Below are 57,478 nucleotides of genomic sequence, written 5' to 3' on the forward strand. Positions count from 1 at the left end.
CCTAATGATTTTCCCATTAACGGTAATTTAACCACGGCGCGCCCCACATTTCCGGCCTGTTTACCTAAATGCACTTTTTCTGCGGGACCATATTTCTGCAAACAGATCAGAAGATGTTCACAGACCGTTGTTTTCCCCGAACCATCGCTGCAATAATGGCTATTAGCGGAGGTTTCATTGATATCATAAATATACCCTCAACATAAAATCCTTATCATGAATACTTTATTAACGCGATACCCTTTTGGATATAACTATTAATACTAAAACGACAATTAGACATTGTCACAACTTTGTTGAACAGATATTCTTGGGACACCACAGCGAATATACACCCCTTTATTTAAACTGGATCTTTCGTGAGTCAATATACTATTCCCACTATTAATCCCCCTTTCGTTCGGGTGATTGCCATAGTCGGCTGCGATGGTTCAGGTAAATCAACCCTGGCTGCCAGTCTGGCCCCTCTTCTGGCATCACAATTGCCGACAAAACAGCTTTATCTCGGGCAGTCTTCTGGTCGTATTGGTGAATGGATCGAACATTTGCCCGTCATCGGGGCGTCGGTGGGTCGTTACCTGCGAACAAAAGCGGCACGTGTGCACCAGCGCCCCTCGTCACCGCCAGGAAACATGACGGCGCTGGTAATCTTCCTGCTCTCCTGCTGGAGAGCGTATAAATTCCGCAACATGTTGATCCAGAGTCGGCAAGGCACATTATTTATCGTCGATCGTTACCCCCAGACGGAAGTCCCCGGGTTTCGTTTTGACGGGCCGCAGTTAGCCAACACAACGGACGGCAACTGGTGGGTGCGCCTTCTGAAAGCGCGCGAACTCCAGTTGTACCAGTGGATGGCCTCCTGGCGCCCCCTGCTGCTGATCAGGCTGGATATTGATGAAGAAACCGCATTCTCGCGCAAGCCTGACCATCCACTGTCCATTCTTCACGAGAAGATCATGGTCACGCCGCATCTGACGTTCAATGGGGCGACAATCCTCGAACTGAATGGTCGGGAACCGGCGGATAAAATTCTTATTGCATCATTACGTTCAATTCAAGCCTCTCTTCGCGATCACCGGATCGGATTTGCGAGTCCTTTTTAAGACGGAACGACATGGAAACAGAGAACTCAAGCCCCCTGAATGCGCCGTTGCCGGAATACATTCAAGGACTTATTGCCGTTGTCGGCTGCGATGGTACCGGCAAATCCACGCTGACGGCCGATCTGGTTAAAAACCTGCAACAAAAGTGGGTGACCGAGCGCCACTATTTAGGGCTTGTCTCCGGAGAGGATGGCAACAAAATCAAGCGTCTGCCGCTGATCGGCACATGGCTTGAGCGGCGACTGGCGGCGAAATCATCAAAAACGCAAAGCATGAGTACCCGAGCCCCCGCACTCTGGGCGACGTTAATTATGTACGGATTCTCTGTGCGCCGAATGGCTAACTTACGCAAAGCGCAGCGGCTGGCGCAAAGCGGCGTTCTGGTGATCAGCGATCGCTACCCTCAGGCCGAAATTTCCGGATTCCATTATGACGGACCGGGTATTGGCATCGAGCGCGCGACGGGCTGGGTGAAAACCCGCATGGCAAAGCGCGAATCCCGCCTGTATCAGGAAATGGCGTTATGCCGTCCTGAACTCATTATTCGTCTTGGTATCGATATTGATACCGCATTTTCCCGTAAGCCTGACCATGACTACAACGAGCTGCGCGACAAAATCGACGTCATGGTGAAGCTCACCTACAACGGCTCAAGAATTCTCGATCTGGATTCCCGAGCGCCCTACCGCGAAGTGTTGGAAAAGGCGCTGGCTGCCGCATCCGTTGCGGCACGGAATTCCCGGCGTAGAAGCGTGATGTCGTGACGCATCAGCCCTCAACGGAGTCGGGGCGCACAGAGCGAAAGACTGTCTGAACTCAGGCGCGGTGCCATTCGCCAGACTGAGATTTTATACTGGGCGGGTTTGCTCCCGCTGAGTGATGATTAACCTGGCCTGACGGGTTTTCTCCTATGAAAAAGTGGTTTGCTGATGGCGCATTTCGCACCATCATTCGTAATAGTGCCTATTTAGGCTCCAGCAACGTGGTGAGTGCCCTGCTGGGTTTACTGGCGCTCTCCTGCGCCGGTAAAGGCGTGACGCCAGCGATGTTTGGCGTGCTGGTCATCATTCAGTCGTATACCAAAGCCATTAGCGATTTTGCCAAATTCCAGACATGGCAACTGGTCGTTCAGTACGGTACACCCGCGCTGGAAAGCAATAACCTGCAGCAGTTTCGCGATGTGATCTCTTTTTCTTTTAGTCTGGACATCGCCAGCGGCGCGGTGGCTATCCTCTGCGGAATGGGGTTACTGCCGTTTCTTTCGCACTCGTTAGGCCTCGACGCCGACAGCTTCTGGCTGGCAATGCTGTACTGCACGCTAATCCCTTCCATGGCCTCATCGACCCCAACGGGGATTTTACGGGCGGTAAACCGCTTTGACTTGATTGCCATCCAGCAGGCGACCAAACCCTTCCTGCGCGCACTTGGCAGCGTTATCGCCTATTTCGGTGACTTTGGGTTTGCCGGTTTCGTGATCGCCTGGTACGCCTCCAGCCTGATTGGTGGCACGATGTACTGGTGGTTTGCCGCGCGCGAACTGCGTAGCCGGAATATTCACGGTGCGCTACGCCCACGGCTGTTCGAATCGGCGCGCCGCCTCCAGGGCGCATGGAGTTTTGTCTGGTCAACCAATATTGCCCACACTATCTGGTCTGCGCGAAATTCATGCAGCACGGTGTTGGTAGGTGTCGTTCTTGGCCCCGCCGCCGCCGGACTGTTCAAAATTGCGATGACCTTTTTCGATGCCACTGGCACGCCGGCGCAACTGCTTGCCAAGAGCTTTTATCCCGAAGTGATGCGTTTAGATCCGCGCAGCAAAAAGCCGTGGCAACTGGGAATGAAATCGGCGCTGTTAGCCGGTGGTATCGGCATCGCCGTGGCGCTTGTTGTGGTGATTGTCGGTAAGCCGCTCATTTCGCTGGTTTTTGGCGTCAAATACCTGCAGGCGTACGACCTCATCCAGATTATGCTTGGCGCGATTATTGTGTCGATGCTGGGGTTTCCCCAGGAATCACTGCTGCTGATGTCCGGCAAACAACGGGCTTTTCTGACCGCGCAGACCATCGCTTCCATCGCCTACATTGTCCTGCTGCCAGGGCTGTCGCATCTCTTTGGCGTGGTCGGCGCGGCGTTTGCCTACTTCGCCGGACAATGCCTGGATGTACTGCTTTCCCTGATCCCGACGATACACGCTTATCACCATCGCCGTAGGTTGCCCTTTACCGCAGCCAAAGAGACTCACTCATGACGCACGAAAAATTCTCGCCTGACGTTCTCCAGCGCCTGTTTGTCGCGGTGGAAGAAGATGACATCGTCGATCGCCATGCCGTACTGCCGGATCGTGTGCAGATTGACTGCACCGACGTCAACATCCGCCGCTGTTATGATCTGTGCCTGCAGTTTTGGGAGGACGGTTTTACCCGCAAGGACTTACTACGGTTGGTACTGAAGCAATTACGAGGCTGCGAGCTGTCAGAAAAGGAACGGATGCAATACAAACACATTCGCGCGCGTTATAAACATTTACGTTTTGCTCAGCGACTCTATCGCAAAAACCACCAGGCAGGCCGTTTATTCAGCAAAACCACCGTTTTTCTCGGCCATTTCCAGGACGGATTTCGTAATGGGAATAAAACGATTACTGCCACTTATGGAAGGCTGTTGCGTATTTACCTGAGTTTCCCCGTCTGGCGAGTCGTCCAGTATTCCCTGCGTCACAGTCAGTCAGAAACGACAAGCGGATTTATGGTCTATTGTCAGGCGCAAATGCGCACGCTGCGAGAATTAATTACCAGACCGCAACTGACAGGAAGTGAATTTCATGCCATGCGGAAAATCATTAGTCAGCAGGTTTCGTATTACGACACGTTACGTTCCCTCGATCCGGACAATCACGATGCCCGCGCAGTCTCCCGCTTTCTGGCCGCGATTAATGGTCTGATGGGAGACCGACATGATGAGATGGTGACCGATGCAATGGAAATGAGAAAACCGTACGACGCGCCGAGCGCACTGGATAGCGCTATTCGCGAACGTATAGAACAATTGCTCACTCATTATCCTCTGTAGGTCGAGCTGTACATGATTGCCCTTCCCGACTCAGCGAAATAAAGGATCTGCGATGCTGCTACGTCGATTACTGATTGCTTCACTCCTGCTCTCGCCATGGCTGGCGTCCGCGCATAACTTTGTCGAAGGCCAACCGGTCAAGCCGATCGTCATTACGGATCGCGGCGAATTGCAGTTGGATAATCATGATGCGTTTAGCTACCGAAACTGGAACAGCAGCGAACTGGCGGGAAAGGTGCGCATTGTTCAGTACATCGCCGGGCGAAAATCCGCAAAAAAGAAAAACTCAATGCTGATTAAGGCCGTAAAGGCAGCCAATTTTCCCCAGGACCGCTTTCAACCCACCACCATCGTGAATACCGACGATGTGATCTTTGGCTCCGGTTTCTTCGTCCTCGGAAAAATAGAAAAAAACAAACGCCGCTACCCATGGGCACAATTTATCATCGACAGCAGCGGACTGGGCCGCAGAACCTGGCAACTCAATGAGATGAGTTCAACCATTCTGGTGCTGGACAAAGAGGGCCGCGTCCTGTGGGCAAAAGATGGCGATCTGACGCCAAAAGAGGTGCATCAGGTTATCGCGATGGTACATAAGATGGTTGATGAATAGCCGGGCCCGCGATGAAATTAATTGAACGCTACATCATGACCAGTATTCAACGACTGGTAGCGACCCTCGTGGGTTTTCTGATCTTTATTTTCGCCAGCTATTGCGCGCAGCGCTACCTGACCGACGCGGCAAACGGCACATTAGCCCTGGACGTCGTGTTGAACGTTGTCTTCTACAAGGTACTGATTGCGCTGGAGATGCTGCTCCCCGTCGGCCTGTATGTTTCCGTCGGCGTCACCCTCGGGCAGATGTATACCGATTCGGAAATCACAGCGATATCCGCCTCCGGCGCTACGCCTTCGTGCCTTTATCGCGCCGTCATATTCCTCGCCATTCCATTAAGCATTCTGGTGATGCTGCTGTCACTGTACGGCAGACCCTGGGCTTACGCGCAAATTTATCAGCTAGAACAACAGTCGCAGTCTGAGCTGGATGTCCGTCATCTGCAGGCAAGAAAGTTTAATATCAACAACAATGGGCGGATGATCCTCGCCCGGCAGATTGATCCCGACGCGGCTCATCTCAGCGATACGTTGATTTATACCTCCTCTGACAACAGGACCAGTATCTTCAGGGCCAGCAGTGTTGACGTTGTCGACCCATCGCCGTCGACCCCCACGGTGATGTTGCACACCGGTACCGCCTATGTTTTGGCGCATCAGGGGCGGGATGATAACGAGCAGGTTTTTCGCAATCTCAAACTGAACCTGAAACCGTTCGACCAGAGTGACGAGGTCAAACGCAAGGCGAAATCCGTCGCTACGCTCTCCCGCTCCTCTGCACCTGCTGATGCTGCGGAACTGCAATGGCGGGAAAGTCGTGGAGTCAGCGCATTGCTAATGGCGCTACTCGCTGTTCCATTAAGCCGCGTCAGGCCACGCCAGGGACGGTTTTCCACGCTGCTCCCACTCACGCTCTTATTCGTCATCATTTTTTATGGCGGCAACATTTGCCGCACGCTGGTTGCCAACGGCGCGTTGCCCGTGACTCCGGGCCTGTGGTTGGTTCCCCTGCTCATGCTGGCTGGCCTGTTTCTGCTGCTGATCCGCGACGGCACTCTGCTGTGGAAAATTCGTCGATGAACATCTTCAGCCGCTATTTAATACGTAATCTCTTTTTGGGATTTGCGGCTGCCGCAGGGTTATTGCTTCCCCTGTTTACCACCTTCAATCTGATCAACGAACTCGATGATGTGAATCCTGGCGGATATCGCTGGACGCAGGCCGTGATGGTTGTGTTGATGACATTGCCCAGAACTTTCATCGATCTTGGCCCGTTTATCGCGCTGATCGGCGGCATCGTCGGGCTGGGACAGTTGTCGAAAAGCGGGGAGTTAACCGCAATACGCACCACGGGATATTCAATTTTCAGAATAGCCATGGTGACGCTTTGCGCGGGACTGATGCTAACCGTTGCCCTTGGTGTCATTGATGAATGGGTTGCCTCGCCAATGCAACAGCGGGCATTGCAGATAAAGACGCGCTTTACCCGTCACGATATGGCGGGAAACATTCTGTGGGCCCGGCGCGGCAATGAGTTTGTAACGGTGAAGTCGCTGAACGAACAGCGCCAGCCAGTAGGCATTGAGCTGTTTTACTATCGGGCGGACCATTCTCTACAACGGTATATTTATGCGAAAACGGCGACCATTTCAGACAACGGAACCTGGCAGCTTGAGGATGTAAATCAAAAAGAGTGGGCCAACGGTAAGGAGACAACAGAGACGAAAGAGAGCGTAGCGTGGCCATCTCTCTTTGCCGGTATGAGCCTACAGGAACTCACCCTGCCCAGCAGTAGCTTTTCAGTTAAGCAACTCGGTCATTATATTTCCTACCTGAAGAGCACGGGCCAACCCAGCCTCGAATTTACGCTGGCGTTGTGGCAAAAAGTAGGGCATCCGCTTTTGATTCTGGCGATGATTTTACTGGCAATCCCTTTCACTTTTAGCGCCCCCCGCGCCCCCGGACTGGGGAGTCGCTTAGCCGTCGGCGTGGTCGTTGGACTGCTGACTTACGTCTGCGATCAGATCATCGTCAACCTGGGGTTGCTGTATTCCCTTAATGTGCAGATGACAACGCTGGCTCCGCCGGCATTGCTTCTGGCGATGGCGTTAATCCTTGTTTTTCGATTCGATCGCCAGCCCTGATATCACAACATTTATCAAGTTGCGCGATGGACCGAAGATTCAGAAACCACAGCAGGTATTCTCAGGAAGAATATCCGCTGCGGGGAGAGAATATTATTTTTTCAGCTGTGCAAATACCTGAATAATCGTGTCAATCTGCTCGTAGGTATGTGCCGCATTAACGCTGCAGCGTAGCATCGCGATCCCGGCGGGTGCTGCCGGTGGCAAAATGAGATTCACATAAACGCCTGCGGCAATCAGTTCGCGCCAGGTACGCAGCCCCTCTTCTTTCGTACCGATAATAACCGGAACCACGGGGCTGATGTGTGAACTCAGCTCATAACCCAGTTTCTCAAGCCCTTCATACAATCGCACTGCGTTATCCCACAGCTTTTGGCGCAACTCCGGTTGCGCGGCGATCGTTTTTAACGCAGAACGAACGGTTGCAATGCTCGACGGCGAAGGCGATGCGGTGAAAATATAAGGGCGACTGGCGTAACGCAGAACGTCCATACCCCGATCGCCTACGGCAAAACCACCAATGGAAGCCAGGCTCTTACTGAAGGTTCCCACAATAATGTCGACATCCTGCTCTACCCCCGTCGCTTCCGCCAGTCCTCGCCCCGTCGCCCCCATCACGCCAAAGGAGTGCGCTTCATCGACAATCAAAAAACCACCCAGCCGTTTTTTGATGTCGACAATGTCGACCAGTGGCGCGATGTCGCCCAGCATACTGTAAATGCCTTCGACAATGATGATAGCGTCTTTGGCGCGCTCACCGAGGCGTACCATACGTCGTTCCAGATCTTTCGCATCATTGTGGCGAAAACGGATAATTTCTGCGCCGCCTAACGCACAGGCATCATAAATACTGGCGTGGCTGTCCGCATCCAGCAGTACCACCGCATTATGATTGGCAAGCGTGCTGATTATCCCTAAATTAGCGGTATAGCCCGTGGAGAAGACGATGGCCGACGACCGGCCAAAAAACGCAGCAATCTCCTGTTCTAACGCTAAATGCGGTCCATAACTGCCGTTTGCCATCCGTGAACCGGTCGTACCCGTCCCCTGGTTCGCTAATGCCGCCTGCCCCTCAGCAATCGCCTGGGCATTAAAGGTTAGTCCCAGGTAGTTATTGGTACCCGCCAGAATAATCTTTTGGTTGCCAATCCGCCCTTCGGTTGCGGAATACACTTCATCTATACAGGTGCCAAATGGGTTAATCCCCGTCATTCGAAATTGTTCCCGCTCGCTGGCAAGGCGTGCGAATTTATCATAAAGACTCATTGATACTCTCCAGATAAGGGATTAACGCTTCCATTAATTGCGCAGGCGTTCTGACATCCAGCAAGATATTAATGGGGATAGAAATATCGAATTTATCTTCCAGCAACATTAATAAATCCATGACCTTAATTGATTCCAGCCCAAGATCATTAACCAGATCGCTGTCCGGTTGGATATCCACACCGCTTTCGACCATACCCTGCAAACAGTAAAGGGTGTAATCCATTACTTCTTCATGATTTAACATAGAAAATAACATACCTGTAATCTAAATAATCAAAATAGCCCCTGGCGTAACGCATATTCCAGGCTAACCCGGGGAAACCAATTTATGTTCTCGCACAGACATTTATTATTTGCTGACCAGTCCGGGTGGGTTAATTCGCAAACTTTACTGCGGGTCAACATCGGTTCTTTTCCGGCAAACCGACTGATTAACGTACTCGTCCCGGCAATCAATATCAGCAATGGCAGCGGAATACTCACGGTCCGAACCGGCCGCTTACTTACCGCAGCCGCAATTTCCTGAAGACGTTGCCAGTTATAGCCGCCGGCAACCCCATCGCATAACTCATAAGGATAAACTGGCGTCCGTTCGGCCATGAGCCATTGACTGACGGCCTGAGCCAAATCGCTCACATGCAAAAATGACAATCGGGTATCGACAGCGCCAAATCGCGGAAGATAGCCTCGCAGCATCGTACGAAACAACGGGTTTAACTCTTTGTCACCGGGCCCGTACACCGCCGTAGGGCGAAAAATCCCCAGCGTAATCCCGGCGGCCATCGCCGTTAGCCGTTGTTCAGCAACATGCTTGGAATTAGCATACCAGGAGAGTTCAGGGTGACGAGCCGCCAGCGAGGAGATAAACAGAAAGCGCTGACAACTGCCGCTTTCTTTCGCAGCCTGCATCAGTCGCTGACTACCTTCGACATTACAGCGGGTGAAGACTGCTTCTTTGTGTCCTCGCACCTGCCCCGCACAGTGGACTACGTGATCGGCCCCTGCGACCAGTTGCACCAGCGTCTCGCGTTCTTCCAGCGCCCCCCGGATCCAGACAAGATTTTCGCGCGCGTCGTGACGGACGGTTCGGGTTAACGCCCGGACGATAAAACCCTGGGAAAGCAGCGCCTCAATAATATGTTTTCCGATAAAACCGGTCCCGCCGGTCACCGCAACGATGGTACTCATTGCGCATAACCCGACGCGGGGATTGGTGAATTCAGGGGTTCGGCGAAGAGGTTCAGATAGCGTTTTTTTGCTTCCGCACGGGCCGGTTTCCCGGAGGATGTTCGTGGAATGCTGTGCGGTGGCAAGAGCTCAATGCTAACAGAAACGCCAAACTCGCTTTGTACCCGGGCGGTCAGACTGTGGACTATCTGCGCGCGGCGTTCTTCACAACTGACCCGGCACTGGATCTGTAAAATAATCCGCTCCTGGGACGTCACAAACGCTATTGCATCGCCAGAGTGAATTTCCGGTTCCTGTTCCGCAATATACTCAATATCCTGTGGCCAGATATTCCGACCACGAATGATGATCAGATCTTTTATACGTCCCGTCACGTACAGATAGCCATCCAGCAAGTAGCCCAGATCCCCGGTATCCATCCATCCGGTTGACTGGATTTCCTTTTGCGAAACCGGATCCTGAAAATAACCGTCCATCAAGCTCGGACCGGATATACAGATATGGCCCACTTCTCGTTCAGGAAGCGGGAGTCCAATTTCGTTACGAATTTCAATGCGGTGACCCGGTAGTGCTTTGCCACAGTTCACAAAGGTGGAAATCGCCCGGGTATTTTTCGTTGGCGCAACCGCTTTGCCCTGGTACTCGAGTATATCGCGATCGACGTCGTTCACCTGAGAACCCGACGCTTCATCGGAAAAACTCACCGCCAGCGCATTTTCAGCCAGTCCGTAGCACGGCATGAAGGCTTTACTGTCAAACCCCGCGCGCTGGAAACATTCGCCAAACTGATTGAGTTGCCCGGCAGAAATGGGTTCGGCACCCACCCCTGCTACACGCCAGCAGGAGAGATCTAACCCGGCAAGTTCGTTGTCATTGATGCGACGCAAGCATAAATCGTAACCGAAGGGGGGGGCCACGGAGACGGTGCAGCGGTTCTGACTGATTAATTTCAACCACTGTAACGGGCGCATGGCGAAATCCTGCGTGCGCAGATAGTCCACGGAGAGTTGAGTCGCCACAGGCGTCAGCAGAAAACCCACCAGCCCCATATCATGATAAAAGGGCAGCCAGGAAACGCAGCGGTCGCTGTCGCGTAATTTGATCCCATCATGGCTAATCACACGCAGATTCGACATCACTTCACGGTGGGTAATAATGACACCGCGAGGAAAACGCGTACTGCCAGAGGTGTACTGGAGGTAGGCAATGTCATCCGGCAATGGCTGTGGCAGTTCGATATCCTTTTCCGGCAACGCATTAAATTGCGCATTGCTGAGAATATGGATTGCCGCCCCATGATCGTTGACGACATCTATCAGTGACAACCATTGATCGCTGCTGATAATGGCCGCTGGCTGACAGCTGGCTAACAGACCCTGCAATTTCGCAGAATAAGAATCGCGTTGCCCGACGCCCATTGGAATGGCCAGCGGTACCGCCACTAAACCCGCATACTGACAGGCAAAAAAGGCTTCGACAAAACCCACGCTGGTTTCCGCAATCAGCGCGACGCGATCGCCCTTATTGAGATTCAGCGAAAGCAACCGCCGTGCCCCGGCTTGTGCTCGCCATTTTAGCTGACGATACTCCAGTACGGCTTCAGGCTGATTGCGTCGATCATAAAAATTCATTCCTGCATTTCCCAAAGCGGCGTAGTCCAAAGCTTCCGCCAGGGTTGAAAAGTCAGCATAACGCATAGGAAGAGAATGAGTAGATATTCTATTGGACATATACACCATGAAAATGTTTGGATTTAAAATCGCTGGATATACGAAACAAATAATCGGCAGAGGGTAATATAAATTAAATAGTCATTAAACAGCACCTCTTTTTTTTGGAAAAATAACCATCACAATTATAAATGATTGCAAGTATTTTAATGGTAACAGGAATAATATCCTTCGTGCATATACTTCGTCCCTTCACTAACATTAAAAATTATCATTTATTTCCTTGAACGCCACTATCTAACGTTTTATCTTCCCGTTTTATCGACAACCGCATAAAGTAGTAAAAGAGAAAAATAGACATTTCATAATTTATTCCGTTTTCGGATGCTGACGTTACCGTATGGTAATGGATGTAATTATGTTTATTTCTGCACTTTTTATTTAGGGCAATTTATGATTCAGATACAAAAAGTCATGAATAAACATGACCTCAACACCTTTATCTCTTTCCCTTCTTCACTCTATGGCGCTGACGACTGCTGGATCGCCCCCTTGAATTTTGAACGCGCAGAGCATCTGTCTGCAAAAAATCCGGGGTCAGAACATATCAACTGGCAGGCATGGATCGCAAAAAAAGAGGGACGGGTGGTCGGGCGAATAACCGCGCAGATTGATACCTTACATCGCAGACTGTACGGCGATGACACCGGTCATTTTGGCATGATCGACGCCATCGACGATCCTGAGGTCTTTAGCGCGCTGTTTGCTGCCGCCGAAACATGGCTGAAATCCGTCGGGGCGCGAAAGATAACGGGCCCTTTTAGCCTGAACATTAACCAGGAAAGCGGCCTGCTGGTTGATGGCTTCGGGACGCCCCCCTGCGCACTGATGCCGCACGGTAAGCCCTATTATGGCTCCCGGGTCGAACAACTGGGGTACACCAAAGGAATCGATCTACTGGCTTACTGGATGCAGCGGACAGATTTATTCTTCTCGCCATCGCTGGTCCGACTGATGGATCAGGTGCGTGAAAAGGTGACCATCCGCAGCATTAATCGCAAGCAATTCAGTGAAGAGATGCAGATTCTGCGGGAAATTTTTAACTCAGGATGGCAGCACAACTGGGGATTTGTCCCCTTCACAGAACACGAATTCGCCGCCATGGGCGAGCAGCTCAAGTTCCTTGTACCGGACGATATGATTCACATCGCTGAGATAGATTCTATCCCCTGTGCCTTTATCGTTGGCCTGCCAAATATTAATGAGGCTATCGCCGATCTCAATGGTCGGCTGTTGCCGTTCGGCTGGGCCAAACTGCTCTGGCGGTTGAAAGTGAGCGGTGTCCGTACCGCGCGGGTGCCTCTGATGGGTGTACGCCAGGAGTATCAGTTCAGTCGTATTGGCCCGGTCATAGCTCTGCTGTTAATTGAGGCATTACGTGAACCGTTTGCCAGACACCATATCGACGCAGTAGAGATGTCCTGGATTCTGGAATCTAATAGCGGAATGCGCACGATCCTGGAACGCATCGGCGGGGTTGCCTATAAGCGCTATCGCCTGTACGAAAAACAGCTCTGAGCGCAGCCGGGAGGAGAAGGCGTGAAGATTGGGTGAGCCTCCTCCTCTACGCTTCCGGCTGTGGATTGTCGTCGGTACTGAGGTAAACAATAGCGCTTTCCCGCCTAAAACAGGATTCTGAACCATTCCCCCTTCTTTTCTGCTGGCCTCCAGCGCTGCGAAATTGCGACTGATGTCGCAAAAATATCACCCTGAAAATTCTGTCCATATAGCCGGGATTCTTGCCTATCACACATTTTCTGCCCCCTCCCTAAAGTAAGTCTTAGCCCATAACGTATGTTTTTTCAGCTAACAGGAGTCGCAGTAAATGATCGATTTTAATGACCCACGCCAGGTTGCCAAGGCTATTCAATTCACGAACGTCAATCCTGATTTAACCCGGGAAAGTCTGATCCAGCACCTGAATATCTGCATGGAATATCAGTTTGATGCCGCAATGATTGCCCCCTGCTGGGTCTCCCTTGCTAAAGAAGTACTGAAAGGTACAGGGGTTCGTGTCGCCACAACCGTGAACTTTCCGCAGGCTAACGACACGACAGCCATGAAAGTGGCCGTCGTACGAGAATTGGCAAAAGAAGGTGCCGATGAGTTTGATTTCCCACCAAATCCAGGTTTTCTGCTGGGGGGCGAGGATGAACTGTATTTCCGGGAACTGAAGGAAGTCACCCATGTTGCGCATGACCTGGGAATGAAAGTCAAAGCCATGCTGGAATTTGGTTTCATCACCGAGGAGGCGATGAAAATCAAAGCCACCCGTTATGCCTATGAAGCCGGTATTGACTGGGTGAAACAGTCAAGCGGCTGGGGCAAAGGCGGTTGTGCCGCGACGGTAGAAGATGTGCAACTTCTCAAAGCTCATATCCAGGCACCTTGTCGGGTCAAAGTCTCCGGTAAAGTGAATACGATTGAGAAAATGAAAGAGATGTTCGTAGCAGGTGCTGAATTAGTCGGGACCAGCTCCGGTCCTGAACTGGTCAAAGGACTGGTAGGCGACATTAACGCTTATTAACCGAAAAGTGCCGCTGGTAGCAGCGGCACGACGCCCTGCACAATTTAAGGAGTATGTGATGAGTGTATTTATTCTCGGTAGTTACGCAAAGGCGCTGGTCATGACCGCTGAACGTATCCCGCTCGCCGGGGAAACGCTGATCGGACATAACTTTCGCCAGACATGGGGAGGAAAAGGTTCCGATATGGCGGTTCAGGCTGCACGCTTAGGGGCCGATGTCGCCTATAGCGGCGTGGTGGGAAATGACACCTTCGGTAATGAGTTCATCGAACTGATGCAGGAGGAAGGCATCAATATTGATGCGTTGACCCTGACCACCGAGCTGCCCACGGGCGCTGGCCTGATCATTAAGGACAAAGAAGGACGCAATGTCATTGTCGTGGATATGGGCGCCAACAAGCTCTTTACCCCTGCCCTTGTCGATAACGCGCTGCTGCAACTTAAAAATAGCCACGTGGTGTTAACCCAGTTAGAAATTCCTCTCGAAACAGCCCTCTACGGTTTGAGAAAGGCCAAAGCGCTGGGTAAGACAACCCTTCTCAACCCGGCACCTGCCCGAGATCTTCGTGGACTCGATCTGAGCGCGGTTGACTTCCTGACGCCTAATGAAACGGAGGCCCGTGTCGCGCTGGGGCTGGCTCCGGACGATCCGCTCAGTAACCGCGAGGTCGCCGACAGGCTACTGGAAACGGGATGCCGCTATGTTGTGATGACGCTGGGTGAAGCGGGTGCAGCCGTTTTCACCTCTGACACCGCGCTGGAAATACCACCTTGTCTGGTTGAGGTCGTCGATAGTAATGGTGCAGGTGACAGTTTTAACGCTGCCCTCGCTGTCGCGCTTGACGAAGGTAAACCCGTCAACGAAGCGGTTCTGTTCGCCAACGCCACAGCGGCACTCTGCTGCTCTGACTGGGAAACTGTTCCCTCTTATAAATATCGCAGCGATGTCGATACCTGGATGCAATTCAACCTGAGCCGAAGGAATTCCTGACATGAGACCCGACAGAATTTTACACCCCGAGCTTGCCGCAGCCTTAGCCTCCTTAGGCCACACCGATATCGTTCTGGTCACCGATGCGGGGTTCCCGATTCCTGCGCACGCGAACCGGATCGACCTGGGTTTCTGGCCTGGTCAGATTGACGTCCGGGAGATCCTGCGCGTGCTACGTAAGGAACTCTTTGTTGAAGAGGTACATTTTGCCAGCGAAGTCCGCGACTGCCACCCGCAGTTGTACCGCGATGTGCAAACGATCTACACCGGTTCTGGCGCGGCGTTTTTCGCTGCGAGCCATGAAACGCTGTGCCACGACATTGCCCATCAGGCGAAGCTAATCATTCGCTCCGGTTCGTTCGAGCCCTGGGCCAACTTCGCCCTTGTCGCCAGCACCGATCCGTTTGCCTGGTTCACTGATGCGTCTGGCGTACAGCCGCTCCCCGCCTATGTTGCGCGACGCCAGCGTATTGTCGACAACATCGTACCGGAACTTAACTGACAGGACATGATGATGAAAGCAGCGGTAATCAGTCAGGCACAGCCGGGCAAAGTGGAGTTTCGCCATCAGACCGTTCGGGCGTTAGCCTCCGGCGAAGCGCTGGTCAACGTTGAATGTTGCGGTGTCTGCCACACCGATTTACATGTTGTGCAGGGTGACTTTGGCCCAGTACCGGGGCGTATCCCCGGACACGAAGGCATCGGGATTGTCAGCGCGATTGCCGACGACGTGACCAGCCTGAAAGTGGGCGATCGCGTCAGCATTGCCTGGTTTTACGAGGGTTGTGGCGTATGCGAATACTGTGTCAGCGGGCGGGAGACCTTCTGTCGCAACGTAAAAAATGCCGGTTACAGCGTTGATGGCGCGATGGCCGAGCAATGCATCGTCAAAGCGGACTACGCGGTGAAAGTCCCGGAAGGTCTTGATCCTCTGGTCGCCAGCAGCATTACCTGTGCGGGTGTAACAACCTACAAAGCTGCGCAGGTTTCGGGAGTCCGTCCGGGGCAATGGCTGGCAATCTGGGGCGCGGGCGGTTTAGGCAATATGGCTATCCAGTTTGCCCGCAATGTGTTCAATGCCCGCGTGATCGCCATTGACATTCAGGATGACAAACTGGCGCTGGCCAGAGAAAGCGGCGCAGAAATCACCCTTAACCCCGGTAAAGAGGATGTTCCCGCACGTATTCATGAACTGACGGGCGGTGGTGCGCATTCGGCGATTGTGGTGGCGGTGGCGCGCTCGGCCTTTAATCAGGCAGTTAACAGCGTCAGAGCTGGCGGCAAAGTAGTTTGCGTGGCGGTTCCTGCCGGCGAGCTTTCGCTGAATATCGTCAAGACGGTTCTTGATGGCATCCAGATTGTCGGCAGCCTGGTGGGAACCCGTCAGGATCTGGCGGAAGCCTTCCTGCATGCGCTTGCCGGGCGCGTTCACCCCATCGTACAGCCCCGAAAACTGGAGGAGCTCAATGCCATTTTCAAGGAGATGGACGACGGCACAATCCAGGGAAGAATGGTGATTGATTTACGTACCGTGCAGCGCACAGAGGAGTGAGACGATGAAAATTACAGGCTGGCGTACGCTAACGACCTGGCATCACTGGGAGAGACCGATTGGTGATGTCAACGGCACCATTGAGTCCGGAGTGACCGAAGTGCCCATCCTGATGCTGGAAACAGACGAAGGGGTAACCGGCATCGGTCTGGGCGGACATGCCGACATCGAACGAGTCTTTCCGGCTATTGAAGGTGAAGATCCCCGTGCGGTAACGGCACTTTACGATCGCATGCTGGCCTGGGTTTTCAAAAGTGGTCACGCCGGTAGCACCTTTGGCACCATTGGCGTTGTCGACATGGCCTTATGGGATCTGAAAGCAAAGTGCGCGGGAGAACCGCTCTGGCGGCAGCTTGGCGCAAGACGTGGATTCGTTCCCGGCTATGCGTCCGGACTGGATTACCCACTTTCGCTGGATGCGCTGATTGCACTGCATCAACGTTTTGCCGATCGGGGATTCAGCGCGTTCAAACTCAAAGGTGGGCTGGACGTTGAGCAGGACCGGGAACGCTTTGCGGCGGTCAGAGAGGTTTATCTGCGCAACACCCCTTCGCCGGTCATGATGCTGGATGTCAATGAATCAATGAACAGCAAACAGGCCGTCCGCTACATCAACCGTTTGCAGGAAACGTTGGATCTGAGCTGGATTGAGGAGCCTGTCCGTCGCTGGGATGCCGCCGGTCACGCCGCAATTCGCCAGCAGGTCACCTGCGCGGTGGCGACAGGAGAAAACCTGACAGGCATAGAACAGTACCTGCCGTTGCTGAAAGAACAGGCGGTCGATGTGCTACAGGCGGGGATGTGCTGGGGGATCACCCATTTTCTGCGCGTGGCGAATCTGGCACAGGCGTTTAACCTGCCGGTCAGCCCCGTCGGCTACAACGCTAACCCCGTCGCCCATGCCGCTGCCGCCGTCGCCAATCATCTGAGTTGTGAGGTGCAGGATCTGAATTTTCCGCTGGGTCTACAGGTAGATCAACGCATAGAAAATGGCGGCATCCTGCTGGGTGATGAGCCCGGACTCGGTATTTCCATTGATGAAACGGCAATTCAGTCACAACACGATAAGGGAAGCTGGACGATTGCCCAGGGCCCCCATGTCAGACCGGAACGAGCCGGGCTAAGGCTGACGCTCCAGTCACCACAACGCGAACAATAATGAAGGACTCAAAAATGAAAACCGTACCTCTGGGCCATACCGGCATTCAGGTGCCCGTTCTCGCGATGGGAGCGGCATCGCTGGGCAGCATCTATCACCCGGTGTCCCAACTGCAAGCCAATGAAACGGTCGCCACCGCGCTGAGTCATGGCGTGAACTACTTTGATGTTGCCCCTTATTACGGGCTCACGAAAGCCGAAACCGCATTAGGCGCCGCGCTCAAGGGCGTTCGTCGTGAAAGTTACACCCTCGCCACCAAGGTGGGCCGTTACGGTGACAGCCTTTGGGATTTCTCACGCGATGCCACCTTACGCAGCGTGGAAGAAAGTCTCTCCCGTCTGGGTTGTGATTACATTGATGTCATTCAGTGTCACGACATTGAATACGGCGATATGACGCAGTTGCTGGATGAGGCGCTGCCAACGCTTCGTGAACTCCGGGACAGTGGCGTGGTTCGCCACATTGGCATCACCGGATACGATCTGCCGCTACTCGAACGCGTCGCCTGCGAGCAGAAAGTCGATACCGTCATGGCCTATTGCACATGGACTTTACAGGACCGACGCCTGGGTGCTGTTGCGCAGCGGTTGAACGAAGCAGGGATTGGTGTCCTCAATGCGTCTCCTCTCTCAATGGGGCTGCTGACCCGTTCAGGTGCGCCGGACTGGCATCCGGCCCACGACGATGTCCAACGCGTCTGCCGCAGCGTGTCTGAACTGTGCGATAGCTACGGCGTCAACATTGCGCAGATTGCCCTCCAGTTTGCCCTGACGACCGCCGCGGAGCACGGTATTGCCTCCACCGTCATTGGGACAGCCAGCGCCGAAAATATGCTCGATAACGTCCGCTGGTCTGAGCAACCGCTCGATCCTGAACTGCTGGACAACATTAACGCGCTGATGGCACCGGTACTCAATATCGGCTGGGATGTGTTGCCAGGTAACGGAGGGAAAGCGCAGAAATGAGAACGCTCGACAGTCATCTTCATCTCTGGGATCCGTGCTTGTTGCGCTATGACTGGCTTGGCGATCTGCCGACGTTAAACCGGGCTTTTTTGCCGCAGGAACTTGCCCGGCATGCCGGGGCCCCGGACGCGGCGATTGTGGTTCAGGCCGACTGCGCCGCCGAGCACGCCATCAAGGAAGTGAACTGGCTGAATCAACTGGCTGATGACAGTCCGATCGCCGTGGCAGGTATTGTCGCCTGGGCTCCTCTGGAGTGTGGCAGCGCCGTCATTCCTTATCTGCGCCAGTTACGACAGCTTCCGCGCGTGGTGGGCATCCGACGTTCCCTACAGAACGAAGCGCTGGAACGGTTCTACAGCGCAGACTATCGCGCCGGTTTACTGGCGGCGGTAGAAGAAGGCTTTGTCATTGATATGTGCGTCAGAGCGGCGCAACTCCCGGCCCTGTTCGATCTGATGACATGGCTCTATGACCGGGTGCCGGAGGCTCGCGTGGTTCTCGACCATATGGGCAAACCGGCCATCACTCGCAATGAATGGCAGGAATGGGCGGAAGGGATTAAGGCGCTGGCAGCCTTCCCCAACCTCGCCTGCAAGCTGTCTGGACTACCGACGGAGGCCAACTGGGAAAACTGGCAACCCGAACAACTGAAGCCCTGGATACAACAGGCTATCACCACATTTGGCGCGCAGCGCTGTTTATTTGGCGGTGACTGGCCGGTTGTTGAACTGGCCGGAGGCTACACCCGCTGGAGGAATTGCGTAACTGAAGCCATTACGTCTCTGTCGCCGGAGGAAATAAACGCAATAATGGCGGATAACGCCAGGGATATCTATCTGAGAAAAGCCAAAAAAGGTTAATAACGTCGTATCTACACTGATGTCGTTTATTTCATTTTACCCTACTGAATAAAATTTGAGGAAATAAGCATGTCTGATAATACCAACACATTGCCATCCGGGAAGGTTGCCGACAAGCATCAAACCGATTCTCCGGAAAGCAATATCATGGTCACCGGGAAAAAGAAAAATATATTACTGGCCTCCCTGTTCGCCAATTTCTTTGTTCTGCTGGCCTTATATTGTGGCGTCATTTCCGTTCTGTTACCGAACCATGTCGCGCAAATCGATCCGGCCAATAAGGCTAACAACCTTGCCATCGTGATGACCACGGCGCTGTTGTTTACTATTTTTGCGCAACCTATTGCCGGGGCATTATCCGACCGATGCCGTTCAACATGGGGGCGTCGCTCTCCTTTCATTGTCGGTGGCGCGTTAATCGGTGGGCTGGCGATCTTCGGCATCTCGATGATGACAACCATCGCCGGTATTGCGGTTTTCTGGCTGATGGCCGCCGTCTCGCTGAACTGTATGAACGGGCCACTCGCGACCGTCGTGGCAGACCGATTCTTACCTGAAAACAGAGGGATAGCCTCAGGTTTCGTTGGCGCGGGTTCGACAGCGGGCGGAACCGTAGGCATCATCCTGGCCGGGTATCTGGCGTGGAATCTGCAGTTAGGCTATCTGGTATTTGCCCTGGCTATCGCAGCCTGCTGTGTTGCGTTTGTGCTGATTAACCGTGAACCTTCAACGCGAAATATGCCGGTTGAACCTTTCAAATGGGGAACGTTTTTCAAAAACTTCTGGGTCAGTCCACGCCAGTATCCCGATTTCGGTTGGGCATTCTTTGGTCGCTTTGCCATGTACCTGGGCTACCAGGGCGTGGTGACCTATCAACTGTATATCCTTCAGGATTTCATTGGGTTAAGTGTTGAAGAGTCCAACTACGCCATCGGCACAATTTCGGTCATCACGCTGTCCACCCTGCTCTTTTCCGGTCTGGTATCCGGCATCATCTCCGATAAGCTGCAGCGGCGTAAAATTTTCGTCTTTCTCTCCAGCATTCTGATGGCGGCGGGCCTCTGTATTCCTCTGGTCATGCCAACCCTGACCGGTATGTATATTTATGCCGCGATTATGGGACTGGGATACGGAGCCTATACCTCCATTGATATGGCGTTGATGACTCAGGTATTACCTAGCGGCGGTAAACAAGCGGGTAAAGATATGGGGATCCTGACTATTGCGACAGTATTACCGCAGTCATTTAGTCCCATATTATCGGCCTGGCTGCTCGCGACATTTAATAATGATTATTCATCATTATTTATTGCCGCCATTATTTTTGTCTTTGCTTCATCATTCTTTGTATTACCGATTAAATCAGTTAAATAAAAAATAACAGTTTGCAGGCGAGACCACACTCGGCAACGGGTGGGTAGGCCCTCGCCTGTCCGCAACAAGAGAGACGCTATAATGACACAACGCATGATATTAAATGAAACCGCCTGGTTTGGGCGAGGTTGCCGCGGCCAGTTAATTAATGAACTCATCCGACGGGGTTTTACCAGAGCACTCATCGTCACCGACAGCGGCCTGGTCAAATGCGGTATTGTCGGGAAAATTACCACTCTACTTGATGAGGCGGGTTTTGCCTGGACATTATTCGACCGCGTCGTACCGAATCCCGGTATTACCGTGGTGCAGGAAGGCGTGAAAACATTTCGCGCCAGCGGCGCTGATGTCCTTATCGCGGTCGGTGGCGGATCGCCTCAGGATACCTGTAAGGCTATTGGGATCATCATTAATAATCCTGAGTTTGCAGATGTTCGCAGCCTGGAAGGGTTCGCTGAAACGACCCGTCCCTGCGTGCCAATTATTGCCCTTCCTACCACGGCAGGGACCGCAGCAGAAGTCACCATTAACTATGTGATTACCGACGAAGCGCATCAGCGGAAGTTTGTCTGTATCGATCCACATGACATTCCTCAGGTCGCGCTTGTGGATGCGGATCTCATGGATGCGATGCCAGATTCGCTAAAAGCCGCCACCGGCATTGATGCCCTTACCCATGCCATCGAAGGTTATATTACGCGCGGCGCCTGGGAATTACCGGACGCGCTCCATCTTAAAGCCATTGAAATGATCGCCAAATCGCTGCGCCGCGCGGTGGCTGGCGATGCTGAAGCGATGGAAAAAATGGCGCTTGCGCAGTACATCGCCGGGATGGGGTTTTCCAATGTGGGTCTCGGCCTCGTCCATGGCATGGCTCATCCGCTGGGCGCGTTTTACAACACCCCGCACGGTGTCGCTAATGCCATCCTGTTACCTCAGGTAATGGCATGGAATGCGCCCTGCACCGGAGAAAAATACCGCAACATCGCCCTGGCAATGGCTATTCCCGACGCCGCCACGCTGCCGCTGGCAGAAATCCGACAGGCTGCTGTCGATGCGGTCTATCAGCTCAATCACGATGTCGGGATCCCCACATCACTGCGTGAGATTGGCATGAATCAGGACGACATTCCGCAACTGGCACTGGCCGCCTTTAACGATGTCTGTACCGGCGGAAACCCACGCCCGGCCACGGTGGATGACATCGCTGCACTCTATCAGCAGGCTTTCAACGGAGTGAACAGACAATGACACAGCAGATGACCCAACCGCTGTTCAGCGGGGTGATCCCTCCGGTTCCGACACTCTTCACCGCAGAGGGTGAATTCAACGAAACGGCGCAGGCTATCCTTATTGAGCACCTGATCAATTCCCCCGTGGACGGGCTCTTTTTCCTGGGTAGTGCCGGAGAGTTTGCCCATATGTCCCGCGAGATGCGCCTGGATGTCGCCGCATTTTGCACGCGCCTGGTTGCAGGTCGAAAACCCGTGCTGATTGGCATTGCCAGTTGCGGCACACAGGAGACCATTGAAGCCGGTCTTCATGCGCAACGCTTCGGCGCGGATGGCGTGGTCGTCGTGAACCCCTGGTACAACCCGCTCAGTGAAAGTAACCTGCTTCAACACTTTAAAAGGGTGGCGGAGGCGCTGTCGATTCCGGTAATCCTGTATAATTTCCCCGCGCTGACCGGGCAATCCATACCGGTACAGATTATCAAAACCCTTGCCATCGACTGCCCGAACATTGTGGGGTTGAAAGATACGGTCGATACACTTTCCCATATCAGGGAAACGCTGCACGCGGTAAAACCCGTGCGCCCCGATTTTGCTGTCTTTGCCGGTTACGATGAGTACCTTCTTGGCACATTAATTCTGGGAGGAGATGGCTGTATTCCCGCCAGCGCCAATTTTGCACCACAACTCACCTGTGGGATCCGCGATGCCTGGCATAAGCAGGATTATTCCCGAGCCGTAGAACTGCAACAGTCGCTGTCCTGGATCCCTCCTCTCTACGGGTTGGATCTGCCGTTTTATAATGCGGTGAAATATGCATTACAGCTAACTGGCCTGGATATTTCTGTCCATTCATTGCCACCTGCGTCGCCACTGACCGCAGAAATGAAAACAGAAATTGAAAACATCCTTCAACGCGCGGGTGTGATTAATAAGGAGGGTAATTAACATGAACAATATTCGTCGATTTGGTTGCGTGGTGAAAGTCCGGCCAGAAAAACTGGCGTATTATAAGGAACTTCATGCGAATCCCTGGCCTGAAGTCAATGCCATGATAAAAGAATGTAATCTGCGCAACTTTTCCATTTATTACAAAAATGGTCTGCTGTTTAGTTATCTGGAATATACCGGTGATGATTATGAAGCCGACCAGCAGAAAATGGCCGCGCACCTGAAAACACAGGAGTGGTGGCAGGAAACGTCGCCCTGCCAGATGCCGCTTGAAGGAGAACCTGAAGGCACGCTATGGGTAGAAATGGAAGAAATATACCACCTCGATTAATACAAAAATAATAATATTAATTCTCTGCGCTTTTTTGAAAGCGCAGAACCCCTGTATTTTAATAATGATAGAAACATCCGAGAATAATATGAAAATCACCTCTATGACATGTATCGGCCTCGGCTTAGTGAATCTTTTTGCCATCCCTTATGCATCTTCTTCGCAAAATTTAAATATTGAAGAACGGTTGTCGCAACTGGAATTACGTCTGCAAAAAGCAGAAAGCAGGGCCGCGCTGGCCGAAAAACAAAATGCCCAACTGGTCAGTCAATTAAAACAGACAGAACAAGAATCACAGCAGGCGAAAAAATCGGTGGAAAGCCTGGAAGCCCGCACCCAGCGAATTGAAAAAATAACGCCCGATGAAGATGACTATTTTGAGCTGCACGGTTATGCGCGTTCCGGCATGATGACCAACCATAATGCCCGCCACACCCAGGGGGGGCCATTTATGACCCCGGCAGGACAAACTGGCGGGGCAATTGGCCGTCTGGGTAATGAACCAGATACGTATGTTGAAGTGTATCTGGAGAAGAAAAAACGACTGGAAAACGGCGCCACGACCCGATTTATGACGATGATTGCCGATCAGCAGAAAAGCTATAACGACTGGACGGCGGATTCCAGCACGCTGAACGTCAGCCAGGCCTTTGCTGAAATCGCGTCGCTTCCGAGTTTTACTGGTCCCTTCAAGGATACGACGCTATGGGCCGGTAAGCGTGTGGATCGTGACAACTTCGAAATTCCCTGGCTGGACTCTAAATTCGTCGCGCTCAACGGCACCGGGGGCGGTATCTATGACATCCGCTGGACCGATAACATTCGCAGTAACTTCTCCTTCATTGGCCGTAGTTTTGGCGATGTGGACGTCGTCAACAATGACGTCCAAAACTATGTCCTGACAGCCAACAACTATTTTGGCCCGGTGCAATTATTCATCAGCGGGATGCAGGCAAAGGACAATGAAGAGCGTGAAACCTTAAGCGGATATAAAGTCTTCAACGCGGCAAACAAAGGTTATACCGCACTGTTAGGGTATCAGGGCGACAGCTTTTATGGCCTGACAAAAGGTGAAACGCGTAGCGTACTCTCCTGGGGACAAGGTCTTGGCGCGGAAGTGAAGAATATAGGCACCGACCCGGCGTTACTGTCCGATGCGAAAACGTTACGTTTAGCCAGTTACGGCATCGTCAATCTTTCGCCAGGCTGGGATTTTGCCCCTTCACTGCTTGCTCAGCAGAGTGCCGATCGTTACGTGAAAGGCGATGATTATCGCTGGGTCACCCTGAACGGACGACTGATGCAGAACATTACGCAAAACTTCGCGTTAGGTTATGAGGCGACCTGGCAATATATGGATCTCGATCCTAATGGCTATCAGCAATATCAGAAGGTGAAGGGGAATTTTTACAAACTGACCTTTGCACCAACGTTCCGACCTGACGATATTTCGCCCTTCTTTACCCGCCCTGAATTACGCGTTTTTGCCACGTGGATGAACTGGGATAACGATCTGGATAAATACAGCCCTAATGACACCTTTGGTCAGAAAGGTTTCACCTCGGGTGGCGAGTGGACATTCGGCGTTCAGATGGAAACCTTCTTCTGATCGCGGGCGAACGGTTTTATCACGGTAAAACCGTTCGCTTTCCTGATAAGGACTGAACGCCACTTACAGTGGTTTTTCCCGTCGCCGGAATTCACTTGGCGAAACGCCGACCGCCCGATGGAACTCGCGGGAAAAATGCAGTTGATCGTGATACCCCACCTGGCTGGCGATGCTGCCTATGGTGGCATCCGTTTCAACTAACAGGCGACGCGCCTGAGACAAGCGGTAGTTTTTCAACCAACGCAGTGGACTTTGATTAAACGTCTCCTGAAAGAGTCGAAAAAGCTGTGATTTACTCACCTGGCAATAGAGCATAAATTTGTCAATATCCCATTCATCGTTATAGTGACTGTGAATTTGATAAATCAGCCGACCTAATCCGCGATGGGTGATCACCGGTGAACTTTCATTTTCATGACTGCGACTTTCAAGAAGCGTATAAATTAATTTCGAACACAACAGGTCGCAATGGGCATCCGCAACCAGAGTATGGCTTTTCATCAAACTAAATAGTTGATGGTAAATGTCGGTTATTTCAGCCGGTGATTCAAACTCAAACACCGGTTGATGAAGAACATTCAGAAAATTCATAATATTGTCCATCTTAGAACCGTCAATTCTTAACCACAATATTTCCCAGGGATCGGCGCTGTCCGGAAAGTGTTCATGCGGAAACCTGACTGGAAGCCAGACCAGACTTCCTTCTTTCACTTCGTATTTTTTATTCTCCAGACAAATAACGCCCTTCCCCTTGAGACAGAAAATAAGTTCATGCCCCACGACAGACTGGCGTTGGATATGGAAATTCGCCCCTGTCAATATATGACCGGCGCGCAATACCCGATAATTGACCAGCGTAGAAAAATCTTCTGATTCCCGATACCAGTTTTCAATGACCTGCGTTCGCTGCGGCAGTGAACTCATATGCCATACTCCGAAAGAATGGATACATTTTAGATTAATTAATCCATCATGGGATGACAAGCGGAAATCATGACAGGAGTTGATTTAATTCTTTGACTCAGTTCACAAGATTAAGTAACGATAATATTATATCGTCAACCCGGAACTTTCCCCCTTAAAAAGGGGACATGACATGCCAACAATCCGCCATCGTAAAAAGCAGAGCGGATAAAATCATTAATTTGGCTTAGGTAGCATTTATATTCACCATCTTTTTGTAAATAACTTCACAAGCTAAATTAACAAAGAGAACATTATTCTACTATCGCACGCATACTCTGCCACGCTTTTATCGTCTTCTTTTCGATTAAGAACGGTTTCTGACAAACACCTGCGTATAAGGACGAATCTGCCCTGCTATCCGCTGTTCATTATGATGGTGTACATACGTTCATCTCCTGGTATTTCCTTCTGTCATTCGAATCGCTCTAACTAACATCATTAACGTCCCCACGTATCCTTGAAGGAGTCATTCTCCTTGGTCATGGGCAACCCCTTGAACAGAGGGTCGATACGCTGGCGGTGGCGATTAACACATCATAGGGTTTATATCCGACAGGAAGGCAGCCAAAACTGTATACAGAATGGGTGAAAGCCATTGTGGCTCACAAGATGAATTTATTCTCAGCTATCGGCAAGGCCGCACTTTACGGCTGAAATGACATTACCCGCGAAAAGGGAATCCGTAAGGATTCCCTTTCCTGTGACTTCTCGGTTTACGCGATGATCGCATTCATTTCAGAGTCTGCTCGTCTTCAGCAGCAGAAAAGACAATATTCAGACCACGAGGTCGAAATATTGTTGAATGAATCAACATATATTTGTACCAGCGTAAAAATAGCCGCCGATCGTTGACCCCAATACGTTCAAGAATACTGTACAATCTTGAATATATTGACTTTTGACTCAACCCCAGATATTGCGACGCGTCAGCATACGTTTCCAGACAAACAATCGCATTGAGCGTGTGTTTGTCTGCCCGGTTCATCTTTGTCATAAACTGACAAAACTCACACTTCTGTTCGTCACTGTTATCCTGTGCATCTCTAAGTTTTTCAATGATCCGCTGGATAGAATCACAATAATTGATATGCTGTTTCAGGTATAAATTATCTTGCTTTTCGGAAATACTCACTACTGTATATTCAGAAAGCAATGCACAACAGCATCGTGTTTGTACCCACATAGCAGGAAGAAAGCAGAATGGTTTCCTGTCTGACGGTCTCGCTGCCCTATTCTTTAATTCACTCAGCGCAAGAGCGATAAGTGGAGAAAGTTTATCATCAACAACCACGTTATCCCTCCTTGTACCGCTGTTTGCAAATATACACTTATCTTAAATAAAACTGCCAAAAGATATAACTGTTCAATCTAATACATCATGATAGGAAACAGCTATCACCATTTCTTTTTTTATCGCAAGATCAGATCATATCATTAACAACCTTGAAGGATTAAGCTTTATTATCAATGGTTTACATTTTAATAAAAATACACGCAGAGCAACAAAAATCAAACAAAACACAACAATAAATTCATATCCAGGGCATGCAACACCATCAATTAAATAGGATTATTTATCCTATAATCAGAAAAACAAAAAAATTACATCGCCATTCTTAGGTGTCATAGAAAAATACAAATTAGGATTGTTCTTAGATCGGAGAATAATCTCTAAATAAGAAGAAAGAATAAATGGGATGCATTAACTCAACGTCGTTTTATTTAATGGTAAATTTGAACAGAACGCCTTTTCATTTTTATAAAGCCACTATCACTTCGTCAAAAGCAATAGTTCTCATCTGGGGTAAATAACGGCATAGCCGAAAGGCTATGCCGTATCACTCACATCATCGCGCCATTAACGCAAATACGCCCCAACCGAAGTATTCCCGGGCGTACGTGACATGGCGTTTGGGCGCTATCGTCAACTCCGTACGAACCTCGTCGGCAAAATCATCCTCAGAGTTAGCCTCTAACCAACGACGCATTGTCAGCCATTTCGCCGCTTCGTACCGATCCCAGCCCTCCTGGTCTGCCAGTACCATTTCCACCACGTCATAGCCGAGTTCGTCGAAAGAGCCGACGAGCGCAGGAAGGGTGAGAAAATCAGTCCTGGACGAGACGCCACAAGCCTGGGCAATCTCTTCCGTCGCGGGAACCTGACGCCAGTATGGTTCACCGATCAGTATCATTCCGCCAGGCTTGAGGCTTTTTGCCAGCAGTTCGATACACCCGGCGACGCCACCGGCTATCCAGGTCGCGCCAACACAGGCCGCCACGTCGCATTTTTCGTCCGTGACGTAACCCGCCGCGTCGTTATGAATAAAATGGACGCGTTCGCTGACGCCGAGCTCTTCAGCACGCTGTTTTGCCTGCGCGGTGAAGAGCGGACTCATGTCGATACCGGTACCGTTAATACCGAGATCGCGCGCCCAGGTACAAAGCATCTCACCTGAGCCACTGCCGAGATCGAGAATACGCGCCCCCGACTTCATGCGTAACACGCGGCCCAGTGTGGCGTACTTTTCCGGCGTGAACGGGTTATGAATACGGTGTTCACTTTCGCTAGTCGTAAAAATACGTGGGATATCCATTAATTAATTCCTTTCATTGGGTTACGAATGACAGAGCGTTCAATCAGGTCATTATTCATGCCAGTGCTCCGGTTGCATTAAGGCCTGCGCACACTGAATTTGGCCAGTACGAGCATGTGGCTGAGCAGAGAGGGATTGCAGCATCCAGCAGGCCTTGTGCTCTTCCGGGATGGGATAAGGCGCAGGATAGCCGTTGTCTCCTGCGCAAGGTTTGAATCCATGTCGCGGATAGTACGTGGCATGACCGAGAACAAATACGCGCTGACACCCCATCAACCGTAAGTGTTCTAAACCGGTACGTATTAATAATCCGCCCACTCCTCTCCCCTGGTATTCCGGTATGACCGCCAGAGGCGCGAGGATATGCATCAGGGGAGATTCCATTTCCCCTTTGAATGTCGCCCGGGTGAACAAGATATGCCCGACGGCTTTACCTTCATGTCTGGCCAGCAACGATAACGTCGGACGTGCACTTTCGTCTTGCAGCAAAGCAGCCACCAGATCGGCCTCTTTACTGTAGCCAAATGCACGGGTTTCGACTTCCCGGATGTTACTTACATCACTCTCATCGGTGATATGAAAGGTGAAGTTGCGTGTTGTCATAGAACTCTCCTTAGCGGTTATCTGGCTGGGCGCGAACGTTGTTCAGCCCGGTGGTATTAATGCGGTAGGGTTGACCATTGACGGATTTGATCAGCTTTTTGGTTTTGAGTTTTTTGAAGACGGCGAGCGTACAGTCGGCGAGCAGCAGCCCTTCGCGGCTGTAACATTCAACGGCGGTGACGCGGCCTGACGTATCGCGAACGTGCGCAATACGTCCACCTTTGGCGAGAACGTGTAAGGTACGTTGTTCCTGACGGGATAAATTCATACTGGAAAACCTGTTTAATCATCATGTGCAAAACGTGCAAACACACAGCGGTGTCCGCATTCGATTTCAGCGCATTGATAATCAGTCCGGCCTGGAAAGGTCGGGGAAACTGATTATCAGATGATTACATTCTCCAGCATCAAAGCCTCGGGTTGAGTTGAAAGGTATTTACGGCATGAATGGTAACACGTAATTTCAGCAGGGATATGTGCAGGTCGGGGAAATGTGATCGATGTCGAAAACGCGAGCCCGCCCACGGTCATGGCTTCATCTTCTGTCCATCCACGGTCTCGCTGGCAGGCAGAAAGATAACCCATTGTTCTGTAACGATAACTTTCAATTTTCTTGATTTTAATTAAAGTAAAACGATAAAAAATTATTGTTTTACTTTAATTTTGTGTATTGTTTGCACTATCACGCTAAGCTGACACACCGAGGTTCTATGTCCACTGATGCACTGGCACAACTCAGCCAAAGAATGGTCACTTTCACCATGATGCTGTTGATTACCATCGTTTTGTTAAATTCGATCGTTCTGTTTTTTCCCATATTGTCATTTTCGAATGAGTTCTACGGGATAACGCTGTCTCTCACTGACCAGCGACTCTCTGCTCTCAATGTCAGCCTGCAGACGTTGCCATGGTGGCAGGCAGCGGGGGCCGGAGTCATCAACCTGTTGGTCATGGCGCCACTTTGTTACTGCCTGTATCAACTACGATCGCTATTTCAGGCCTATGCCCGGCGAAACTATTTTTCCGCCCGTTCGGCACAACATATGAGCAGAGTCGGCGCTTCTCTGGGGGTCTGGACTGTAATGACCCTGCTTGCGGATCCTGCGACCAGTTACTGGTTGACGATGCTTAACCCCGCAGGAGAGCGTGAAATACTCATCGGGTTTGAGCTCCATCATGTCGTCTGGTTTTTTATTGCGCTGTGTGTGATAGCAGTGGCTAAAATACTGGAAAAGGCGAGTGCTCTGTACGAAGAAAATAAACTTTTCCTCTGAGGCGGTAACTGCTATGGCAATCATTGTTAAACTGGATGTGTTACTGGCCGCAAGAAAAGTCAAATCAAAGGAGCTTGCGGATGCGATTGGAATTACGGAGCAGAATCTTTCGCTAATAAAACAAGGGAAAATTAAAGGCTTTCGATTTTCAACCCTTGATGCATTATGTAAATATCTTGATTGTCAGCCCGGCGATCTGTTCAGTTATATCCCCGTTAAGGAGGGTAACGACGATTAATCACCCGATTCAATCCTGATATTATATTTCTTCCAGCCTGAATAAACACCGCTGCTTGCGGCGGCGTTTATTATTGGACAAGCCCCCTGTAGCCCTACCCCGATTTTGGTTTCTGATGACAACACTGGTTTACGACCTGCGCGAGTACATGATTAATTCTATCTGAAAGGAGCATCAATTATGTTTATACGGATAATAGCCACTTCCCTTGCCCTCTGTTCTGTTTCTTTCATCCCCTTTGCTATGGGGGAAAGCGATAATATGTCTCAGGCCACGAGTACGCCGGGGAATATTGCTGAAGAGCGACTGAATCGCGGGGATTATCGGGATCTTATCGTTTACAGGACCGGTCGTCTTGCCGAGCAACCCGCGAACAATGCCTTGCGCTGGGATATTGCGCAGGATGAATTGATAACAGGAAACCTCGATAAAGCAGAAGAATATCTGAAACCTTTATTCGATGATCCACTATACATGGATGAGGCGACCTATACGCAGGGGCTGATTCGTTATTTGCAGGGTGATTATGTACAAGCGGAAACACTTTTGCGGAAAGTATCCAGGGATCTGAGAAGTCAAATTCGACTGCTTTACGTTTATTATCAGACGGGCCAATATACGAAAGCGAAAACATTGTTCGACAATGCGCAACTGAATTCCCTCAGTCAGCATGACAGCGCCCTTCTGAGTTTAATGAACGCATTTGGCACAGACCAACCCTACAAACCCGAGTGGAAAGCTGACCAGGCCCTGTTGCCGTTTATCTCCATGAATCATCTACCGGTGGTCTCCGTCAGGGTGAACGGAGAACCGGTTAATGTTTTTATCGATACCGGCGCTGATTTATTTGTGCTTAATACGGCAATGGCGAAGAAACTGAATCTCAAATCGCAGGGCAGTTTCACAGGGACCTATGCCGGAGGAAAGACCGCGGAAACCCATTATTCCCGGCTGCAAACATTGGGTCTGGGAGAGGTGACATTGCATGACGTCCCTGTTGATGTTGCAGAGTTTCCGGACTCATGGGTTTTTACGGATGAGACCACGGGTGAAAAAATTGATGTCGACGGTATTTTATCCACCGGCGTGTTTCACCAGTTCCTCACCACGCTGGACTATCCGCAGCGACGACTGGTGCTGATGCCCAGAAATAAAGAGAGTCAACGCAAAGTCGCCGAAGGCGGTGGCACAAACATTCCCTTTATCCTCGAGGGGACGCATTTCATGATAGTCAAAGGCGCGGTGAACGGTAAGGAGGACATGACCTTTTTCCTCGATTCAGGTCTTGACGATCCAGAGGCCGCAATTTTGTTGCAGAAAGAAGCACTAAATTACATCGGGATGAAATTGCAGGACGGGGAGCACATGATGCCGGATGGCGGCAAAGGAGGACTTGGCGGTGGCGGTTTTGCAATAACCCGCCTGCCCGTCGACAGTATCTCGATCGGCAGGTTAAATCAGAACAATTCGACAGGGCTTTACGGTGTGTTACCGGCAGAACTCTATTTCACTGAATCCGGCATGATTCTGGACGGCTTTATCAGTCATCAGTTTTTAAAACACTATAAATGGACCATCGATTTTGACTCAATGGTGATGACATTCCAGTAACGAAATAGCGTTAAAGCCTGTGATATCACGGCAAGGGGAATCGGTCTGGAAGTATCACTATCACCCTATAGTCAATATCGTCGCTCGCATAACACGCGGCCTACCGATACAGGCAGGCCGCGTAAACGGTCTTACCGCTGACGCGTTGCCGCTTTCATGCTCATCACAAATGCCCCCAGCTCAGCCAGCATCGCCCCCTCGTTATCGACATACTTCTCGATGATTTTGACGATGGCAGAGCCTGAAATGGCCCCGGTCGCACCGGCTTTAATCGCGTCCGTCACCTGATCGGGCGTGGAAATGCCAAACCCCAGGAGGGTTGGCGGGGCCTGATACTTATCCAGCGTTGCAACCAGATGTTGCAGCGGCTTTGCCGCCTGCCGTTCGGTACCCGTAACCCCTGCCCGGGAAAGCAGGTAGGTATAGCCCCTTCCATGGAGGGCAATCTCCTGGAGAAGTTTATCGTCGGCGTTCGGGGGACAGATAAAAATGGGTGCCACGTTATGACGCATCGCGGCCTGACGGAACGGCTCTGATTCTTCGAACGGCACATCCGCCACCAGCACCGAATCAACCCCAATACGTGCACATTCAGCATAAAACGTGTCGATACCCCGGTTGAAGACCAGATTGGCATACACCAACAGCCCCATCGGAATGGTCGGGTGCCGCTGGCGAACAGTGGCCAACATCTCAAAACACAGGGTCGGTGTGACGTCTGCTGCAAAGGCCCGCAACGCGGCATTCTGAATCGTCGGACCATCGGCCAACGGATCCGAAAATGGGATCCCCAACTCCAGCGCGTCTGCCCCTGCCGCAATCAGGGCATCGATAATTCGTAGCGACTGCTTCGGGCCCGGATCGCCGATCATCACGAAGGGAACAAAAGCACCTTCTCCACGGGCGTTTAGCTCAGTAAAAAGCGTGTTATAGCGTTCCATCAAATTTCTCCTCGTGCGTGCAGAATATCGTGTACGGTAAAAATATCCTTGTCTCCCCGACCTGAGAGGTTAACCACCAGCAGTTGCTCTTTGTCAGGATTTTCGCGCATCATTCTCAGGGCGTGAGCCAGCGCGTGAGAGGATTCAAGGGCCGGAATAATGCCCTCTTCCCGACTCAGGATCTTAAAGGCCTCCAGCGCTTCATCATCGGTAACGGAGACATAGTCCGCACGCCCAATGCTGTTCAGGTACGCATGTTGTGGTCCGACGGAGGGGAAATCCAGCCCCGCAGAAATGGAACAGGACTCAATGATTTGCCCCTCATCGGTCTGCATCATTGGCGATTTCATGCCGAAATAGATGCCCACGCGACCGTGCTTTAACGGTGCCCCATGCTCACCCGTTTCAATGCCATGACCAGCCGGTTCCACACCGACCAGTCCGACGCGAGCTTCATCAATAAAGTCAGCAAACATACCGATTGCATTCGAACCGCCACCCACACAAGCGATCACCGCATCCGGCAGACGACCTTCTTTTTCCAGAATCTGTACCCGGGTTTCTTCCCCTATCATGCGCTGGAACTCACGAACGATGGTTGGGAATGGGTGGGGCCCCGCCGCTGTGCCCAACATGAAATGCGCTGTTTCATAGCTACCGGACCAGTCGCGGAGCGCCTCGTTAGATGCATCTTTCAGGGTTGCAGAACCGCTGTGCACGGGGATCACCTCCGCCCCCATCAGGCGCATACGAAAGACGTTCGGCGACTGGCGCGCTATATCCTTCGCCCCCATATAAATGCGACATTTCAGGCCTAGCAGCGCGCTGGCGAGGGCGGACGCTACGCCGTGCTGCCCGGCCCCGGTTTCAGCAATGATCTCGGTTTTCCCCATGCGCTTTGCCAACAACGCCTGCCCCAACACCTGGTTGGTTTTGTGCGCCCCGCCGTGGAGCAGATCTTCCCGTTTGAGATACAACGTCGTGCGGGTTCCTCTGGTGAGATTGCGGCACCGGGTCAGCGCGGTGGGACGTCCTGCATAGTTTTTCAACAGATCGGTAAACTCGGCCTGAAAGGCCGGATCGTTCTGCGCGTTAACAAAGGCTTCTTCAAGCTGAAGCAGGGCGGGCATGAGGATTTGTGGGACATACATACCGCCGAATTCGCCGAAGCGGGGGTTGAGTATTGTGCTCATTATGGCTCCTTAATGTCTGCGCATTGCCTGAAAAACCGGGCCTTTTCCCTGGTCTGGACTCTGCACGTAAAGTGAATTCAGTAACTGCGCAGCATCTGCTGGCTTCGTTCATGCGGCGAGACTTTCCGCGTGTGACAAAATTTGGGCAAAAAAAAGCCCGCTCATGGCGGGCCGGGTATCGGTGTGCAGACTGCAGACGTGACGATACTGCCCGTTAACGGGAAGTGCGCCACCAGTTGTGCTGAGTCATCATTGAGAATGCCATTACCTGATACCTGTATAATTATTCATTTTGTACTAGTTAACTAGTTCAAGAGTGTAAAGTCAACACTTCCCGTGAATAAAATGTGTTCACCCCGGAATCGCCCCCGCTGTCGTTCAAAACGCGTTAGCGTAATAGACAAACGCCAGCTTATTGCCGTCAGGGTCTCTGACATAGGCGCTATGAAAACCTTGTCCATAATGCGGTCTGTGGCCCGGCGCGCCTTCATCCGTTCCCCCCAGGCTGAGAGCAAGCGCGTGAAGCTGCTGAATATGTTCAAACGAGCGGGCATTCAGCGCGACCATCGTACCATTACCGACGCTGGCAACGTGACCATCAAAGGGTTTACCTACGCACAGTCCGGTGGTGCAGTTTTCACTGAACGTTCCCCATGATGCGCCCTCTTCACCCCGACCTGCCTTCGGGTGTCCAAGCAATTCCATTAATGGATCATAGAAAGCGATCGCGCGTGGCAGATCGTTAGTGCCCAGCATGACGTATGAAAACATACTCCCTCCTCATTGTGATGCCACGGGGATTATCCGTTTTATGTCCCCAGGCAAGTATCGCCGTCAGGTAGCAGCAGTCTACTTAACATACAGAACGATGGCGCAGCGTTAAGCGTGTCAGATCAATAGAACAGGTCAATACCACTGTGAAGATTGATTGAACTCATATACCCGACGATCGCCGTTTTGCTAGTCTCAGCGTATCTCTTTGCGAGTCAACAGGATGATGACACAGGAATTTTCTTCCATTACTGCGCATCCATACGCCATGTAGTACGGCGCTGACTTTGGTTGGATTAAATAAGATGGATGAAAATGCGGTTCTGACATTGCTCAACGAGCTGGGTATACCTTATCAGTATGTCTCACACCCGGAGGTGAAAACGGTTGCCGATCACAGGCGTTTCACAGCGACGTTTCCGGCCCAGTTGCTCAAAAACCTGTTACTGAAAAATAGCTCGGGTAAGCATTTCTACCTGTACATTCTTGATGGTAATCACAAGGCAGATCTTCGCGGATTAGCGTTGCAGCTTGAAGAATCTCGTCTGTCTTTCGCGTCGCCAGCCGAGTTGATGGAAACGTTAGGCGTTGAACCTGGCTGCGTGACGCCTTTTGCTGTCGCGCATAGCGGCAAAAGAGATATTCAAATAATCATCGACTCATCCGTCTCTGCCAGGCAGTCACTGGGATTTCATCCTCTGGTCAACACCGCGTCAGTCTGTATTTCCCGGTCGGATTTACTACGGCTGCTGGCATCTTACGGTTATTTTCCGGCAGAAATTCAATCTGATAGCCTACTCCGGTTACTGGCTCACCCGCTTTAGCTCCGGCATCGTTTGGTTTATGAATTTCATTCATAGCCGCTATTTGTTGAGCGTAATTATCTTTCATCCTGACTTCGTTAGTCTTGAGTTTCGATGTAAATAAACGCGGATGACAGTATGAACCGACCAGCCTGCCAGGCCGATCGGAGAGGCCATGAGGTACGAATTAAATCGTCTTATCGAAGAAGACGTCTAACTTTTGCATCGCCTGGTCAACGTATTTAGGCACCCAATACGTCTCAATGTGGGTAGCACCATCGATCAGGAAGAGTTCTTTGTCCTTCGTACCGGTCGCTTTCGCGAACGCATCTTCCGTCATATAGCGCGTATCCGCTTTTGTACCGGCAATCATCAGCAGTGGTTTATTGATGAGATTGATATGGTCCGTTACGTCAAAGCTCATCAAATCCAGAAGACTGCTGGTGGTGTATTTAAACGTGGAGTTCGGGTGGGCGTGGGTTTTCCAGTAGTACTCGTAGCCCTGGCGATACAAGGCAAAAGGTAACTTAGCAATCTGTTCATCCGTCAGGTTGGCATCGCCGGAGTAAAGCACTTCGCCTCCGGCGGCTTCCTGAGCACGAGCGTCAGAAGCCTGCTGAAGACGCTGCTGGATACTATCCAGTTGTGAATTCTGAAAACCGTTACGGCGCACAAGACCTGAATTAAACATGCTGATGGTGGCAATCGATTTGAACCGTTTGTCCGTTTCGGCCGCAACGAGTGAATACCCGCCACCGCCGCAAATACCCAGCAGACCGAGGCGGGCGGTATCGACACCAGGATACTGGCTGATGTAGTCAGCCATGCCGTGGATATCTTCGATGCGATTAGCGGGTTTATCCACGCTGCGTGGCATTCCGCCGCTGGCACCCTGATAAGCCGCATCGGCGGTGATAGTGATGTAGCCCTGTTCGGCGAGACGCTGGGCATACAACCCGGCGACCTGTTCTTTTACACCGCCATTAGGATGCGCAACCACCACCGCAGGGTATTTTTTGGCGGGATCGTAGTCGGCTGGCGTATAGACATTCGCAGCAATCTGGATGCCATGCAGAGAGTACTTCACCGGATGAATATTGACCTTACCTTTGACGTTCTCAGTGATGGCACCGTCATAGGCCAGTGTGAAAGGGTTTTGTTTGTAATCAGCCGCATTAACTGAGGTCACCCCGGCCATTGCCGTGAGTAGCATTGCACTAATAAGCGTGAATTTCATGGTCTCTCCCGATGAGTGTCGGCCTGATTATTCAGGCTCGCGGAATCAAATTTGCAGGCTCAGATTAGGCGGAGAGGGCTGTCAGCATCGTGACAGGAAAATAACATTTTTGTCAGGAAACAGACTGGGATGGGAAAGCATTTCTGACAACGCTGTCAGGTAACCGTCAGCTTTATGTTGGCAATCAGGAGGCAGAATGGTCTCGCTTAAATGCGATTCATGTTCAATTTTCGGAGAAAAGGAGCGATCAATGAAAAGCCAGAATGACCCAACAATGCCAGCGCGACGCAAGCTATTAGTCGCCGGGGCGAGTATTGCCGCCGCCTCGCTGATTTCCCACGTATCGGCAGCGAGCCAATCCTCTCAGGTCGGTTCATCCAGACAAACCAGCCACCGCCCTGCTGCTCCGGGCAAACGTCAACTCGGAACGCTGGAAGTCTCAGCCATCGGTCTGGGCGTGCAGAACATGAGTCGAAAATGCGATACGTCCGTTCCCTGGCGTCCCGAGATGATGAATGTTATCCGCCGGGCATTTGATGAAGGGGTGACATTTTTCGACGCGGCTGAAGCCTACGGCCCCTTTGAAGTCGAAAAAATTCTCGGCGAAGGCGTCGCCCCGTTCAGGGACAAAATCGTTATCGCCACCAAATTTGGCTGGAACATTGACCAACAGACGGGTAAGCGCCTGCCGGGCCTTAACAGCAGACCGGAGCACATCAGGCAGGTCGTCGAAAACATGCTTAAACGCCTGCGTACCGATCGTATCGACTTACTGTATCAGCACCGGGTTGATCCGCAGATCCCGATCGAAGATGTCGCCGGTGTGGTGAAAGATTTAATGGATCAAGGGAAAGTTCTGCACTGGGGTCTGTCTGAAATGGGCATCAACACGTTGAAGCGCGCCCACGCGGCATTACCCGTTACCGCCGTACAAAGTGAATACTCCATGCTCTGGCGCGGCCCTGAAAAGCAGGTACTCCCGGTGTGTGAAGCGCTGGGTATTGGGTTCGTGCCATGGAGTCCACTCGGCGTGCAGTTTTTAACGGGCTGGATTGATGAGAATACCCGGTTCGCTGCCGGTGATTTCCGCGCGACAGAAACGCGCTTCTCGCCTGACAATCTGCCACACAACTTACAGCTGGTTGAACTACTGAAATCCTGGGCAATACGAAAAAATGCCGCACCGGGACAGATTGCGCTGGCATGGCTGCTGGCGCGTAAACCCTGGATTGTTCCCATCCCCGGCACCACCAATAAAGACCATATGCTGCAAAACACAGCGGCTACCGGCGTGTTGCTGACTCTCGCCGAGATGACCGAGCTCACCCGCTCACTGGACGCCATCACTATCCAGGGGCAACGTCTGCCGGATGCCGTGCAGGTTTATTCCGATGTTGAAGCACCGATGAAAAGTTAAGAGGAAATCCCGTTATGCGCCTGTTGTTAGTCGAAGATGAAGAAAAAACGTCAACCTACCTCAACCGTGCGTTGAGCGAGTCCGGATTTACGGTAGATGTCTCTGCAGACGGCGCTGAAGGTCTTCATTACGCGCTGGAGTTCGACTACGACGCGATAATACTGGATGTGATGTTGCCGGGGATGGATGGCTACCGGGTACTTGAGGGTGTGCGAGCAGCCAAACAGACGCCGGTACTGATGCTTTCAGCACGGGGATCGGTCGACGAGCGCGTCAAAGGGCTGCGCCTTGGCGCGGATGATTATCTCCCCAAGCCCTTCTCGCTGATTGAGCTGGTGGCGCGTATTCAGGCACTGGTACGTCGCCGCGCTACGGATGGCGCAGACATCACCCAACTGCAAATTCACGATCTGCATCTCGACCTGCTGGCTCGCCGCGTATTTCGTGGTGGAACACGGCTGGAACTGACCGCGAAAGAGTTTTCCCTGCTGAGCCTTTTGGCCCGGCATCAGGGGGAGATTCTGTCAAAGATGATGATAGCTGAGCAGATATGGGACATGAACTTTGATAGCGATGCCAACGTGGTTGAAGTGGCCATTAAACGACTTCGGGCCAAAGTGGATGCGCCGTTCGACGTCAAACTGCTGCATACCGTTCGTGGCATGGGGTATGTCCTCGAAGTTCGGTCCGAATAAATGAAGGGGATAAGCATGCCAAAGCGTTCCATCTCCGTTCACCTGGCGCTGATGTTCGCCTTATCCGCGCTGCTGATTGTGTCCGTTATCGGCATCCTGCTCAGAAGCTCCTTGCATGACTCTTTGCAAAAGCAGATGCACAACGAGCTGTTATTTCGGGAATCATTAATGAGTCCATGGATCACCGCACGAACCTCGGCTGACGACTGGTCGACGCTGGCCAATAAATTCACCGTGTTAACCAATTCTGAAGGTGAGCGCGTTCGCTACTGGATAGTGAGCGATAACCCACGCTTTAGCATGGGGGGAACGCCGCCGGTGGGTGTTCAGTGGTCTTCTTTACAGGAAGGCTTTAATAAAGTGCCCGGCGCATCGGACGGCGCATGCTCACTGTTTCTGTTAGTGAAAACTATCCCTGCCAACGGTGAAAGGCCCGAGCTGCGCTATATTGTTGCCATCGACTCCACGCCGTACATGGGCACACTGAATGCCTTTACCCGGACGCTACTAGTCATAGCCGCACTGGGCGTCGTGATTGTCGCTTTGCTGGGATATATCGTATCAAGGATCGGTCTTCGTCCCGTTGGAGCACTCAGTAAAGAGGCCCAGCATCTCGCACCAGGAGACCATGGACAGCGTCTGAATACCCGCGCGTTGCCCGAAGAACTACAGCAGCTAGCCTCATCTTTCAACGGTGTGTTAGCGCGTCAGGAAATCGCCTGGCGACAGCTCGAAAGCTTTAACGCCGATGTTGCGCATGAGCTTCGTACACCGCTGACCAACCTGATAGGCCAGACGCAACTGGGCCTCTCGCGCCGACGCTCGCAGGATGAACTGGAAGAGCTACTGGGTTCTAATCTGGAAGAGCTTGAACGCATGACGTCGATCGTTAACGACATGCTGTTTTTGTCCCATGCCCACGCGGGCGAACATGCGTCCCAGTTGACAAAGGTATCCCTGCGGGAAGAAACCCTGAAAACGGCGGAGTATGTTGAACCTTCTTTTGCTGAAAAACAGCTCTCTCTGGATGTGGAGGGCGACGTCATCGCGCGCATCGACCGACGACTGTTCCACCGCTCACTGGCTAATTTACTGGAAAACAGCGCAAGACATTCGCCGTCTAATAGCACGGTTACGGTGCGCTTAAGCGAAAAAGGTCATCAGGCCTGTGTTGAAGTTTCAAACCCGGGCAATCCAATAGCACCAGAGCACCTACACCGGCTTTTCGAGCGGTTCTATCGCGTTGATACCTCCCGGGCCAGGAGTGATACCCATCATGGGCTGGGCCTGTCGATCGTACGCGCCGTCGCCATTATGCACCGGGGAGATGTCTTTGCCCGTAGCGAGAACGGTATCAATACCTTTGGACTGACGTTTGCTAAGCAACCTGATGCTATCCGTCCAGAAAGCCTAATTTCAGAGACAAAATCGGGACGCCAACGCGCTAAGCCTGCTGACAAAATTGTCAGGGAGCCGTCAGTCTGATGTCAGGCTACCTGCGCCAAAATCATTGTTAAGACTCACCACGGCTGATTGAAGGAAGGAAACAGTGAGAATAAAAAAGGTGTTTAGCGGGTTTCTGGCGATGATGGTCATGGGGCTTCTGGGACAGCCCGCGTTTGCCGCAGAGAATTCATCCACACCGTCCCGCACGCTGATTATCTGGTTTTCCCAGCCCGAGGAAATGAAGCCCGATGCCGTGGACGGTTTTTCCGGGGCCAGCGTATTACAAAAAAATACGCCGGAGACCGGCAGTACGCAGTTTGTTGCACAGCTGATTCAGAAGCAGACCCACGGCGACCTGTTTCGCATTGAAACCGCCACCCCCTACCCTCGCCAGCATGATGCACTGTTACGCGTTGCCGAAAAGGAGCAGCAAACTAACGCCAGGCCATCACTCAAAACGCCGTTGCCCGATCTTAGCGATTACGACACCATTTACGTTGGCTATCCCATCTGGTGGTATACCATGCCAATGGTGATATATAGCCTCTTTGAGCAAAATGACTTTGGCGGTAAAACGGTCATTCCCTTCACCACCCATGGCGGCAGCCGGTTAGCCGATTCCCTGCGACAAATAGCCCGCATACAGCCGCAGGCCAGATTAATCACTCGTGCGCTCTCGATCTCGCGCAACGATATTTCAGGTCCGGACGTACCCGCGCAGGTTGAGCAATGGGTAAAACAAGTCCAGCCACCGCGTTAACCCATCGACATGAAGAATATTTATATTTTCCAGGTCATGCAGGATGCGCTGATGACGTTACTTCTGCTGGTACTGATGGGGTTTCACCTTTACGGTGAAATCGTGCATGAATGGGCGGGTATTATTTTTACGCTGCTCATCATGTTGCATTTATACCTTAACCGGCATCGACTATGGTCGCTGTCGCCGAATATTCCGTCAGCGATGCAGGTAGTTAACAGGGTCATTAATGCAGTGACGTTCGTTGTCATCCTGACCGCTATTGTCTCTGGCATGATGCTGTCCCGACATATTTTTCTGGACCTGCCGCTCCACAACCCGGCGAACGGGGTCAGAAAAGTACACATGACGTCGGTCCACTGGGGAATGCTCATTCTGGCGCTGCATATCGGGTTGCACTGGAAAATGCTGGCAACGTTTTTCTGCCGAGTCCTGAACATCTCCGGCAACTCACACGTTGCAAATGTCATTATGCCGGGCGTTTTTTCGCTCATCGCATTGCTGGGATTGTACTGTTTACTGAACCAGGACTATCTCGATTATTTGCTGATGAAGGTCGATTTCTCCTTTTTCGATTACGATGAATCTGCCCTTCTTTTTTATCTCCGCTACCTGACCATTATTGTTTTATTTGCATTAATGACACGCTTTTCGCTTTGGTATCTTATTTTTAGAAAATGCAAAGCGGTGTCTTCACAGTAGGGTTACCTGACAGAATTGTCAGGATGGCGTCAGCCTTATGACATGTCACCCTGATTAGAATCATTGCAGACCCTCACCATCATCGTAGATAAGGACTTTGCATGATCAGACAGTTACGTTACCTCGGGCTGTTACTGCCACTCTTCACATTTTCATCCGGGGCTGCGGAGCAAAATCCCGCTGTCCATATCGCCCCCGCCGGAAGTCAGGACGCGGTGTACGGGCCCGCCGAGAACTTTACCGGCCGCGTCCGGGTTGATCCTCTCTTCAAACCGGATAACGACATCCCTGTTTCCGGGGCTTATGTCACCTTTGAACCTGGTGCCCGTTCCGCCTGGCATACGCATCCGGCAGGCCAGAGGCTGATTGTGACCTCGGGTGTTGGACTCACTCAGCAGGAAGGCCAGCCGGTGCAGGTCATCCGCGCGGGCGACGTTGTCTCTTGTCCGGCGGGCGTCAAACACTGGCACGGCGCGGCCCCTGGCAGCGCGATGACGCACCTGGCGATAACCGGGATTGTGGATGGTAAAAGCGTTAACTGGATGGAGAAAGTGACAGATGAACAATACCACGCCCATTAAGGCATTAACGGCAGCGGTACTGCTGACCTTTGGTTTTGGTCTGGCGGCACATGCTGCGCCCGTCAATAAAGGATCCTCAGAAATGAACCACGAACAAACGATTTCAGATATGCTGTCAGCCCGCCAACAGGCCATCCCGTTGATTGCCGCATCGATGGCCAGCAGCCAGATGGATAAGCTGAATGCGGCTCTTAATCAGGGGCTTGATGCCGGGCTCACGATAAACGAAACCAAAGAGATTCTCGTCCAGCTTTATGCCTACACGGGCTTCCCCCGTAGTCTGAATGCACTTAGCGAACTGATGAAGGTCGTCGAAGCACGTAAACAACGTGGCATTGAAGATATCGAAGGTAAAGAACCGGTTGCCACTATTCCTGTCGGGGATGAGCTTCGCCGTGTCGGTACCGCAAACCAGACGAGAATCTCAGGCGCTCCCGTCCAGGGCCCGCTGTTTGATTTTACCCCGGTCATTAACCAGTTCCTGCAAACGCATCTGTTCGGCGATATTTTCGCCCGCGATAATCTCGACTGGCAAAGCCGCGAGCTGGCAACGGTTGGCGCATTAGCCGCCACGCCGGGCGTTGAATCTCAACTGCTATCGCATACCCGCGCCAGCATGTGGGTCGGTCTGACGGCAGCGCAACTGCGCCAGTTGGCACAGGTTCTGCGTGAACATGGCGAAAACGATGCGGCTACGCGAGCTGAAAAGGCGCTGCAACAGGTGCTGGCGAGCCAGTAGCGGTCAGGATGAGCCCGCCCACAGATAGTGATGACCGCGTTTGCCGGGCTCACGTTGGCAAACCTCTCCCTGCCATCTGCGGTGACCGAAACCGCAGTTGGCAGGCAACCGCCGCATCCTGGATGAGCTTAGCGTAGCAGCACTTTACCCAGCAGATACGTTGTTGCCTGTCCGCCGATATAAACACGCTCTCCCACGCTCTGGCAGAGTAAATCCCCGCCGCGTTCAGCGCCCTGATGCGCCAGCATCTCTGCTTTATTTAGTCTTTCGGCCCAGTAAGGAATGAGCATACTGTGTGCTGAACCAGTGACGGGGTCTTCCGCTACGGCTTCTCCTGGGCAGAAGAAACGGCTGACAAAATCGTATTTCCCTTCCCCTGGCGCGGTGACGCAAACCATTTTTCCCAGGGGAAGCATGGCATTGATGTCCGGACGTAGCGCATTGATCTGCTGTGGAGTATCCAGGACAACCATGTAGTCGCGCGCCACGCGCACTTCTTTATATTCCGTGATACCCAACGCATCCAGCAGTAAGGACGGCGGCGTGACGGGCTGGGTTTCCCAGGCAGGGAAATCCAGCGTCAACCATTCACCGCTGCGCTCAACGGTTAACGGCCCCACAAACCGGGTATCAAAATGGAGAATCTCACCCGGATAATCCAGATGTTCAAAGATGACGTGAGCTGCCGCAAGTGTGGCATGTCCACACAGATTTATTTCTCCCTGAGTGGTAAACCAGCGCAGCATAAAGCCGTTTTCATTGGGGACAAAATAAGCCGTCTCTGACTGGTTATGCTGTTTAGCCATTTTCAATAATGTTTCATCAGGCAACCATTCGGCTAGCGGACATACTGCTGCGGCATTGCCCCCAAAAGTCTCCGTACTAAAGGCATCAATCATGTAAAAATCAATTTGTTGCATCGTGCGAACCTCGAATCGTTCTTTGAGCACCTCACACTCTACCATACCACGACGGTATGGCGTCTTATCATTTCCAATGCATTCACATTTGACCGAATGTCAGCACGAGAATTCTGCTATTCAAACTGAGTACAAGATCACATTTAATCACCCCATTACGGTTCAGCATGTTGAACAAGGTATATTTTCATTTCAGCAATGCCGATACTATTTATTCTACCAGCAAGAGGGTTCCATGATGGTTCGCAAAGGGTGTAATTCATTAGTTCGTGCCGAAAAAATATTAACCCACATCGCATGGGTAGGCGTGGCGAGTTATATGGAATTATTAAAAGAATTTCAGTATCCCAAAAGCAGCCTGCTTAATTTATTGAATGTGATGGTGGAGTGCGGCTTCTTAATTAAAAACAAAAATGGCCATTATTCGCTGGGAATAAAAAACTACGAACTGGGTTGCCAGGCGCTGCACCGCCAAAATATCTTTGAGGTGACAAAGCGGCCAATGCAGGAGCTGTCGCTGAAAAGCGGCCTGGTCTGCCATCTGGGGGCAATGGAGAGCTATTCAGCTCTCTATCTCGACAAGGTTGAGAGCCCGAACTCGGTGCCAACAAGCAAAAGCTGGATTGGTAAAAAACTTGAATTGCATATCACTGCGCTGGGTAAGGCGTTATTAGCCTGGAAAACGCGGGAAGAGCTGGATTATTTTTTAGATGCGCTCACGTTGACGCCACACACGCGCAATACGTTTACCGATAAAAAGTTATTTCTGGAAGAGTTGCAAAAAACGCGGCTTCGGGGATGGGCCATAGACAATGAAGAATCAACCTATGGTGCGGTATGTTTAAGTATGCCGGTATTCAATATGTATAACCGGGTTAACTATGCGATCTCGCTTTCGGGCGATCCGGTGGTTTATTCAGGAAATAAGATCGACGGTTATCTGGAGCTGCTGCGCAAATGCGCCGGGCAAATATCATATGGGCTGGGATACAGAAACGAAAATGAATATTTACGAAAAGGAAACTGAGGTAATGACAAAATTCAGCGGTATTATTCCACCGGTATCCAGCACGTTTCATCGTGACGGAACCATTGATAAAACGGCAATGCGTCAGGTTGCTGACTTCCTGATTAATAAGGGTGTCGACGGGCTGTTTTACCTTGGTACGGGTGGGGAATTTAGCCAGATGAATACCGCCCAGCGAATGGCGTTCACCGAAGAAGCCGTCGCCGTTGTCGGCGGACGGGTCCCGGTATTGATTGGCGTCGGTTCGCCTTCCACTGACGAAGCGGTCAAACTGGCGCGACATGCACAAGCCTGCGGCGCTGACGGCGTCGTCGCTATCAACCCCTACTACTGGAAAGTTGCGGCACGGAATCTTGACGACTACTACCAGCAGATCGCCCGCAGCGTCACACTGCCGGTGATCCTGTACAACTTTCCGGATCTAACCGGTCAGGACTTAACCCCGGAGACCGTGAAACGTCTGGCACTGCAAAATGAGAATATCGTCGGCATCAAAGACACCATCGACAGCGTCGGCCATCTGCGCACGATGATCAACACCGTTAAGTCTGTACGTCCGTCATTTTCGGTATTCTGCGGCTTCGACGACCATTTACTGAATACCCTGCTGCTGGGCGGCGATGGCGCGATATCCGCCAGCGCTAATTTTGCTCCGGAACTCTCTGTCGGTATCTATCGCGCCTGGCGCGAGGGCGATCTGGCAACTGCCGCCACCCTGAATAAAAAGCTCCTGCAACTGCCCGCGATTTACGGCCTTGAAACGCCGTTTGTCTCACTGATCAAATACAGCATGCAGTGCGTGGGGTTGCCGGTGGAGACATATTGCCTGCCGCCGATCCTTGACGTCTCAGAAGAAGCCAAAGAAAAAGTCCACGCACTGCTGGCCGCGCAGGGCATTTTATCGGACTGAGGAGAAGATCATGTCTGTTCGCCATATTTTTGCTGACGAAAGTCGCGATATCTACACCGTCAGAACCCACGCCGATGGCCCTGACGGAGAACTGCCGCTTACGGCGGAAATGCTCATCAACCGCCCGAGCGGGGATCTGTTCGGGATGACCATGAATGCCGGAATGGGCTGGTCCCCAGACGAACTGGATCGGGACGGCATTCTACTGCTCAGCACGCTGGGAGGGTTACGCGGGGCAGACGGTAAGCCCATCGCGCTGGCGCTGCACCAGGGTCACTACGAGCTGGATATCCAGATGAAAGCGGCCGCGGAGGTCATCAAAGCGAACCGTGCCCTGCCCTATGCCGTGTATGTTTCCGATCCGTGCGACGGACGTACTCAGGGTACGACGGGTATGTTTGACTCGCTACCGTACCGTAATGACGCCGCCATGGTGATGCGTCGTCTTATCCGCTCTCTGCCCGATGCAAAAGCCGTCATTGGCGTGGCGAGCTGCGACAAGGGACTTCCGGCCACCATGATGGCGCTTGCCGCGCAGCATGACAAAGCGACGGTGCTGGTGCCCGGTGGCGCAACGCTACCCGCAAGGGATGGGGAGGATAACGGCAAGGTGCAGACCATCGGCGCCCGCTTCGCCAATGGCGAGTTATCGCTACAGGATGCCCGCCGTGCGGGTTGTAAAGCCTGCGCCTCCTCCGGCGGCGGCTGTCAATTTCTGGGCACCGCCGGGACATCGCAGGTCGTAGCCGAAGGATTAGGACTGGCCATCCCTCACTCAGCACTGGCCCCTTCCGGCGAACCGGTGTGGCAGGAGATAGCCAGAGCCTCCGCGAAGGCGGCGTTGAACTTATGTAAACAAGGCATCACCACCCGGGAAATACTCACCGATAAAGCGATTGAGAATGCGATGACGGTCCATGCGGCGTTCGGTGGTTCAACAAACCTGTTGCTGCATATTCCGGCGATTGCCCATCAGGCCGGCTGCCATATTCCAACCGTTGACGACTGGATCCGCATCAACAAGCGGGTGCCCCGACTGGTGAGCGTACTCCCCAATGGTCCGGTTTATCACCCGACGGTGAATGCCTTCATGGCGGGAGGTGTGCCGGAAGTGATGCTGCATCTTCGCAGTCTGGGATTGCTGCATGAAGACGTGATGACCGTCACCGGCAGCACGCTGAAAGAGAACCTGGACTGGTGGGAACACTCCGAACGGCGGCAACGGTTCAAACAGCTTCTGCGCGAACAGGAGCAGATCGACGCCGACGAGGTGATCATGTCGCCACAGCGGGCACGGGAGCGCGGCCTGACCTCAACGATCACTTTCCCGGTGGGCAATATTGCCCCGGAAGGGTCGGTTATCAAATCCACCGCCATCGACCCCTCGGTGATTGACGATCGGGGCATCTATTACCATAAAGGCGTGGCGAAGGTTTATCTGTCCGAGAAAAGCGCGATTTACGATATCAAGCACGACAAGATTAAAGCGGGCGATATTCTGGTCATCATCGGCGTTGGCCCTTCCGGCACCGGGATGGAGGAAACCTACCAGGTCACCAGCGCCCTGAAACATCTGTCCTACGGCAAGCATGTTTCACTGATCACCGATGCGCGTTTCTCGGGCGTTTCCACGGGGGCGTGCATCGGCCACGCAGGGCCAGAAGCACTGGCCGGGGGGCCAATCGGTAAATTACGCACCGGGGATATTATTGAAATTAAAATTGATTGTCGCGAGCTTCAGGGCGAAGTCAATTTCCTCGGAACCCGTAACGATGAAACATTACCCTCACGGGAGGAGGCCACCGCAATATTAAACGCCCGACCCAGTCATCAGGATTTACTTCCTGATCCTGAACTGCCCGATGACACCCGACTCTGGGCGATGCTCCAGGCGGTAAGCGGCGGGACATGGACGGGTTGTATTTATGATGTAAATAAAATCGGCGCGGCCTTGCGCGATTATATGAATAAGAACTGAAAGCAAAAATAAAAACATCCAGACACCTGAATTATCCGGTTACGCATTATTCATCCTGTGCGCAGCCGGATAATGACGGGTCGTTACCCTATGATGAGAGGACGTTATGCCACTAATTATCGTTGTGGCAGGGATTGCTTTACTCCTGCTTTTAACCATAAAAATTAAGCTCAATACGTTTGTTTCACTAATTATTGTCTCGATTGCTGTCGCCATCGCCAGTGGTATGGATTTGAATAAAGTTGTCACCTCGGTCGAATCCGGACTTGGCGGCACGCTGGGCCATATCGGTTTAATATTTGGCTTCGGCGTCATGCTGGGTCGTTTGCTGGCCGACGCGGGGGGGGCGCAGCGAATAGCGCTGACCATGCTGAATTATTTCGGCAAAAATAAACTTGACTGGGCGGTAGTTTGCTCAGCCTTTATTGTCGGCATTGCACTTTTTTTCGAAGTCGGCTTAATTCTTCTGGTCCCTATTTTATTCGCTATTGCCCGTGAAGCGAAAATATCGCCGATGTTTATGTGCGTGCCCATGCTTTCCGGTTTACTGGTTGCACACGGTTTTTTACCGCCGCACCCCGGCCCGACCGTTATCGCCCGTGAATATGGCGCCGATGTAGGGCTGGTTCTGATATACGGTATCATTGTCGGCATCCCGACCTTTATTCTTTGCGGTCCGGTATTGAATAAATTCTGTCAGCGCATTATTCCGGACGCATTTAAAAAAGAGGGCAATATTGCCTCCCTTGGCGCGACCCGTCGGTTCAGCGAAAGCGAAATGCCTGGCTTTGGGATCAGTTTTCTCACCGCGATGCTGCCGGTTATCCTGATGGCGGTCGTCACCATCATCCAGATGACCCATGCCAAAAGCGCCGCGGATTCAGGCTTGTTCTACAACATACTGCTGTTCCTGGGTAACTCGACGATTGCGATGCTGATTTCACTGCTGTTCGCGATTTATACCATGGGTCTGGGCCGCGGAAAGACGATCCCTGAACTGATGGATTCCTGCGGGAAAGCCATTGCGGGTATTGCCGGACTGCTGCTGATTATCGGCGGTGGCGGCGCATTCAAGCAGGTGCTCATCGATTCTGGCGTGGGTCAGTACATTTCCACCCTGGTCTCAGGCATGGATATTAATCCCATCCTGATGGCCTGGGGCGTTGCCGCGTTCCTGCGTATTTGTCTGGGTTCCGCCACCGTGGCGGCGATCTCTACCGCCGGTCTGGTCATCCCACTGCTGGCAGTACATCCTAATACTAACCTGGCATTGATTACGCTGGCGACCGGGGCAGGATCCTGTATCTGCTCCCACGTTAACGACGCCAGTTTCTGGATGATTAAAGACTTCTTCGGCCTGACCACCAAAGAGACACTGTTGTCCTGGACGCTGATGTCGACGCTGTTATCCATCTGTGGGCTGATATTTATTCTGCTCGCCAGCATGATTATATAATTGTGCCTTCGCCAGTGGATCGCGTTGTCGGTTCACTGGCTCCTCTTTTTCACTCATTTTACGGGGATGAGAAAAACACCATTCCTTCATAAGGATGTTGCATACACGCGTTAAGGCGGCTGGTTAAATCGCCGTCATGGATTTCCAGCTTGTGCCCATCGGGATCCAAAAAGTAGAAAGACCGCCCTTCACTCTTATTGATTTTCCATTCGGTGACGCCCAACGCTCTGAGATTATCCACAAACACATCGAAATCGTCGTCTTGAATACTGAATGCGTAGTGGGTGTAATCATCCTTACTGGCAACGGTATCCGCCGAAAGACACAGCCACAAATTGCCCAGACTCAGGTAAGCGCCGTGGGCCCATTTGGCCTTAGGCGTAAACCCAAGTGTGTTGACATAAAAAGCAAAACTTCTTGAAACATCACTGACGGCGAGGGTGATGTGGTTCAGCCCATTCAGCATGCTTGAGTCTCTTCAACAGGATGCAGGATTATCAAAACTACCATAGGCGTACCGAATCGCGCAGCGTGAGTGACCTGAAAGCATGAAAAATCATTGGGATATATCTGCACCAGAATCCGTCTGGTTTGAAGGGCGAAATGAGGGGCCGTGTTAAATGCGCGTTTTCCTCCTCCCTCGAAAGGGGGGAGGAAATAACGTCACAGAAACCGTTAAAATTGCCAGGAAAGGTTGGCATTAACGCGGTGATCCTGATGATTATCAGAAAGCAGACCACCATAACTCAACGCCAGCGTTGCCTGTTTGCCAAGACTGACCTCTGCACCGGCTTTTACAATCGCGCCGTCGCGCGATACCGGAACACTGTTAACCACAAATGCGGCATTATGGTCACTAAACATCAGTCCGGCATCGCGATTACGTTCGCCATACTGATGCTGCCAGCCCAGTTCTCCCTGTAACTTAACTGCGTCAATTTGTACATCTGTACGCAACCCTAACGTTGAAATGGTGGCATTCGTGCTTTGTTTTTCACCCTGAAGCGCGGCTGCGCCCCCTTTCTCACGAAGGCTGTCGCGCTGAAAATGGGTATACGCCAGATTCGCAAAGGGCTCGAGGTTCACGACTTCCGTCCTGATACGGTATCCCGTCTCGGCAAACAGCTGTGCGGTACGGGCATGATACCCGGCACGCAGGTAATCCGACTGCGCGCCATAACTGACACCACGCTCTGTGTCGATACTGTGCCACGTGTAGCCACCGCCGAGTCGCAAGGACAGATCGCCTTCCTGTTTGCTCGCATAAATTCCCAGGTGCGTGTTATCGCTCGTCCCGCTGGCATGATCCCCGCCATCAACCGTAGTACGGGTATAACCGACTACGCCGCCAAGCTGAATATCATTCACCAGAGCAGAATCGACGCCCAGTAACACGCCCCGGGTCGAGGATTGCCAGCCCGTTGCGTTGTCGTCACCGGAAGCGCGTCCCCATCCGCCCAACAGCTGTACCCACGCCCCGCCCTCGTTCGCCTGGATATCCGTTGAGCGACTGATGCCCTCACGCTGACGTAAACGTTCGTTCATTGACTCGCGGAGATAGCGGCTGTCATTAAGCAGTGCGGACGCCACATCCGCATGGATTTGCCCCGCCAGTTGACGATAAGCCTGTCTGGCTTCGTCTTTAGACGTACTAAGCAAAATACTTTCATACACCGGATTGCCAGCAGACAGTCTGTCCGCCGCCGTCGCGACAGCTCGCTGATTGTCCGTCAGGGCAATATCGGCGAATGCCGTACCGTTGCGCCCCACATTCAGAAGTACCCGGTCAGGTTGATAATTGAGCGTGGTGCCAAGGAATAACCATCCAGGCTGTACGCGGTTAAATTGCCCATGGACGCCTTGTTCAGCCGTCAGAATGGTGAACTGTTTTCCCTGGAGACTATGCACTTCGCGCTGGGTGAGCAGGTTTCCTCGCCCTTCCGGTGAAACCGTGACGTCACCGCCATCAAGGGTGGCGATGCCTGCGCTTTGTATCAGGTCACTGCGCCCGTCCGCGGCAATTTCCACTGCATACTGTGCATCACGCTGGAAGTTCAAATCGCCCGCAACGTCTAATGTTCCGACAGAATTGCCAGGCGCAATGGCGCCACCGGATTTCACAGTGAGAGCCCCGGTTTTACCAGAACCGCTCAGTAAGGCGCCCGTTTCTACCGTCACCGATGAATGACGATGATCGCCATTTACGATCAGTTGTCCTCCGGCAACCGTTGTGGTGCCGGAGAAACTGTTGTTTCCCGTCAACTCGAGGGTGCCGGTTCCCTTCTTCACGAATGTCCCCTGGCCACTGATATCATTACCCCAGGAATCGTAGGCGCTTACGCCCCCCTGCGCGGCATCCATTGTCACGGAAACATCCCCGTTAAACGCACCATAACCATCCGCAGCGGCAAAGAGGTTGAGACGCGCCCAGCCGGAGCCATTATCCAGCGCATGTCCCGACTCAATCTCCGTTGTGGCGAGGACATCTCTGCGCTGCTCAGCGCTCAGATAAGGGAAGCGGGAGGCAATCAGGACCTCGGCCCCTTCAGGCACAACGGGAGCGAGATCTGTCGCCCCCGTCGGTGTCAAACCATAGGTCATGCGAAACAGATAGTCGGCTTTATTCTGCCTTTTTTCCTGTAACTGAGACGCTCTCTCTGCGGCAACACATTCTGCAATGCTGTTGCCACATCCCTGTTCCAGCAGATTGCGTAAATCCGTGCTGGCGCGTTGCATCAGAGACTGAAAATCGCCGGAGGTCGTCACTGGCGCGCCCAGCATAGACTGAATGCTCTGCTGCAGATAATCAGGATTATTGTTGAGGATTTGCGCAACTGCATAAGTGGTCATAATACGAGCGCCAATCACGTCCAGCGCATAGTGCGCGCCAAGGATAATACGACTGTTACCGTACTCAGACCCGCGCAGGATAAACTCCTGAAACCGTTCTGGCACCATCTCAGCCATCAACAAGGTGCTGGCAAAACCGAACGCAGAATGACCGCTGGGAAATGCCGCATTGCCTTTCAGCGTCGGAATTATCGCCACGGCGGTATCCGTATCAACGCCAAAGTAATCGGGTGCGCTGAAGGTTTCGATTCGGTCAAGCGCAACCTGCACGGGGCGGGAATTACCGACCGTATTACGGTCCTCTTCCGACGGTTGATAGGCCAGGTCATAAACGTTATAGACACCGCCATCAGGCAACTGAATTCCCGTCGCCGGCATCAACGGATTGCCGTTTGCGCTGCCGTTGGCATAAAAGTTTTTGGCAAAGCTGGAATCCGCCTGAATCAACGCGTTAACCTGCGACAGCAATTCGCCAAAATGCTCAGAGAAAACCGTGGCACTGTACGTTTGTGCATTCAGACTGTTATGCGCATTGAAAATAGCGCTCATTCTTGTGCCCAACGCATCGGCAATCAACATGCCGTTTGTCATGGAACCGACCAGTGCGGCAATGGTGTTATCCGATACCGCTCGGGCACGTTCAGCGTCGGTAGCGCGATTATTAATGGCTATTGATGTCTCGAGGTTTTCTCGAAGAACCGTTTGACCAGCGGGAGTATTATTCAGTTGACTAAAACCCGTGAGCAATTCTGTGGCTTCAGTGATTCTGTTTTCTGTTGCATGTGCGCTTCCCAGAGATAACGCAATCGCAACCGAGAGTGCGGTGATCCTTGTTGTCATAAGCATTAACGAATTATCCTTAATAACCATGTTAATTAGAAGGTTATTAAGTAACAACGCGGTATGACATATTTATTAATCCGTCTTGCGTAAAATCTTAAAGTGAAATTTAGCGTGAATTTTTATAAACAAGATACGGCTCGCAGGTCACAAAACCATCATCTTTCGGCCATTCTTTTGCAGTAATCCCCTTTCACACTGTCTGGCTTCAGAAACATTTCGACGAGCCCGCAGATGATGATGAAAAAGAACTGGCTTCCCTGGCTTATCCTGTCGCCTTCACTGCTTTTTTTACTGCTGTTTACCTGGTTCCCGCTGATTCGTTCAGTGTATGACAGCCTGTTTGATACACGCATGGCAACCGACGAGGCCCCCTACGTCGGCGCAGGGAATTTCATCCGTCTGTTTGAAGACAGCGTCTTCTGGCAGTCGCTGGTGAACAACCTGATTTACATCGCCCTGACGGTTATCCCCGGAGTGGCACTGGCTTTGCTGCTGGCCGTTGCGTTATGGGAAAACCACCGCGTCAATCGCTGGCTACGCACCGCTTTTTTCTTCCCGATGATTATTCCCATGGTCAGCGCGGCGGCGATTTGGCTGTTCATCTTTATGCCGGGAATGGGAATGTTCGACTACTACCTGGCGAAGCTGTTCGGCCCCATGAATAACAACTGGCTGGGTCGCAGCAACAGCGCGCTGTATGCCCTGACGCTGATTGGTGTATGGAAATTCGCCGGCTATTACATGTTGTTCTTTCTGGCGGGGTTACAGAGCATTCCGCAGTCGGCACGCGAAGCCGCGATGATGGAAGGCGCCACCCCGACACAGATATTTTTTAAGGTGACGCTACCTCTGCTACGACCGACGCTGAGCTTCGTGATCACAACGGCGCTGATTTATGCCATTACGCAGATAGACCATGTCGCCGTCATGACCCGCGGCGGGCCGGATAACGCCACCAGCGTACTGCTTTATTACATCCAGAATCTCGCCTGGGATACCCACGATCTGGGCAAAGCCTCCGCCGCCACGTTTCTGACGCTGGCAGGACTGTTTGTCTTCTCCTTTTTTAACCTGAAGCTACTGGAGCGAGGAGCGCATCATGAGCGTTGAGATCTCCCCTGCCATTCCCAGAACGCAACGCGCCACGCGACCGCTGTGGCTACGCCTGCGTCAGTCCAGGAAAGTCACGCTGGGTGCGCTGATGACCTGCCTGGCGCTGCTGTGGGTGAGCCCTTTCCTGTGGATGCTGTCCTCGGCGTTTAGCGCCACGACCTTTGGGGAAGGAATGGCCTCCGTACTGCCGCGCTTCCCGTTAACGCTTGATAACTTTCGCGATGCCTGGGCCAGCGCAAACTGGTTCAGCCTGTACGCTAACACGCTGATCTTCGCGTTTGGCACCTTCGCCGTACAGCTACTGACCATCACCACCGCCGGATACGTTTTTGCCTGCCACGAATTTCGCGGCAAGCAAACGCTTTTTCTGCTGTTTCTTGTTCAGTTGATGATCATGCCCGTCGTGATGATGGTGCCGAACATGATGACGTTGAAAACCTTCGGTCTTCTTAACACGCTGACCGGCGTGATGATGCCCTATTTCACATCGGCATTCGGCGTGTTCCTGATGCGCCAGGCGTTCCTTGCCATTCCAAAAGAGCTGGAGGAAGCGGCGTTGATGGAAGGTTGCCGGTGGTGGCAGGTGCTTTACCGCGTCCTGCTGCCGATGTCATGGCCGTCAGTGCTGGCGTTCGCCACCGTCAGCATTACCTATCACTGGAACGAGTATTTATGGCCTCTCATGATGCTTAACGACCCTGACAAGCAGGTGCTGACCGTCGGCCTCGTCTCCTTTGCGATGGGCGCGGAATCGGGCGGACAGTGGGGAACCATTGGCGCAGGAACGCTAATGGTCTGTCTGCCGCTTATGGTGGCCTTTATCGCCTTTCAGAAACAGTTTCTGAGAAGCTTCGGTTTTTCAGGTATTAAATAAGGAGTGATTTCATGCTGTTAGCCCATATTAGCGACACCCATTTCCGCGGTCACGTCCAGAAGCTCTACGGTTTTATCGACGTTAACGCCGGAAATGCAGACGTGGTTTCCCAGTTGAATGCGCTGCGTGAACGTCCGCATGCCGTTATCGTCAGCGGAGATATCGTTAACTGTGGCCGCCCGGAGGAGTATCGCATTGCCCGCCAGATCCTCGGCGCGCTCCACTACCCGCTGCTGCTGATCCCGGGGAACCATGATGATAAGGCGCATTTTCTTGAATATCTGCACCCGCTGTGTCCACAACTGGGCACCGACCCGCAAAATATGCGTTATGCCGTCGATGATTTCGCGACTCGCCTGCTGTTTATTGACTCCAGCCTTGCGGGTCATTCGAAAGGCTGGTTAACCGAAGAGACGCTAGCATGGCTGGAAGCCCAACTATTCAGCGCCGGTGATAAGCCAACTGCCGTCTTTATGCACCACCCGCCGCTGCCGTTGGGAAATGCTCAGATGGATCCGATCGCCTGTGAAAATGGTCATCGTCTGCTGGCACTGGTGGAACGCTTCCCTTCGCTTATCCGCATCTTCTGCGGTCATAACCATAATCTGACGATGACGCAGTATCGTCAGGCGACCATCACCACGCTTCCCGCGACGGTTCATCAGGTGCCCTACTGCCATGAAGATACACGTCCCTATTACGACATGTCACCGCCGTCCTGCCTGATGCATCGTCAGGTGGGAGAGCACTGGGTGAGCTACCAGCACTCGCTGGCGCACTACGCCGGGCCATGGCTGTATGACGAGAATACCAGTTGCCCAACGGATGAGTACTCATCACCATGTTAAGACTGAATAATGTCAGCAAAACGTTTGACGGCAAACCGGCGCTGAACTCGCTGTCTCTGGATATTGCCGAAGGGGAATTCGTGGTGCTGGTAGGCCCCTCCGGCTGCGGCAAAAGCACCCTGCTGCGTCTGCTTTCCGGACTGGAAAACGTCAGCGGAGGCGACATCTGGCTGCAGGAAGAGAACATCACCTTTCTCTCACCACGCGAACGCAACTTTGCGATGATTTTCCAGAACTATGCGCTGTTTCCGCATCTGTCGGTGCGTGACAACATTACCTTCGGGATGAAAATTCGCAAAGAGGATAAAGCCAGTTGGCAACCGCGGCTGGAACAGGTCTCCCGAATGCTGCAACTGGAGCCGCTACTCGATCGCAAACCGGCCAAACTCTCCGGCGGTCAGCGGCAGCGTGTGGCGATGGCGCGTGCAATTGTGCGCAATCCGCGACTTTTTCTCATGGACGAACCGCTCTCCAACCTTGACGCGCGCCTGCGTAGCGAGGTTCGCGATAGCATTATGGCGCTGCATCAACAGCTCAGGACCAGCACCATCTACGTTACGCACGATCAGACCGAAGCCATGTCGATGGCCGATCGTATCGTCGTGATGAACAATGGTTACGTGCAGCAGGTCGGTCGCCCTGAACATCTCTACGCCAGCCCGGCAAACCTGTTCGTCGCCGGTTTCATCGGCTCTCCCGCAATGAACCTCCTCCTTCTGCCTTGCCAGAACGGTCAGGTACAACTCGGTGATATCAGACATCCGCTGCCACCGCTGTCGCGTGACGAAACGCAGGTCTGGCTGGGGATACGCCCTGAACACATCACTGACAGACCGACTGACGGGCTGTACGCCCTGCCCGCCACGGTAATGCAACGAGAACTGATGGGGGCAGATTATCTGCTCCACGTCAGCACGCCTGTCGGCACACTGCGCTACAGCCGCCGCCATCGCGGCACCGTGCCCGAAAAAGGCGATACGCTTACCCTCGGTTTTTCACCGTCGGATCTTCATCTTTTTCATGCTGAGAAACAGCACAATTTACTCCAGGAGATTGACCATGTTTAAGCCCCTGAATACGAAATTGCAGGCGCTCGCCCTAAGCGGCGCGCTGGCCTTTAGCGGGTCTGCGTTGGCGAAAGAAAAAATCGATTTTATGTTTCCCGCCCCCGTCGATGGCAAACTGACCATGGAGATGACCCGGGTCATCAACGTATTCAATGAATCACAACAGGATGTCGAAGTACGGGGCATTTTTACCGGCAACTATGACACCACCAAGATCAAAGCCGAATCCGCGCAAAAGGCGGGACAACCGCCCGCGCTGGTCATCATGTCCGCCAACTTCACCACCGACCTGGCGTTAAAAGATGAAATCCTGCCGATGGACGAGCTGTTCAGGTTCGGTAATCAAAAAGCG

The 57,478-nt window shown here is 52.3% G+C and carries 56 protein-coding genes, 1 pseudogene and 1 other annotated feature (2 of these 58 only partly in view); of the genes and pseudogenes, 40 read left to right on the forward strand and 17 right to left on the reverse strand.

All coding sequences use genetic code 11. The annotated features are described in order from the left end of the window. A pseudogene (locus QQZ17_RS04340) lies at window positions 1-187 on the reverse strand (dTMP kinase) (it extends 547 nt beyond the left edge of the window). 172 nt (window positions 188-359) lie between these two features. Here QQZ17_RS04340 and QQZ17_RS04345 point away from each other — a divergent pair. The 7 genes from QQZ17_RS04345 (at window position 360) to lptG (ending at window position 6,931) form a co-directional block, all read left to right on the forward strand. After that, on the forward strand, window positions 360-1,103 hold the full coding sequence (locus QQZ17_RS04345) for a hypothetical protein (protein ID WP_152405151.1): 744 nt from the start codon (window positions 360-362) through the stop codon (window positions 1,101-1,103). Window positions 1,104-1,114: 11 nt separating this feature from the next. Then, window positions 1,115-1,867 (forward strand): hypothetical protein, encoded by a 753-nt coding sequence (locus QQZ17_RS04350; protein WP_152405152.1) that lies wholly within the window; start codon window positions 1,115-1,117, stop codon window positions 1,865-1,867. Between the two features lie 146 nt (window positions 1,868-2,013). Then, on the forward strand, window positions 2,014-3,351 hold the full coding sequence (locus tag QQZ17_RS04355) for a lipopolysaccharide biosynthesis protein (protein WP_152405153.1): 1,338 nt from the start codon (window positions 2,014-2,016) through the stop codon (window positions 3,349-3,351). Then, complete coding sequence (locus QQZ17_RS04360) at window positions 3,348-4,172, forward strand: hypothetical protein (protein WP_152405154.1); 825 nt, start codon at window positions 3,348-3,350, stop codon at window positions 4,170-4,172. Before QQZ17_RS04355 ends, QQZ17_RS04360 begins: the two co-directional genes overlap by 4 nt. Window positions 4,173-4,224: 52 nt before the next feature. After that, window positions 4,225-4,785, forward strand: a complete 561-nt coding sequence (locus QQZ17_RS04365; protein WP_152405155.1) for a YtfJ family protein — start codon at window positions 4,225-4,227, stop codon at window positions 4,783-4,785. A gap of 11 nt (window positions 4,786-4,796) precedes the next feature. After that, complete coding sequence (gene lptF / locus QQZ17_RS04370) at window positions 4,797-5,867, forward strand: LPS export ABC transporter permease LptF (protein WP_152405156.1); 1,071 nt, start codon at window positions 4,797-4,799, stop codon at window positions 5,865-5,867. Further along, window positions 5,864-6,931: an LPS export ABC transporter permease LptG gene (gene lptG, locus QQZ17_RS04375; protein ID WP_152405157.1), complete on the forward strand. Its 1,068-nt coding sequence runs from the start codon at window positions 5,864-5,866 to the stop codon at window positions 6,929-6,931. The genes lptF and lptG overlap by 4 nt, the downstream gene beginning before the upstream one ends. A 93-nt stretch (window positions 6,932-7,024) precedes the next feature. Here lptG and spt read toward each other — a convergent pair whose 3' ends face one another. The 4 genes from spt to QQZ17_RS04395 are packed head-to-tail and all read right to left on the reverse strand — an operon-like array spanning window position 7,025 to window position 11,118. After that, a complete protein-coding gene (gene spt, locus QQZ17_RS04380) occupies window positions 7,025-8,197 on the reverse strand; it encodes a serine palmitoyltransferase (protein ID WP_152405158.1) in 1,173 nt (390 codons plus the stop codon). After that, complete coding sequence (locus tag QQZ17_RS04385) at window positions 8,184-8,444, reverse strand: acyl carrier protein (RefSeq protein ID WP_152405159.1); 261 nt, start codon at window positions 8,442-8,444, stop codon at window positions 8,184-8,186. The genes spt and QQZ17_RS04385 overlap by 14 nt, the downstream gene beginning before the upstream one ends. Window positions 8,445-8,473: 29 nt before the next feature. Beyond that, window positions 8,474-9,388, reverse strand: coding sequence for an NAD-dependent epimerase/dehydratase family protein (locus QQZ17_RS04390; RefSeq protein ID WP_152405160.1), 915 nt, complete (start codon window positions 9,386-9,388; stop codon window positions 8,474-8,476). Next, the gene (locus tag QQZ17_RS04395) at window positions 9,385-11,118 is read right to left on the reverse strand and encodes a fatty acyl-AMP ligase (protein ID WP_207105391.1); all 1,734 of its coding nucleotides are present in this window, start codon (window positions 11,116-11,118) and stop codon (window positions 9,385-9,387) included. Before QQZ17_RS04395 ends, QQZ17_RS04390 begins: the two co-directional genes overlap by 4 nt. Window positions 11,119-11,511: 393 nt before the next feature. On the opposite strand from QQZ17_RS04395, the gene QQZ17_RS04400 reads away from it, so the two are divergent. The 13 genes from QQZ17_RS04400 (at window position 11,512) to QQZ17_RS04460 (ending at window position 24,669) form a co-directional block, all read left to right on the forward strand. After that, window positions 11,512-12,636, forward strand: coding sequence for an N-acetyltransferase (locus tag QQZ17_RS04400; RefSeq protein WP_152405162.1), 1,125 nt, complete (start codon window positions 11,512-11,514; stop codon window positions 12,634-12,636). Between the two features lie 307 nt (window positions 12,637-12,943). Continuing rightward, on the forward strand, window positions 12,944-13,645 hold the full coding sequence (gene deoC / locus QQZ17_RS04405; RefSeq protein ID WP_152405163.1) for a deoxyribose-phosphate aldolase: 702 nt from the start codon (window positions 12,944-12,946) through the stop codon (window positions 13,643-13,645). A gap of 58 nt (window positions 13,646-13,703) precedes the next feature. Continuing rightward, a complete protein-coding gene (locus QQZ17_RS04410) occupies window positions 13,704-14,636 on the forward strand; it encodes a ribokinase (RefSeq protein ID WP_152754394.1) in 933 nt (310 codons plus the stop codon). 1 nt (window position 14,637) lies between these two features. After that, a complete protein-coding gene (locus QQZ17_RS04415; RefSeq protein WP_152405165.1) occupies window positions 14,638-15,138 on the forward strand; it encodes an RbsD/FucU domain-containing protein in 501 nt (166 codons plus the stop codon). Window positions 15,139-15,150: 12 nt separating this feature from the next. Next, window positions 15,151-16,188: an alcohol dehydrogenase AdhP gene (gene adhP, locus QQZ17_RS04420; protein WP_152406355.1), complete on the forward strand. Its 1,038-nt coding sequence runs from the start codon at window positions 15,151-15,153 to the stop codon at window positions 16,186-16,188. Window positions 16,189-16,192: 4 nt separating this feature from the next. Next, window positions 16,193-17,347: a mandelate racemase/muconate lactonizing enzyme family protein gene (locus QQZ17_RS04425; protein WP_152405166.1), complete on the forward strand. Its 1,155-nt coding sequence runs from the start codon at window positions 16,193-16,195 to the stop codon at window positions 17,345-17,347. A gap of 14 nt (window positions 17,348-17,361) precedes the next feature. After that, on the forward strand, window positions 17,362-18,312 hold the full coding sequence (locus tag QQZ17_RS04430) for an aldo/keto reductase (protein WP_152405167.1): 951 nt from the start codon (window positions 17,362-17,364) through the stop codon (window positions 18,310-18,312). After that, window positions 18,309-19,172 (forward strand): amidohydrolase family protein, encoded by an 864-nt coding sequence (locus QQZ17_RS04435; protein ID WP_152405168.1) that lies wholly within the window; start codon window positions 18,309-18,311, stop codon window positions 19,170-19,172. The genes QQZ17_RS04430 and QQZ17_RS04435 overlap by 4 nt, the downstream gene beginning before the upstream one ends. Window positions 19,173-19,241: 69 nt before the next feature. Beyond that, window positions 19,242-20,546, forward strand: a complete 1,305-nt coding sequence (locus tag QQZ17_RS04440) for an MFS transporter (RefSeq protein WP_199800593.1) — start codon at window positions 19,242-19,244, stop codon at window positions 20,544-20,546. Window positions 20,547-20,627: 81 nt separating this feature from the next. Then, complete coding sequence (gene fucO / locus QQZ17_RS04445) at window positions 20,628-21,797, forward strand: lactaldehyde reductase (RefSeq protein WP_152405169.1); 1,170 nt, start codon at window positions 20,628-20,630, stop codon at window positions 21,795-21,797. A gap of 8 nt (window positions 21,798-21,805) precedes the next feature. After that, window positions 21,806-22,726 carry a dihydrodipicolinate synthase family protein gene (locus QQZ17_RS04450; RefSeq protein WP_152406357.1) on the forward strand — a complete coding sequence of 307 codons (921 nt, stop codon included), beginning with the start codon at window positions 21,806-21,808 and terminating at the stop codon, window positions 22,724-22,726. 1 nt (window position 22,727) lies between these two features. Then, complete coding sequence (locus QQZ17_RS04455) at window positions 22,728-23,060, forward strand: L-rhamnose mutarotase (RefSeq protein ID WP_152754393.1); 333 nt, start codon at window positions 22,728-22,730, stop codon at window positions 23,058-23,060. An 88-nt stretch (window positions 23,061-23,148) separates the two neighbouring features. Then, window positions 23,149-24,669, forward strand: a complete 1,521-nt coding sequence (locus tag QQZ17_RS04460; protein WP_152405170.1) for a carbohydrate porin — start codon at window positions 23,149-23,151, stop codon at window positions 24,667-24,669. A gap of 63 nt (window positions 24,670-24,732) precedes the next feature. On the opposite strand, the gene QQZ17_RS04465 is transcribed toward QQZ17_RS04460, so the two are convergent. From QQZ17_RS04465 to QQZ17_RS04485, 5 genes are all read right to left on the reverse strand, one after another. Further along, window positions 24,733-25,593, reverse strand: coding sequence for an AraC family transcriptional regulator (locus QQZ17_RS04465; protein ID WP_152406358.1), 861 nt, complete (start codon window positions 25,591-25,593; stop codon window positions 24,733-24,735). Between the two features lie 772 nt (window positions 25,594-26,365). Next, complete coding sequence (locus QQZ17_RS04470; protein ID WP_152405171.1) at window positions 26,366-26,926, reverse strand: hypothetical protein; 561 nt, start codon at window positions 26,924-26,926, stop codon at window positions 26,366-26,368. Window positions 26,927-27,482: 556 nt separating this feature from the next. After that, entirely contained in the window at window positions 27,483-28,229 is a 747-nt protein-coding gene (locus QQZ17_RS04475) for an SAM-dependent methyltransferase (RefSeq protein ID WP_152405172.1), read from the reverse strand. Between the two features lie 51 nt (window positions 28,230-28,280). Next, a complete protein-coding gene (locus QQZ17_RS04480) occupies window positions 28,281-28,832 on the reverse strand; it encodes a GNAT family N-acetyltransferase (protein WP_152405173.1) in 552 nt (183 codons plus the stop codon). 10 nt (window positions 28,833-28,842) lie between these two features. Next, a complete protein-coding gene (locus QQZ17_RS04485) occupies window positions 28,843-29,100 on the reverse strand; it encodes a YjhX family toxin (protein ID WP_006174186.1) in 258 nt (85 codons plus the stop codon). 442 nt (window positions 29,101-29,542) lie between these two features. Between QQZ17_RS04485 and QQZ17_RS04490 the strand changes: the two genes are divergently transcribed. The 3 genes from QQZ17_RS04490 to QQZ17_RS04500 all read left to right on the forward strand — a co-directional run bounded on the left by QQZ17_RS04490 (window position 29,543) and on the right by QQZ17_RS04500 (window position 31,955). Further along, complete coding sequence (locus QQZ17_RS04490) at window positions 29,543-30,106, forward strand: DUF2975 domain-containing protein (RefSeq protein WP_152405174.1); 564 nt, start codon at window positions 29,543-29,545, stop codon at window positions 30,104-30,106. 13 nt (window positions 30,107-30,119) lie between these two features. After that, entirely contained in the window at window positions 30,120-30,344 is a 225-nt protein-coding gene (locus QQZ17_RS04495) for a helix-turn-helix domain-containing protein (RefSeq protein ID WP_152405175.1), read from the forward strand. A gap of 261 nt (window positions 30,345-30,605) precedes the next feature. Then, complete coding sequence (locus QQZ17_RS04500) at window positions 30,606-31,955, forward strand: retropepsin-like aspartic protease (RefSeq protein ID WP_187696622.1); 1,350 nt, start codon at window positions 30,606-30,608, stop codon at window positions 31,953-31,955. Window positions 31,956-32,086: 131 nt separating this feature from the next. Here QQZ17_RS04500 and trpA read toward each other — a convergent pair whose 3' ends face one another. The 3 genes from trpA to QQZ17_RS04515 all read right to left on the reverse strand — a co-directional run bounded on the left by trpA (window position 32,087) and on the right by QQZ17_RS04515 (window position 34,860). Then, window positions 32,087-32,896 carry a tryptophan synthase subunit alpha gene (gene trpA / locus QQZ17_RS04505; RefSeq protein ID WP_152405177.1) on the reverse strand — a complete coding sequence of 270 codons (810 nt, stop codon included), beginning with the start codon at window positions 32,894-32,896 and terminating at the stop codon, window positions 32,087-32,089. After that, window positions 32,896-34,089 (reverse strand): tryptophan synthase subunit beta, encoded by a 1,194-nt coding sequence (gene trpB / locus QQZ17_RS04510; RefSeq protein WP_152405178.1) that lies wholly within the window; start codon window positions 34,087-34,089, stop codon window positions 32,896-32,898. The genes trpA and trpB overlap by 1 nt, the downstream gene beginning before the upstream one ends. A gap of 147 nt (window positions 34,090-34,236) precedes the next feature. Continuing rightward, window positions 34,237-34,330, reverse strand: a sequence feature (Trp leader region). A 137-nt stretch (window positions 34,331-34,467) separates the two neighbouring features. Further along, complete coding sequence (locus QQZ17_RS04515) at window positions 34,468-34,860, reverse strand: VOC family protein (protein ID WP_152405179.1); 393 nt, start codon at window positions 34,858-34,860, stop codon at window positions 34,468-34,470. Between the two features lie 287 nt (window positions 34,861-35,147). On the opposite strand from QQZ17_RS04515, the gene QQZ17_RS04520 reads away from it, so the two are divergent. Continuing rightward, window positions 35,148-35,684 (forward strand): YbaK/EbsC family protein, encoded by a 537-nt coding sequence (locus QQZ17_RS04520; protein WP_152405180.1) that lies wholly within the window; start codon window positions 35,148-35,150, stop codon window positions 35,682-35,684. A 166-nt stretch (window positions 35,685-35,850) separates the two neighbouring features. Here QQZ17_RS04520 and QQZ17_RS04525 read toward each other — a convergent pair whose 3' ends face one another. Then, complete coding sequence (locus tag QQZ17_RS04525; RefSeq protein ID WP_235922388.1) at window positions 35,851-36,876, reverse strand: alpha/beta hydrolase; 1,026 nt, start codon at window positions 36,874-36,876, stop codon at window positions 35,851-35,853. Between the two features lie 274 nt (window positions 36,877-37,150). Between QQZ17_RS04525 and QQZ17_RS04530 the strand changes: the two genes are divergently transcribed. The 7 genes from QQZ17_RS04530 (at window position 37,151) to QQZ17_RS04560 (ending at window position 43,240) form a co-directional block, all read left to right on the forward strand. After that, window positions 37,151-38,317 (forward strand): aldo/keto reductase, encoded by a 1,167-nt coding sequence (locus tag QQZ17_RS04530; RefSeq protein ID WP_187696621.1) that lies wholly within the window; start codon window positions 37,151-37,153, stop codon window positions 38,315-38,317. Window positions 38,318-38,331: 14 nt separating this feature from the next. Next, on the forward strand, window positions 38,332-39,012 hold the full coding sequence (locus QQZ17_RS04535; RefSeq protein WP_039188359.1) for a heavy metal response regulator transcription factor: 681 nt from the start codon (window positions 38,332-38,334) through the stop codon (window positions 39,010-39,012). A 15-nt stretch (window positions 39,013-39,027) separates the two neighbouring features. Continuing rightward, window positions 39,028-40,497: a heavy metal sensor histidine kinase gene (locus QQZ17_RS04540; protein ID WP_152405182.1), complete on the forward strand. Its 1,470-nt coding sequence runs from the start codon at window positions 39,028-39,030 to the stop codon at window positions 40,495-40,497. Between the two features lie 100 nt (window positions 40,498-40,597). Then, window positions 40,598-41,218: a flavodoxin gene (locus QQZ17_RS04545; RefSeq protein WP_152754401.1), complete on the forward strand. Its 621-nt coding sequence runs from the start codon at window positions 40,598-40,600 to the stop codon at window positions 41,216-41,218. A 51-nt stretch (window positions 41,219-41,269) separates the two neighbouring features. Further along, on the forward strand, window positions 41,270-41,920 hold the full coding sequence (locus QQZ17_RS04550; protein WP_152405184.1) for a DUF4405 domain-containing protein: 651 nt from the start codon (window positions 41,270-41,272) through the stop codon (window positions 41,918-41,920). A 101-nt stretch (window positions 41,921-42,021) separates the two neighbouring features. Further along, window positions 42,022-42,501 carry a (R)-mandelonitrile lyase gene (locus tag QQZ17_RS04555; protein WP_152405185.1) on the forward strand — a complete coding sequence of 160 codons (480 nt, stop codon included), beginning with the start codon at window positions 42,022-42,024 and terminating at the stop codon, window positions 42,499-42,501. Beyond that, complete coding sequence (locus tag QQZ17_RS04560; RefSeq protein WP_152405186.1) at window positions 42,479-43,240, forward strand: carboxymuconolactone decarboxylase family protein; 762 nt, start codon at window positions 42,479-42,481, stop codon at window positions 43,238-43,240. Before QQZ17_RS04555 ends, QQZ17_RS04560 begins: the two co-directional genes overlap by 23 nt. 128 nt (window positions 43,241-43,368) lie before the next feature. Here the strand turns inward: QQZ17_RS04560 and QQZ17_RS04565 are convergent, their stop codons facing one another. Continuing rightward, window positions 43,369-44,160 (reverse strand): PhzF family phenazine biosynthesis protein, encoded by a 792-nt coding sequence (locus QQZ17_RS04565; RefSeq protein WP_152405187.1) that lies wholly within the window; start codon window positions 44,158-44,160, stop codon window positions 43,369-43,371. Between the two features lie 238 nt (window positions 44,161-44,398). Between QQZ17_RS04565 and QQZ17_RS04570 the strand changes: the two genes are divergently transcribed. The 4 genes from QQZ17_RS04570 (at window position 44,399) to QQZ17_RS04585 (ending at window position 49,531) form a co-directional block, all read left to right on the forward strand. Further along, complete coding sequence (locus QQZ17_RS04570) at window positions 44,399-45,187, forward strand: IclR family transcriptional regulator (protein ID WP_046478802.1); 789 nt, start codon at window positions 44,399-44,401, stop codon at window positions 45,185-45,187. A gap of 4 nt (window positions 45,188-45,191) precedes the next feature. Continuing rightward, window positions 45,192-46,097, forward strand: coding sequence for a dihydrodipicolinate synthase family protein (locus QQZ17_RS04575; RefSeq protein ID WP_072146797.1), 906 nt, complete (start codon window positions 45,192-45,194; stop codon window positions 46,095-46,097). 10 nt (window positions 46,098-46,107) lie between these two features. Next, window positions 46,108-48,075 carry a xylonate dehydratase YjhG gene (gene yjhG / locus QQZ17_RS04580; protein ID WP_057078681.1) on the forward strand — a complete coding sequence of 656 codons (1,968 nt, stop codon included), beginning with the start codon at window positions 46,108-46,110 and terminating at the stop codon, window positions 48,073-48,075. Window positions 48,076-48,181: 106 nt separating this feature from the next. Then, window positions 48,182-49,531: a GntP family permease gene (locus tag QQZ17_RS04585; protein WP_057078678.1), complete on the forward strand. Its 1,350-nt coding sequence runs from the start codon at window positions 48,182-48,184 to the stop codon at window positions 49,529-49,531. A 58-nt stretch (window positions 49,532-49,589) separates the two neighbouring features. Here QQZ17_RS04585 and fos read toward each other — a convergent pair whose 3' ends face one another. Both fos and QQZ17_RS04595 read right to left on the reverse strand, forming a co-directional pair. Beyond that, window positions 49,590-49,997: a fosfomycin resistance glutathione transferase gene (gene fos, locus QQZ17_RS04590; protein ID WP_152405188.1), complete on the reverse strand. Its 408-nt coding sequence runs from the start codon at window positions 49,995-49,997 to the stop codon at window positions 49,590-49,592. A 209-nt stretch (window positions 49,998-50,206) separates the two neighbouring features. After that, on the reverse strand, window positions 50,207-53,227 hold the full coding sequence (locus QQZ17_RS04595; protein ID WP_199800594.1) for an autotransporter outer membrane beta-barrel domain-containing protein: 3,021 nt from the start codon (window positions 53,225-53,227) through the stop codon (window positions 50,207-50,209). A 234-nt stretch (window positions 53,228-53,461) separates the two neighbouring features. On the opposite strand from QQZ17_RS04595, the gene QQZ17_RS04600 reads away from it, so the two are divergent. The 5 genes in view from QQZ17_RS04600 to QQZ17_RS04620 are tightly spaced (at most 11 nt apart) and all read left to right on the forward strand, a layout consistent with a single transcriptional unit that may run on beyond the window. Then, the gene (locus QQZ17_RS04600) at window positions 53,462-54,334 is read left to right on the forward strand and encodes a carbohydrate ABC transporter permease (protein ID WP_152406360.1); all 873 of its coding nucleotides are present in this window, start codon (window positions 53,462-53,464) and stop codon (window positions 54,332-54,334) included. Then, window positions 54,324-55,211 (forward strand): carbohydrate ABC transporter permease, encoded by an 888-nt coding sequence (locus tag QQZ17_RS04605; RefSeq protein WP_152405190.1) that lies wholly within the window; start codon window positions 54,324-54,326, stop codon window positions 55,209-55,211. Before QQZ17_RS04600 ends, QQZ17_RS04605 begins: the two co-directional genes overlap by 11 nt. Window positions 55,212-55,222: 11 nt before the next feature. Continuing rightward, a complete protein-coding gene (locus QQZ17_RS04610) occupies window positions 55,223-56,059 on the forward strand; it encodes a phosphodiesterase (protein ID WP_152405191.1) in 837 nt (278 codons plus the stop codon). Beyond that, window positions 56,053-57,126, forward strand: a complete 1,074-nt coding sequence (locus QQZ17_RS04615) for an ABC transporter ATP-binding protein (protein ID WP_152405192.1) — start codon at window positions 56,053-56,055, stop codon at window positions 57,124-57,126. The genes QQZ17_RS04610 and QQZ17_RS04615 overlap by 7 nt, the downstream gene beginning before the upstream one ends. After that, window positions 57,119-57,478 carry the 5' portion of an ABC transporter substrate-binding protein gene (locus QQZ17_RS04620; RefSeq protein ID WP_152405193.1) on the forward strand. 963 nt of this gene lie beyond the right edge of the window, so 360 of the gene's 1,323 nt are visible here — the first part of the coding sequence; the start codon lies at window positions 57,119-57,121; its stop codon lies off the right edge, out of view. The genes QQZ17_RS04615 and QQZ17_RS04620 overlap by 8 nt, the downstream gene beginning before the upstream one ends.

Source organism: Citrobacter sp. T1.2D-1 (genome assembly GCF_950098555.1).
In the GTDB taxonomy this organism is placed as follows: Bacteria; Pseudomonadota; Gammaproteobacteria; order Enterobacterales; family Enterobacteriaceae; genus Citrobacter_A; species Citrobacter_A telavivensis.

Excerpts from the sequence above, each read along its gene's own strand:
- QQZ17_RS04350 (WP_152405152.1), top strand. The coding sequence starts at position 1,115 with ATGGAAACAGAGAACTCAAGCCCCCTGAATGCGCCGTTGCCGGAATAC.
- QQZ17_RS04355 (WP_152405153.1), top strand. The coding sequence starts at position 2,014 with ATGAAAAAGTGGTTTGCTGATGGCGCATTTCGCACCATCATTCGTAAT.
- QQZ17_RS04360 (WP_152405154.1), top strand. The coding sequence starts at position 3,348 with ATGACGCACGAAAAATTCTCGCCTGACGTTCTCCAGCGCCTGTTTGTC.
- QQZ17_RS04365 (WP_152405155.1), top strand. The coding sequence starts at position 4,225 with ATGCTGCTACGTCGATTACTGATTGCTTCACTCCTGCTCTCGCCATGG.
- lptF (WP_152405156.1), top strand. The coding sequence starts at position 4,797 with ATGAAATTAATTGAACGCTACATCATGACCAGTATTCAACGACTGGTA.
- lptG (WP_152405157.1), top strand. The coding sequence starts at position 5,864 with ATGAACATCTTCAGCCGCTATTTAATACGTAATCTCTTTTTGGGATTT.
- spt (WP_152405158.1), bottom strand. The coding sequence starts at position 8,197 with ATGAGTCTTTATGATAAATTCGCACGCCTTGCCAGCGAGCGGGAACAA.
- QQZ17_RS04385 (WP_152405159.1), bottom strand. The coding sequence starts at position 8,444 with ATGTTAAATCATGAAGAAGTAATGGATTACACCCTTTACTGTTTGCAG.
- QQZ17_RS04390 (WP_152405160.1), bottom strand. The coding sequence starts at position 9,388 with ATGAGTACCATCGTTGCGGTGACCGGCGGGACCGGTTTTATCGGAAAA.
- QQZ17_RS04395 (WP_207105391.1), bottom strand. The coding sequence starts at position 11,118 with ATGTCCAATAGAATATCTACTCATTCTCTTCCTATGCGTTATGCTGAC.
- QQZ17_RS04400 (WP_152405162.1), top strand. The coding sequence starts at position 11,512 with ATGATTCAGATACAAAAAGTCATGAATAAACATGACCTCAACACCTTT.
- deoC (WP_152405163.1), top strand. The coding sequence starts at position 12,944 with ATGATCGATTTTAATGACCCACGCCAGGTTGCCAAGGCTATTCAATTC.
- QQZ17_RS04410 (WP_152754394.1), top strand. The coding sequence starts at position 13,704 with ATGAGTGTATTTATTCTCGGTAGTTACGCAAAGGCGCTGGTCATGACC.
- QQZ17_RS04415 (WP_152405165.1), top strand. The coding sequence starts at position 14,638 with ATGAGACCCGACAGAATTTTACACCCCGAGCTTGCCGCAGCCTTAGCC.
- adhP (WP_152406355.1), top strand. The coding sequence starts at position 15,151 with ATGAAAGCAGCGGTAATCAGTCAGGCACAGCCGGGCAAAGTGGAGTTT.
- QQZ17_RS04425 (WP_152405166.1), top strand. The coding sequence starts at position 16,193 with ATGAAAATTACAGGCTGGCGTACGCTAACGACCTGGCATCACTGGGAG.
- QQZ17_RS04430 (WP_152405167.1), top strand. The coding sequence starts at position 17,362 with ATGAAAACCGTACCTCTGGGCCATACCGGCATTCAGGTGCCCGTTCTC.
- QQZ17_RS04435 (WP_152405168.1), top strand. The coding sequence starts at position 18,309 with ATGAGAACGCTCGACAGTCATCTTCATCTCTGGGATCCGTGCTTGTTG.
- QQZ17_RS04440 (WP_199800593.1), top strand. The coding sequence starts at position 19,242 with ATGTCTGATAATACCAACACATTGCCATCCGGGAAGGTTGCCGACAAG.
- fucO (WP_152405169.1), top strand. The coding sequence starts at position 20,628 with ATGACACAACGCATGATATTAAATGAAACCGCCTGGTTTGGGCGAGGT.
- QQZ17_RS04450 (WP_152406357.1), top strand. The coding sequence starts at position 21,806 with ATGACCCAACCGCTGTTCAGCGGGGTGATCCCTCCGGTTCCGACACTC.
- QQZ17_RS04455 (WP_152754393.1), top strand. The coding sequence starts at position 22,728 with ATGAACAATATTCGTCGATTTGGTTGCGTGGTGAAAGTCCGGCCAGAA.
- QQZ17_RS04460 (WP_152405170.1), top strand. The coding sequence starts at position 23,149 with ATGAAAATCACCTCTATGACATGTATCGGCCTCGGCTTAGTGAATCTT.
- QQZ17_RS04465 (WP_152406358.1), bottom strand. The coding sequence starts at position 25,593 with ATGAGTTCACTGCCGCAGCGAACGCAGGTCATTGAAAACTGGTATCGG.
- QQZ17_RS04475 (WP_152405172.1), bottom strand. The coding sequence starts at position 28,229 with ATGGATATCCCACGTATTTTTACGACTAGCGAAAGTGAACACCGTATT.
- QQZ17_RS04480 (WP_152405173.1), bottom strand. The coding sequence starts at position 28,832 with ATGACAACACGCAACTTCACCTTTCATATCACCGATGAGAGTGATGTA.
- QQZ17_RS04485 (WP_006174186.1), bottom strand. The coding sequence starts at position 29,100 with ATGAATTTATCCCGTCAGGAACAACGTACCTTACACGTTCTCGCCAAA.
- QQZ17_RS04490 (WP_152405174.1), top strand. The coding sequence starts at position 29,543 with ATGTCCACTGATGCACTGGCACAACTCAGCCAAAGAATGGTCACTTTC.
- QQZ17_RS04495 (WP_152405175.1), top strand. The coding sequence starts at position 30,120 with ATGGCAATCATTGTTAAACTGGATGTGTTACTGGCCGCAAGAAAAGTC.
- QQZ17_RS04500 (WP_187696622.1), top strand. The coding sequence starts at position 30,606 with ATGTCTCAGGCCACGAGTACGCCGGGGAATATTGCTGAAGAGCGACTG.
- trpA (WP_152405177.1), bottom strand. The coding sequence starts at position 32,896 with ATGGAACGCTATAACACGCTTTTTACTGAGCTAAACGCCCGTGGAGAA.
- trpB (WP_152405178.1), bottom strand. The coding sequence starts at position 34,089 with ATGAGCACAATACTCAACCCCCGCTTCGGCGAATTCGGCGGTATGTAT.
- QQZ17_RS04515 (WP_152405179.1), bottom strand. The coding sequence starts at position 34,860 with ATGTTTTCATACGTCATGCTGGGCACTAACGATCTGCCACGCGCGATC.
- QQZ17_RS04525 (WP_235922388.1), bottom strand. The coding sequence starts at position 36,876 with ATGCTACTCACGGCAATGGCCGGGGTGACCTCAGTTAATGCGGCTGAT.
- QQZ17_RS04530 (WP_187696621.1), top strand. The coding sequence starts at position 37,151 with ATGAAAAGCCAGAATGACCCAACAATGCCAGCGCGACGCAAGCTATTA.
- QQZ17_RS04535 (WP_039188359.1), top strand. The coding sequence starts at position 38,332 with ATGCGCCTGTTGTTAGTCGAAGATGAAGAAAAAACGTCAACCTACCTC.
- QQZ17_RS04540 (WP_152405182.1), top strand. The coding sequence starts at position 39,028 with ATGCCAAAGCGTTCCATCTCCGTTCACCTGGCGCTGATGTTCGCCTTA.
- QQZ17_RS04545 (WP_152754401.1), top strand. The coding sequence starts at position 40,598 with ATGATGGTCATGGGGCTTCTGGGACAGCCCGCGTTTGCCGCAGAGAAT.
- QQZ17_RS04550 (WP_152405184.1), top strand. The coding sequence starts at position 41,270 with ATGACGTTACTTCTGCTGGTACTGATGGGGTTTCACCTTTACGGTGAA.
- QQZ17_RS04555 (WP_152405185.1), top strand. The coding sequence starts at position 42,022 with ATGATCAGACAGTTACGTTACCTCGGGCTGTTACTGCCACTCTTCACA.
- QQZ17_RS04560 (WP_152405186.1), top strand. The coding sequence starts at position 42,479 with ATGAACAATACCACGCCCATTAAGGCATTAACGGCAGCGGTACTGCTG.
- QQZ17_RS04565 (WP_152405187.1), bottom strand. The coding sequence starts at position 44,160 with ATGCAACAAATTGATTTTTACATGATTGATGCCTTTAGTACGGAGACT.
- QQZ17_RS04570 (WP_046478802.1), top strand. The coding sequence starts at position 44,399 with ATGGTTCGCAAAGGGTGTAATTCATTAGTTCGTGCCGAAAAAATATTA.
- QQZ17_RS04575 (WP_072146797.1), top strand. The coding sequence starts at position 45,192 with ATGACAAAATTCAGCGGTATTATTCCACCGGTATCCAGCACGTTTCAT.
- yjhG (WP_057078681.1), top strand. The coding sequence starts at position 46,108 with ATGTCTGTTCGCCATATTTTTGCTGACGAAAGTCGCGATATCTACACC.
- QQZ17_RS04585 (WP_057078678.1), top strand. The coding sequence starts at position 48,182 with ATGCCACTAATTATCGTTGTGGCAGGGATTGCTTTACTCCTGCTTTTA.
- fos (WP_152405188.1), bottom strand. The coding sequence starts at position 49,997 with ATGCTGAATGGGCTGAACCACATCACCCTCGCCGTCAGTGATGTTTCA.
- QQZ17_RS04595 (WP_199800594.1), bottom strand. The coding sequence starts at position 53,227 with ATGCTTATGACAACAAGGATCACCGCACTCTCGGTTGCGATTGCGTTA.
- QQZ17_RS04600 (WP_152406360.1), top strand. The coding sequence starts at position 53,462 with ATGAAAAAGAACTGGCTTCCCTGGCTTATCCTGTCGCCTTCACTGCTT.
- QQZ17_RS04605 (WP_152405190.1), top strand. The coding sequence starts at position 54,324 with ATGAGCGTTGAGATCTCCCCTGCCATTCCCAGAACGCAACGCGCCACG.
- QQZ17_RS04610 (WP_152405191.1), top strand. The coding sequence starts at position 55,223 with ATGCTGTTAGCCCATATTAGCGACACCCATTTCCGCGGTCACGTCCAG.
- QQZ17_RS04615 (WP_152405192.1), top strand. The coding sequence starts at position 56,053 with ATGTTAAGACTGAATAATGTCAGCAAAACGTTTGACGGCAAACCGGCG.